The sequence below is a fragment of the Pseudomonas sp. PSE1(2024) genome (assembly GCF_050990555.1).
GTDB classification, from domain to species: Bacteria; Pseudomonadota; Gammaproteobacteria; order Pseudomonadales; family Pseudomonadaceae; genus Aquipseudomonas; species Aquipseudomonas aphyarum.
Genome location: NZ_CP158967.1, coordinates 2667501 through 2725171, shown reverse-complemented (window position 1 = coordinate 2725171; position 57671 = coordinate 2667501). Strand labels below are relative to the sequence as shown.

At 61.9% G+C, this 57671-nt stretch carries 36 protein-coding genes, 2 rRNA genes and 1 pseudogene (2 of these 39 cut by a window edge); 17 read left to right on the top strand and 22 right to left on the bottom strand.

All coding sequences use genetic code 11. From position 1 onward, the window contains the following. The 3 genes in view from ABTV87_RS12255 to ABTV87_RS12245 are tightly spaced (each overlapping or abutting the next) and all read right to left on the bottom strand, a layout consistent with a single transcriptional unit that may run on beyond the window. A protein-coding gene (locus tag ABTV87_RS12255) for an amino acid adenylation domain-containing protein (protein ID WP_433899605.1) crosses the window boundary here: on the bottom strand, nt 1-3393 show its start. It extends 5691 nt beyond the left edge of the window; only the first 3393 of its 9084 coding nucleotides appear in the window; the start codon lies at nt 3391-3393; its stop codon lies beyond the left edge, outside the window. After that, nucleotides 3393-7505 (bottom strand): amino acid adenylation domain-containing protein, encoded by a 4113-nt coding sequence (locus tag ABTV87_RS12250; RefSeq protein ID WP_433899604.1) that lies wholly within the window; start codon nt 7503-7505, stop codon nt 3393-3395. Before ABTV87_RS12250 ends, ABTV87_RS12255 begins: the two co-directional genes overlap by 1 nt. Beyond that, nucleotides 7502-16510, bottom strand: coding sequence for an amino acid adenylation domain-containing protein (locus ABTV87_RS12245; RefSeq protein ID WP_433899603.1), 9009 nt, complete (start codon nt 16508-16510; stop codon nt 7502-7504). The genes ABTV87_RS12250 and ABTV87_RS12245 overlap by 4 nt, the downstream gene beginning before the upstream one ends. A gap of 812 nt (nt 16511-17322) precedes the next feature. On the opposite strand from ABTV87_RS12245, the gene ABTV87_RS12240 reads away from it, so the two are divergent. From ABTV87_RS12240 to ABTV87_RS12230, 3 genes are all read left to right on the top strand, one after another. Further along, nucleotides 17323-17727, top strand: coding sequence for a hypothetical protein (locus ABTV87_RS12240; protein ID WP_102686666.1), 405 nt, complete (start codon nt 17323-17325; stop codon nt 17725-17727). A gap of 40 nt (nt 17728-17767) precedes the next feature. Then, nucleotides 17768-18184 (top strand): organic hydroperoxide resistance protein, encoded by a 417-nt coding sequence (locus ABTV87_RS12235; protein WP_179695433.1) that lies wholly within the window; start codon nt 17768-17770, stop codon nt 18182-18184. Nucleotides 18185-18320: 136 nt separating this feature from the next. Further along, nucleotides 18321-19754: a catalase gene (locus ABTV87_RS12230; protein WP_433899602.1), complete on the top strand. Its 1434-nt coding sequence runs from the start codon at nt 18321-18323 to the stop codon at nt 19752-19754. Between the two features lie 57 nt (nt 19755-19811). Here ABTV87_RS12230 and ABTV87_RS12225 read toward each other — a convergent pair whose 3' ends face one another. The 3 genes from ABTV87_RS12225 to ABTV87_RS12215 form a co-directional block, all read right to left on the bottom strand. After that, nucleotides 19812-21230 (bottom strand): aldehyde dehydrogenase family protein, encoded by a 1419-nt coding sequence (locus ABTV87_RS12225; RefSeq protein WP_433899601.1) that lies wholly within the window; start codon nt 21228-21230, stop codon nt 19812-19814. 66 nt (nt 21231-21296) lie between these two features. Beyond that, a complete protein-coding gene (locus ABTV87_RS12220; RefSeq protein ID WP_433899600.1) occupies nt 21297-22046 on the bottom strand; it encodes a creatininase family protein in 750 nt (249 codons plus the stop codon). Nucleotides 22047-22180: 134 nt separating this feature from the next. Beyond that, nucleotides 22181-22996: an AraC family transcriptional regulator gene (locus ABTV87_RS12215; protein ID WP_108561381.1), complete on the bottom strand. Its 816-nt coding sequence runs from the start codon at nt 22994-22996 to the stop codon at nt 22181-22183. Nucleotides 22997-23130: 134 nt separating this feature from the next. Here ABTV87_RS12215 and ABTV87_RS12210 point away from each other — a divergent pair, with 134 nt between their 5' ends. After that, the gene (locus ABTV87_RS12210) at nt 23131-24345 is read left to right on the top strand and encodes an MFS transporter (RefSeq protein ID WP_433899599.1); all 1215 of its coding nucleotides are present in this window, start codon (nt 23131-23133) and stop codon (nt 24343-24345) included. A 46-nt stretch (nt 24346-24391) separates the two neighbouring features. Here ABTV87_RS12210 and ABTV87_RS12205 read toward each other — a convergent pair whose 3' ends face one another. From ABTV87_RS12205 to ABTV87_RS12190, 4 genes are all read right to left on the bottom strand, one after another. Beyond that, the gene (locus ABTV87_RS12205; protein WP_433899598.1) at nt 24392-25168 is read right to left on the bottom strand and encodes an alpha/beta fold hydrolase; all 777 of its coding nucleotides are present in this window, start codon (nt 25166-25168) and stop codon (nt 24392-24394) included. Nucleotides 25169-25192: 24 nt separating this feature from the next. Beyond that, nucleotides 25193-25702 (bottom strand): cytochrome P460 family protein, encoded by a 510-nt coding sequence (locus ABTV87_RS12200; RefSeq protein ID WP_108561375.1) that lies wholly within the window; start codon nt 25700-25702, stop codon nt 25193-25195. A 24-nt stretch (nt 25703-25726) separates the two neighbouring features. Next, the gene (locus ABTV87_RS12195) at nt 25727-26770 is read right to left on the bottom strand and encodes an alpha/beta fold hydrolase (protein WP_433899597.1); all 1044 of its coding nucleotides are present in this window, start codon (nt 26768-26770) and stop codon (nt 25727-25729) included. Between the two features lie 71 nt (nt 26771-26841). Then, nucleotides 26842-28176 carry an epoxide hydrolase family protein gene (locus tag ABTV87_RS12190; protein ID WP_258713319.1) on the bottom strand — a complete coding sequence of 445 codons (1335 nt, stop codon included), beginning with the start codon at nt 28174-28176 and terminating at the stop codon, nt 26842-26844. A 216-nt stretch (nt 28177-28392) separates the two neighbouring features. On the opposite strand from ABTV87_RS12190, the gene ABTV87_RS12185 reads away from it, so the two are divergent. Beyond that, on the top strand, nt 28393-29622 hold the full coding sequence (locus ABTV87_RS12185; RefSeq protein ID WP_258713318.1) for an MFS transporter: 1230 nt from the start codon (nt 28393-28395) through the stop codon (nt 29620-29622). Here ABTV87_RS12185 and ABTV87_RS12180 read toward each other — a convergent pair. Continuing rightward, nucleotides 29609-30526, bottom strand: coding sequence for a quinone oxidoreductase family protein (locus tag ABTV87_RS12180; protein ID WP_258713317.1), 918 nt, complete (start codon nt 30524-30526; stop codon nt 29609-29611). The two genes, ABTV87_RS12185 and ABTV87_RS12180, sit on opposite strands and share 14 nt — an antisense overlap. Before the next feature lie 386 nt (nt 30527-30912). Between ABTV87_RS12180 and ABTV87_RS12175 the strand changes: the two genes are divergently transcribed. The 3 genes from ABTV87_RS12175 (at nt 30913) to ABTV87_RS12165 (ending at nt 33938) form a co-directional block, all read left to right on the top strand. Next, nucleotides 30913-32874 carry a PAS domain-containing sensor histidine kinase gene (locus ABTV87_RS12175; RefSeq protein WP_433899596.1) on the top strand — a complete coding sequence of 654 codons (1962 nt, stop codon included), beginning with the start codon at nt 30913-30915 and terminating at the stop codon, nt 32872-32874. Then, nucleotides 32874-33245, top strand: coding sequence for a response regulator (locus ABTV87_RS12170; protein ID WP_102686655.1), 372 nt, complete (start codon nt 32874-32876; stop codon nt 33243-33245). The genes ABTV87_RS12175 and ABTV87_RS12170 overlap by 1 nt, the downstream gene beginning before the upstream one ends. 78 nt (nt 33246-33323) lie before the next feature. Next, entirely contained in the window at nt 33324-33938 is a 615-nt protein-coding gene (locus ABTV87_RS12165) for a response regulator transcription factor (protein WP_375746813.1), read from the top strand. On the opposite strand, the gene ABTV87_RS12160 is transcribed toward ABTV87_RS12165, so the two are convergent. The 3 genes from ABTV87_RS12160 to hchA form a co-directional block, all read right to left on the bottom strand. Beyond that, nucleotides 33925-36807 carry an ATP-binding protein gene (locus ABTV87_RS12160; RefSeq protein WP_433899595.1) on the bottom strand — a complete coding sequence of 961 codons (2883 nt, stop codon included), beginning with the start codon at nt 36805-36807 and terminating at the stop codon, nt 33925-33927. The genes ABTV87_RS12165 and ABTV87_RS12160 overlap by 14 nt on opposite strands. A 121-nt stretch (nt 36808-36928) precedes the next feature. Next, a complete protein-coding gene (locus ABTV87_RS12155; protein WP_433899594.1) occupies nt 36929-37648 on the bottom strand; it encodes a PA1136 family autoinducer-binding transcriptional regulator in 720 nt (239 codons plus the stop codon). Further along, entirely contained in the window at nt 37645-38523 is an 879-nt protein-coding gene (gene hchA, locus ABTV87_RS12150) for a glyoxalase III HchA (RefSeq protein WP_433899593.1), read from the bottom strand. Before hchA ends, ABTV87_RS12155 begins: the two co-directional genes overlap by 4 nt. 164 nt (nt 38524-38687) lie before the next feature. Here hchA and ABTV87_RS12145 point away from each other — a divergent pair, with 164 nt between their 5' ends. The 3 genes from ABTV87_RS12145 to ABTV87_RS12135 all read left to right on the top strand — a co-directional run bounded on the left by ABTV87_RS12145 (nt 38688) and on the right by ABTV87_RS12135 (nt 42481). Then, the gene (locus tag ABTV87_RS12145) at nt 38688-40547 is read left to right on the top strand and encodes an ABC transporter ATP-binding protein (RefSeq protein ID WP_007958527.1); all 1860 of its coding nucleotides are present in this window, start codon (nt 38688-38690) and stop codon (nt 40545-40547) included. A 140-nt stretch (nt 40548-40687) separates the two neighbouring features. After that, nucleotides 40688-41521 carry an oxidoreductase gene (locus tag ABTV87_RS12140; protein ID WP_433899592.1) on the top strand — a complete coding sequence of 278 codons (834 nt, stop codon included), beginning with the start codon at nt 40688-40690 and terminating at the stop codon, nt 41519-41521. A 21-nt stretch (nt 41522-41542) separates the two neighbouring features. Continuing rightward, on the top strand, nt 41543-42481 hold the full coding sequence (locus tag ABTV87_RS12135; protein WP_433899591.1) for an AraC family transcriptional regulator N-terminal domain-containing protein: 939 nt from the start codon (nt 41543-41545) through the stop codon (nt 42479-42481). 4 nt (nt 42482-42485) lie between these two features. Here the strand turns inward: ABTV87_RS12135 and ABTV87_RS12130 are convergent, their stop codons facing one another. Further along, nucleotides 42486-43418, bottom strand: a complete 933-nt coding sequence (locus ABTV87_RS12130) for a helix-turn-helix transcriptional regulator (RefSeq protein WP_127797741.1) — start codon at nt 43416-43418, stop codon at nt 42486-42488. A gap of 586 nt (nt 43419-44004) precedes the next feature. Here ABTV87_RS12130 and ABTV87_RS12125 point away from each other — a divergent pair. The 4 genes from ABTV87_RS12125 (at nt 44005) to ABTV87_RS12110 (ending at nt 47939) form a co-directional block, all read left to right on the top strand. After that, nucleotides 44005-45354 (top strand): MFS transporter, encoded by a 1350-nt coding sequence (locus tag ABTV87_RS12125; protein WP_433899590.1) that lies wholly within the window; start codon nt 44005-44007, stop codon nt 45352-45354. Nucleotides 45355-45453: 99 nt separating this feature from the next. Then, nucleotides 45454-46146, top strand: a complete 693-nt coding sequence (locus tag ABTV87_RS12120; protein ID WP_433899589.1) for a fumarylacetoacetate hydrolase family protein — start codon at nt 45454-45456, stop codon at nt 46144-46146. A 39-nt stretch (nt 46147-46185) separates the two neighbouring features. Then, a complete protein-coding gene (locus ABTV87_RS12115; protein WP_433899588.1) occupies nt 46186-46950 on the top strand; it encodes an SDR family oxidoreductase in 765 nt (254 codons plus the stop codon). Between the two features lie 32 nt (nt 46951-46982). Then, a complete protein-coding gene (locus ABTV87_RS12110; protein WP_221533525.1) occupies nt 46983-47939 on the top strand; it encodes a 2-hydroxyacid dehydrogenase in 957 nt (318 codons plus the stop codon). A 56-nt stretch (nt 47940-47995) separates the two neighbouring features. Here the strand turns inward: ABTV87_RS12110 and ABTV87_RS12105 are convergent, their stop codons facing one another. Together ABTV87_RS12105 and ABTV87_RS12100 are read right to left on the bottom strand one after the other, a co-directional pair. Beyond that, nucleotides 47996-50122 carry a TonB-dependent siderophore receptor gene (locus ABTV87_RS12105; protein WP_433899587.1) on the bottom strand — a complete coding sequence of 709 codons (2127 nt, stop codon included), beginning with the start codon at nt 50120-50122 and terminating at the stop codon, nt 47996-47998. A gap of 144 nt (nt 50123-50266) precedes the next feature. Next, nucleotides 50267-50851: a TetR/AcrR family transcriptional regulator gene (locus ABTV87_RS12100; RefSeq protein WP_011333658.1), complete on the bottom strand. Its 585-nt coding sequence runs from the start codon at nt 50849-50851 to the stop codon at nt 50267-50269. 209 nt (nt 50852-51060) lie between these two features. On the opposite strand from ABTV87_RS12100, the gene ABTV87_RS12095 reads away from it, so the two are divergent. Continuing rightward, entirely contained in the window at nt 51061-51738 is a 678-nt protein-coding gene (locus tag ABTV87_RS12095; RefSeq protein ID WP_221533526.1) for a type 1 glutamine amidotransferase domain-containing protein, read from the top strand. Nucleotides 51739-51856: 118 nt separating this feature from the next. Beyond that, nucleotides 51857-52981: an alkene reductase gene (locus ABTV87_RS12090; RefSeq protein ID WP_433899586.1), complete on the top strand. Its 1125-nt coding sequence runs from the start codon at nt 51857-51859 to the stop codon at nt 52979-52981. Here the strand turns inward: ABTV87_RS12090 and ABTV87_RS12085 are convergent. From ABTV87_RS12085 to ABTV87_RS12065, 5 genes and pseudogenes are all read right to left on the bottom strand, one after another. Continuing rightward, nucleotides 52960-53205, bottom strand: a pseudogene (locus ABTV87_RS12085) (GGDEF domain-containing protein); the annotation flags it as partial. The gene ABTV87_RS12090 and the pseudogene ABTV87_RS12085 overlap by 22 nt on opposite strands. Nucleotides 53206-53219: 14 nt before the next feature. Then, entirely contained in the window at nt 53220-54764 is a 1545-nt protein-coding gene (locus ABTV87_RS12080; protein ID WP_433899585.1) for a class I SAM-dependent methyltransferase, read from the bottom strand. 79 nt (nt 54765-54843) lie between these two features. Further along, nucleotides 54844-55299 (bottom strand): VOC family protein, encoded by a 456-nt coding sequence (locus ABTV87_RS12075; protein ID WP_085605079.1) that lies wholly within the window; start codon nt 55297-55299, stop codon nt 54844-54846. A 124-nt stretch (nt 55300-55423) separates the two neighbouring features. After that, a 5S ribosomal RNA gene (gene rrf, locus ABTV87_RS12070) occupies nt 55424-55539 on the bottom strand. Nucleotides 55540-55695: 156 nt separating this feature from the next. Beyond that, nucleotides 55696-57671: ribosomal RNA gene (locus tag ABTV87_RS12065) — 23S ribosomal RNA — on the bottom strand (it continues 915 nt past the right edge of the window).

Here is a 57671-nt window from a genome sequence, read left to right as displayed (position 1 = left end):
CGGCACGGCGGTCAGGTTGAGTTTGGCCAGCGCCAGCAAGGCGACGATGTGTTCCACCGAGGCGTCGAGGATCAGCACGACATGCAGCGGCGCGTTCTCGGTCGGCAAGGGATGACGCTCAATCAGGGTGGCCGCCAGAGTATTGGCCAGCGCATTCAGTTCGCCATAGCTGAGGCGGTGCTGGCCTTGAACCAGCGCGACCGCCTCCGGCGTGGAATGCACTTGATGCTCGAACCCATCCGCCAATGTGTTGAACGGCAGCGCAATCTGCGGACCTTCGCTGGCGGGTGGCAAACCAAGTCGATACGGACCCAGCAAATCGTCGAGCGTGGCCGCCGGGCTTTCCAGCAACAGGTCCAAGCCTCGGCGGAACAGTGCGCTCACCGCCCGCACCTGTTCGGCATCGAAATAGCTGCACTGATATTCCCACCAGCATTCCAGTTGCGACCCGCTCCCCACCATCAACAACGTCAGCGGACACTTGGCGTGCAACTGCTCGTTGAATTCCAGCGTGGCGCGCAGGCTGGAATCGGTCAGCGCCGCGTAATCGGTGTTTTCCAGCACGAACATGAAATCGAACAGCAAAGGGTTAGACGACAGCCGCAGGTCTTCCACCAGATCCGCCAGCGCCACGTCCTGCAACGCCAGCACTTCGCGCACGGTGGCGGTCTGTTTGCGCAACTGCTCGTTCAGGGTCAATACCTGTTCGACGGCGGTGGGGATCAGCACGGTGTTGGCAAACATGCCGACGGTGTCTTCGAACTCCGCCAGCGGCCGGTTGGACACCGGGCTGGCGATCCGTGGCCGCTCGCACCCGGTCAGGGCGTACAGGCTCCAGGCGAAGACACTGAACAGCACTTCGAAACGGGTCAGTCGTTGCTGGGTGCAAAAGCGTTCGAGGGCCGCGCTGCGGAGAGTGCCCAAGGGTTCCCGGTGCAACCGGGCGTCCGGGCTGATTTCGCGCATTGGCATCAATGCAGGTGACGGTTCTTCCTGACGGCGATGCAGCTCGGCGAGTGCGCGGCGCTGGTCGCGATAATGCGGATCGACGCTCCACTGACGCTGCCACTGGCCAAATTCCAGTGTTGTCAGTCGAGCCGCCGGTTGCGGGCTGCCGTGGCCTTGCAGAGCATCGGTGTAAAGCTGCGTCAGGTCGTCGAACAGCAGGTTCACCGACCAACCATCGACGATGATGTGATGCAGGTTCAGCAACAGCCGGCAGCTGCCATCGGCGAACGGCAACAGCCAAGCCTGAAACAGGTTCGGGGTGGTCAGGTCGAACGGCGCGGTGAAGATCAGCTCGGCGAAGGCGTGCCAGTTGTCCTCGGTGAAATGCCCGACTGCGAAGGTGCGACAGGTCGGCCCCTGCTCGGCAATTACCTGATCGAGTCCATCGGCACCGGGTGCAAAAGCCGTGCGCAACCCCGGATGACGCTGTACGAGACGACCTACGGCCTCAGTCAGTGCCGCGACATCAACGCCCGCCGCCAGGTGCAGAATCAGCGGCACGCTGTAGGCGCTCGAGGTGGGCGAGCGTTGTTGCAACAGCCACAAGCGGCGCTGTTCGGCGGTGGCTGGCAGGCGTTTGGCGTTACTGATCGGAGGCGCAGGTGGGTAGATCGAATCGCAGTTCCGCTCACCGGTCAGTTGTTCGGCTAGTGACGAGAACGGCTCGTTGAGCACCGTGTCGAGAGCGATCTCGCGCTGCCAACGAACACGAATTGCCGAACGCAAACGCATGGCCTTGAGCGAATCGCCACCACTGCCCAGCCAGTCATCCTGTGTACTCAGGGCCGGTTGGCCGAGCAGCGAGCGGGCCTGACTCAGCAACCAGTCCAGCGCCGGTGAAACGCTTTCGTTATCCGTAGCCGCCAGGACTGGATGCCACGGACTCAACCCCTGCGCCAGCAAGCCGTCACGGTCGATCTTGCCATTGGCCGTCAGCGGCAGGCGCTCCAGCAGGAACAACTGATGCGGCCGCATATACGGCGACAGTTGCGCCCGCAGATGGTTTTCGAAGACGTGATAATCCAGATCCCCGCGCGGCACGATGTACGCCAGCAACTGATGATCTTCAGCCGCCTGACGCCGGGTGCAGACGTACACCTGCGCCACGCCCGGATGCTCCAGGATCCGTTGCTCCACCTCCCCCGGCTCGATCCGGAAGCCGCGAATCTTCACTTGCCGGTCGACCCGCCCCAGGTACTCGATCAAGCCTTCGGCATTGCGCCGCACCAGGTCTCCGGTGCGGTAATGCACCTGCGCACCACCGTCGAGGTCGGGCAAACGAACAAACTGACGGGCGGTTTCTTCGGGCCGGTTGCGATAGCCACGGGCAACACCGCTGCCACTCAAATACAGCTCGCCCACCTCGCCCGCCGGCACCGGACGTTGCTGCTCATCCAGCACCAACACGCCGGTATCCGGCAACGGTCGGCCAATCGGCGCCGAGTCACCGGCAAAGTCGCGGCTGATCGGCCAGCACAAGGCAAACGTGGTGCACTCGGTGGGGCCATAGACGTTGAAAATCCGGCAGCGGCTCTCAGGATTGGTCCGATACCATCCGCGTACGGCGGCAGCGCTGATCTGCTCACCGCCGATCAGCACCTGCCGCACGCTGGAAAAACACGACGGCCACTCGGCAATCAACGTGTTGAACAGCGACACCGTCATGAACAGGTTGTCGACCTGTGTTCGCTCCAGAACTTCGGCCAGACGTCGCGCATCCAGCACGTCCTCGTCGGCGATCATCACGCAGCAACCGCCGTTGAGCAGCGGCGCCCACAGCTCGAAACTGCACGCATCGAACGCCGGGTTGGACAGGCAGGCAAACCGGTCCGTCGGGCGAATCTCGATATAGCCGTCGCTGTGCGCCAGCCGCAGCAAGCCGCGTTCACCCACCTCGACCGCTTTCGGGGTGCCGGTGGTGCCCGAGGTGTAGAACAGGAACATCACCTCGGCGAAGTCTTCGGCCAGTGTTTGCGGCGGAGCGTCCGGCTGATCGAGCAAGGCCTCGACGCTGGTTTGCCACAAAGAAGGCGACCACAGCGGTTCTTCATCCAGGGTAATCAGGCCGACACACGCCGCATCCGCCAGCATCAACTCCCGACGCTTGCGCGGGCTCGCTCGATCCAGCGGCACCACCACTGCACCGACCTTCAACGCGCCGAGAATCGCCGCCATCCATTGCCAGCAACGCGGCATGCACAACGCCAGCGACTGGCCGGGTTCGACACCGCGCGCCAGCAATCCTCGGGCGATACGTTCGCTGGCGCTGGCCAGTTCCGCGTAAGTCAGCGTGAGCGACTGATCGATCACCGCCGGAGCTTGCGGATTACGCCGCACTTGCTCGGCAAAACGCGTGAGCAATGGCAAGTCTTTGGACGCACTCATCATTTCGCCTCCTGCGCGTCGAAGCGTTGCAGCTCCTGACGGATGATTTGCGAGACCCGATGGATTTCAGCGCTTTCGAGCATGTCCCAGTGCCCGCCGCTGACCAGTTTCGCCAAATAGCCGTGGCCTGCGCGGCGTCGCCAGAAGCCGCGCAGTTCATGCAATTGATGGCGGCTGAAGTCTTCCCGCGCCTGAATCAGCACCACGCGACCGGCGCGCGGCGCGCACGCATAGGCGGCCATGGCCAGCCGGTTGTGGTTGTAGATGTTGAAGTAGCGTTCGACCTGGGCGTCTTCGATGCCGGGATACATGCCGTTGAAACGCACCAGCTTGTCGCGGAACTCGGCCATGTCCACGGTGCCGATCTGCTCGCGGAAACCCGGATCGTCGCTGCCCTGGGTGTCGAGCACCACCACCGTCACCTGACGATGCCCCGCCGCCGTCAACCGCCGCGCCATTTCATAGGCCACGAGGCCACCGAACGACAGCCCGGTGAGGATCAGCGGTTGCTGCGTCAGCGGCTCGATCTGGCGCAAGTAGGCCTCGGCCATCGCTTCGACTGTCGGCTCGGTGCTCTCCCCCGGATTCAGCCCCGGCGATTGCACCCCATAGACGCCGGTTTCATCCGGCAGCACCTTGGCCAGCGACAGGTAACAGAACGCCGTGCCGCCCGCCGGGTGAATGCACACTACGTTGTGCTGGCCGCTGCCACGACGGAATTCGATCAGGTTGCTCTGGGCCAACGCCGGATTGGCCCCGACCCGCAACCAGCCGCCCAGCGCCTCGATGGTCGGGTAGCTGAGCACCACGCGCACCGGCACTTCGACCGCGAACTGCTGGCTGATTTCATGGGCCATTTTGATAGCAGCAATGGAGGTGCCGCCGACATTGAAGAAGTTGTCGCGAATGCCGATCTGCGGCGCCAGCAACAGGCTTTTCCAGATCTGGTACAGCGCCAGTTCGATGTGATCGCGCGGGCTGCTCAGGTTGACCTGACGGTTGACCATTTCTTCGTCCGCCAATGCCGTCAGCGAGGCGCGATCAACCTTGCCGTTGGCGGTCAGCGGCAAGGCGTCGAGCCACAGATAGCTGCCGGGGATCACCGCTCTGGGCAACGTCGTCGCCAGATGGGCGTGCACCGCTGCTTCGTCCACGGGTTCGGCCACCACGCAACAAGCCACCAGCCGCTGATCCTGCGCCGCTTCACCGACCATCAACACTACGGCGCTGCGGATGCCGGGAAACGCTTCGAGCCGGGCTTCGATTTCACCCAGCTCCAGACGCACGCCGCGCAGCTTGACCTGGAAGTCGTTGCGACCCAGAAACTCCAGCTGACCGTCCGGGCGGTAACGCGCCAGATCGCCGCTGCGATAGAGGCGATCGCCTGCCACGAACGGATTGTCGATAAAGCGTTCGGCGCTGAGCTGCGCCAGCCCCAGATAACCCCGGGCCACGCCGACGCCGCCAATATGCAGATGCCCGGTCACGCCCACCGGCACCGGTTCATCGCGGTCATCGAGAACATAAAAGCGGTTGTTGGAAATCGGCCGGCCAATCGGCAGTTGCCGGGCCGGGACCTCGGCGCCGGGCTCCAGGGTCCAGATGCTGTTGATCACCGTGGTTTCGGTCGGGCCGTAGACGTTGTGCAGCCGCGCATGGGGCAGACGTTCCTGAAAGCGCCTCGCAAGGGCTGGCGGCAGTTCACCGCCGCCGCTGAACACATCGGTCAGCGACGTACACTGGCTGACCTCGTCGACTTCCAGAAACAGCTGCAACATCGCCGGTACGAACACCAGCGCCGTAACCTGCTGCTCGCGCACCTCGCGGGCCAGATACGCCGGTTCGTAATGCCCGCCGGGCCGTGCGATCACCAGCCGTCCGCCGGTTGCCAGCGGCCAGAACGTCTCCCACGCGGAGGCATCGAAACCGAACGGGATCTTGTGCAGCATCGCTCCCGCTTCGCCGCAGACCTGCAAACACCACAGCAGCAGGTTGCTCAAGCCACGATGAGCGACCATCGCGCCCTTGGGCAACCCAGTGGTGCCGGAGGTGTAGATCACGTAGGCGAGATGGTCAGGGTTAACGCCGACATTGCGTGGATCGAGATTGTCGGCAGACAACGACGACCAGCTCGCGGCGTCCTTTTCGAGGTCGAGGATTGGCGCTTCCCAATTCGATCCTTGCACGGCCTGACGCAAGATTCCGTGCGCCGAACCGAGGGTCAGCAGCACCGCCGGTGTGCTGTCGCCGAGCATATGGCTCAAGCGACCCAACGGATAATCCGGATCCAGCGGCACGTAGGCGCCGCCGGCCTTGAGCACCGCCAGCAGCGCCACCGGTAATTCCAGCGAACGCTCGATGCACACCGCCACGCGCACATCCGGGCCGACGCCCAAGGTGCGCAGATGCCGCGCCAGTCGGTTGGCCCGGGCATTGAGTTCGGCGTAGCTCAAGGATTCGCCCTCGAATACCACCGCGCAGGCCTGAGGGTTGCTCGCGGCCTGCGCTTCAACCAGTTGATGCACGCAGGGCACCGCTTGCGTCAGTGGCGCGGCGCGGTTGAAGTCCACAAGCACTTGCTGACGCTCCGCCTCGTTCATCAAAGGCAAGGCATTGATCGGTTGCTTGGCGTCGGCGGCGATCTGTTCGAGCAGGTGACGGTAGTGCCCGCTCAGGCGTTCGATGGTTGCGATGTCGTAGAGGTCGGTGTTGTATTCCACCAGCAAGTCCAGCCGCCCTTCCCGCTCGACCCATTCGAACGCCAGATCGAACTTGGCCGTGGCACTGCTGGTGCCGTACGGCGCCAGTTCCAGACCGGGCATCTGCACCGCGTTGCCCGGTGTGTTCTGCAGCACCAGCATCACCTGGAACAACGGCGAATGGCCGGGATCGCGCTGCGGGTTGACGGCCTCGACCACGCGGTCGAATGGCACGTCCTGATGGGCGTGGACGTCGAGCATCTGACCCCGCACCTCGCGCAGCAGCTCGGCGAAGGTTTGCTGCGGATTCAGGCGCTGACGCAGCACCAAGGTGTTGACGAAATGGCCGATTAGCGGCTCGACTTCTGGGCGATTGCGGTTGGCGAACGGCGTGCCGATGCACAGATCCTGCTGACCGCTGTGGCGCCACAGCAGCACCGCTAAAGCACCGAGCAGTACGTTGAACAGCGTGCCCTGGGTCTGCCGGGCCAGCGCCGTGAGTTCACGCAAGGTGCCGCCATCGACGGAGGAACTGAACGTGGCGCCGACATAACGCTGCACCAACGGTCGCGGCCGGTCGGCGGGCAAGGTCGACAACAGTGGCGCGTCGTCCAGGGTGCGGCGCCAGTAATCGAGCTGTGCGTCCAGCGCCGCACCGCCGATGCGCTGTTGCTGCCAGCAGGCGTAGTCGGCGTATTGCACCGGCAGCGGCGCAAGCGTCGGGGTTTCGCCACGCAGATAATCGCCGTACAGCGTGGCGACTTCATGCAGGATCACGCCCATCGACCAACCGTCGGCGATGATGTGGTGCACGCTGTACAGCCACAGGTATTCGTCGTCGGCCACGCGCAGTAACGATGCCCGCAACAATGGGCCGGTGGCCAGATCGAATGGCGCCCGTGCATCCTGTTCGACGGCGAATCGCACTTGCTGCTCACGCTCGTCGGCAGGCAACTGGCGCAGATCCGTTACCGACAACGACAGCGGCATCGATGCATGAACAACTTGACGCGGTTCACCGTCCACGCTGCAAAACATCGTGCGCAGGATTTCGTGGCGGGCAACCAGTTCATTCAGCGCCCGCTCCAGCTGCGCGACGTTCAACTGCCCTTTGAGCGTTACCGCGGTGGGCACGTTGTAGAACGGGTTGCCGGGTTCCAGTTGATCGAGAAACCACAGTTGCCGCTGCGAGAACGACAACGGCCAGGACGCGTGCGCGCCGGCGCGGCGGGGAATCACCGCGTCATCGTGCCCGCCGAGCAAGGCGATCAGTTCCTGTTTGTGACGCTTGAGCGCCTGGGTCAGTTCTTCGGTGAGAAACCCGCGCGGCGCCTTGCAGCGCAGCCTGTCACCGTCCACTTCGAGCACCACGCCATGGCGAGCGAACAACGCCAGCAATTGATCGGCATTCATACTTCGAACTCCTCCATGTCTTCGTCGTCCTGGCTTACGGTCGCAGGCTCGATGGCAAACGCCTCGACCGGCGCGCGGTGTTGTTCATCGGCTGTGCGCAGCCCGCCGATCATCGAGTAGATCAATTCATGGCTTGGCCCCAGATCGAACAGCGTCGTCAGTTGCTGTTCCTCGACCGAGCCGATGCCGCACAGGCCCAGGCCGTGTTCGACGGCGGTCATGCTCAGCAACTGGGCCATGGCCCCACTTTCGATGTGGCAGAAGTCGCGGCTGCGCTCGCCGTACAACGGACGAATCGCCGTCATGTCGGCGATGAAAAACAGCGAGAACGCGGCGTTCTCGTACACCGGTCGGTTGACGAAATAGTCGTAGGTGTCCGGGTCGAGCGCTCCGCTCTGGAGCGCCAGCAAACGATGCTGGCGGGGATCGTAGTAATACGCGCCACCGGGCACGCCGAGCACGCGATCCGCCTTGATGTAGAGGTACGCCTGAATCGGATATAGGCCGCCCGCCGACGGGAACTGGTATTTCACCTCGCCGTCGAGTTGCCCTTGGGCCAGCGCCGCCAGTACGTGGGCGAAGGCCCGGGCGGCGATCGGTTGCAGATCGTATTGACGCACCGAGCGGTAATCGCTCAAACGTCGGGCGAAGGCCGGGTCTTGCGGCAGATCCAGTGCCACTGCCGGCAAGGCTTGAGCGAAGTCCCGGCGCCCACGCTGTTCGGCCTTGAACTGCGCTCTCTGCTGTGGATCTTCGATGATGTCCTGCGGGGTCTCCGGGGCCTGCTGAACATTGCCGAGCAGATCCTGACGCGCCCGGTTCTGGCGGTACATGCCAAGCAGATGCAGCAACGTCGGCTGGGCCAGCAGTTGCGCCACGTGCGGGCGGAACTGCAACGCGCCGGACAACGCGTTGCTGATCCGGACGATATCGATCGACGTTGCGCCGAGGTTCAGCAGGTTGGCGTTGGCGGCGATGGATTCGCGCTTGAGCACGTCCTGCACGATTTCCACCAGCCGTTGCTCCTGCGGGCCCTCGACTTCGAGCGCCGGTCCTTGCTCCTCGATTTGCTCAGGCTCCGGCAGGCGTTTCTTGTCGACCTTGCCGTTGGACGACAACGGCCAGGCTTCAACAAAGGTGAACGACGGCGGAATCATGTAGGCCGGCAGCTTGTCGCTCAGGTACGCGCTGAAATCGCTGGCCTGCAACGCCGGATCGGCCTTGAGCACGTAACCCGCCAGACGCTTCTCGCCCAGCGTGCTGCCCAGAATCCGCACCACCGCGCTCTGCACGCCGGGATGGCGATTGAGCGCGGCTTCGATCTCGCCCAGTTCGATGCGATAGCCCTGGACCTTGACCTGATTGTCTTCGCGACCGAGGAATTCGATGTTGCCGTCCGGCAGCAATCGGCCCAGGTCACCGGTGCGATAAAGCCGTTCGCCGGTCAGTGGATGATCGAAGAAACTGCCCGCGCTGAGTTTTTCATCGCGCCAGTAACCTTTCGCCAGACCGATGCCGCCGATGTACAGCTGCCCCGCGACCCAGGTCGGGCGCACTTGCAGCGCTTCATCCAGCACATAGAAGCGCTGATGATCGAGGGCCTTGCCGTAGGGAATGCTGCGCCAGGCCGGGTCGACCTGTTGCACCGGGTAGTAGATCGACCAGATCGACGCTTCGGTGGCACCGCCCAGGCTGATCAGTTGCAAATCAGGCTGCAAGGCCCAGGCCCGCTCGGGCAACGTCAGGGGAATCCAGTCGCCGGACAGCATCGCCACCCGCAGGCTGGCAGGTAGCGCACCGCCCTCACCCTCCACGTATTCGACCAGCATGCCAAGCAGCGCCGGCACCGAGTTCCACAGGCTGACGTGATGACGCTTGATCAATTCGAGCCAGTGCGCCGGATCGAGGGTCAGTTGCGGGTCGAGGATGACCACCGCCGCGCCCACCGCCAACGTGCCGAAGAAGTCGTAAACCGACAGGTCGAAGCTCAGCGACGAGATCGCCAATACGCGGTCGTTCGGGCCGACAGCAAAGCGCCGGTTGATGTCGAGCAAGGTGTTGACCGCGCCGCGATGGTCGATCACCACGCCTTTCGGCTGACCGGTAGAGCCGGAGGTGTAGATCACGTAAGCGAGGTCGCTTTCGTTCACCTGCACCGGTTGCAGTGACAGTCCATCGTTTGAAACTTCATCGGTCACGGCAATGGTCGTGACTTGCGCCGGCCATTCGATCTTGTCGAGCAGCGCCGGTTGGGTCAGGGCCAGACTCGCCTCGGCCCGCTCCAGAATATGCCGCAGCCGTTCCGCCGGTTGCGTCGGCTCGATCGGCAGGTAAGCGCCGCCGGCATACAGAATCGCCAGCGTTGCAACCACTTGTTCCCAGCCGCGCTCCATCACCACCGCGACCAAGCGGTTCGGCAGCACGCCCTGTGTTTGCAATCGGGCGCCGAGTTGTCGGGCCTCAAAGCGAAGCTGGGCGTACGTCAGCTGTCGCGTGCCGATCACCGCCAGTGCGTCCGGTGTGGCAAGGGCCTGACGTTCGAACAGTTCGTGCATCAATGGCAGCGTTTGCTGATGGTCGACCGGTGCCGGCAAGCGTGCCTGCGGCAGCAGTTGTGGCGTATTCGCGCCCCAGGCTGCTGGCTCGCACAAGCTATCGAGCAACGCGTTATAGGCGACGAACATCTGCTCGATCATGCCTTGCGGGAACAGCTCGTCGATGCTGTCCCAGTTGAACAACAGGCGCCCTTCCAGCTCCAGCAACGTGTGGTCGAGCCATACCTGCGGGGTCTGGGTGATGCTGTGCATGTGTTTGGCGTTCAATGCGTCGGCGAGGTTGAACTCGGCCAGTTCCGGCGCCGCTTCCGAGAGCGTGCTGTTGAACACGATCGGCATCGCCGTCTGCTGCACGCCCCGGGCCTGGGACAATTCGCGCAGCACCCGCACGCCGCTGACCACCGAATGGTCGATGTCGCGCCACAGTTGCGCCTGCACGGCGCGGGCCTTGTCGGTAAAGGTTTGTGTTCCGTCAATGCCGACTTCCAGCAGCACCAGCGAGGTGAAGTCGCCGATGATTTCATCGACATCCGGGTGCAGCGGCATGCGGTTGAACAGGGGGAGGCTCAGGGTGAAACGCGGCGTGCGACTCCACAGCGCCAGCACTTCGCTGAACGCGGTGAGGAGCATCACCGACGGCGTCACTGCAAACTGTTTGGCCACGGCCTTGAGCTGCGCCCACTGCGCGGCCGACATGTCGCGGTCGCGGCGGGTGAAGTGCGGGTTGGCGATGCTTTCAGGTTGGCGCACCAATGGCAGGTCTGGCGCCGGGGACAAAGTAGTCACCCGTTCACGCCAATAGCCCAGCGCTTGCTCGTAGCGGCGGCCATTACGCAGTTGCTGTTCAGCCAGCACATAGTCGCGGAAAGTCAGGCCCGGCTCTGCCAATTCCAACGCCGGGTCGACGTAGAAGGCCATGAGTTCGCGGGCGAGAATCTGCGTGCTCGCGGCGTCGACGATCAGCGCATCGAGGCTGATGTGCAGATGGGTAATGTCGTCATCGAGCAACGACAGGCTGAACTCGAACAGCGGCCAGCGACTGGCGTCCAGCACCTGATGGGACTGGCGTTCACGGGTCGCTTCCAGCGTGCGCTGCGCCACATCGGCGGGCAAACCGCGCAGATCGCTGCGGGGCATGCGATAGGTTGGCACCTGCGCGAGAACCTGTTGCGTGCCGTCGCTGAGGAACACCACGCGCAGCATGTCGTGGCGCAGGATCATGCGGTTCAAGGCTTGTTCGAAACGCTCGGCGTCGAACTCGGGAATGCGCAGTTCTTCGTAACCGTGAGCGCTGACGCCACCGAGGCTGACCGTGGCCTCGCGACCGAACCAGTAGGCTTGCTGGATATCGGTCAGAGGGAATGGTTCATGTCGATTAGCGCGATCCGGCTCGATCTGAATGAACGCCGGTTCGATGCTCTGATCATCACGCGAGACCTGCGCCGCCAGATCCAGCAACACCGGGGTCTGGAACAGGCTGCTCAGGGACAGTTGCGCGCCCATGCGCTGGTTGATCGCGTAGATCATCCGTGTCGCCAGCAGCGAATGACCCCCGAGGTCGAAGAAGTTGTCGTGGATGCCGACCCGCTCGCACTTGAGCACTTCGGCCCAGATCTCGGCCATCTGACGTTCAATGTCATTGCGCGGCGCCTCGTAGGTCGCCCCGGCGCTGCGTTCCGGTGCCGGCAGCGCCTGGCGGTCGAGCTTGCCGTTGCGGGTCAGCGGCAATTGCGAAAGCCGGACCCAGGCACTCGGGATCATGTGTTCGGGCAACTGGCGTTGCAGTTCGGCGCGCAGGGATTCACTGGTTGCAGAGCCGACCACGTAAGCCACAAGACGTTTGTCGCCGGCCACGTCTTCACGCAGCAACACGGCGGCTTCCTGCACGCCGGGGTGTTGATGCAACAGGCTGTCGATCTCGCCGAGTTCGATGCGGAAGCCGCGCAATTTCACCTGTTGGTCGATGCGTCCCAGGTACTGCACGTTGCCGTCGGCCAGGAATTTCGCGAGGTCGCCGCTGCGGTACATCCGCGCGCCCGGCTCGGCGCTGAACGGGTCCGGCAGGAAGCGCTCGGCGGTCAGGTCCGGACGATTCAGATAGCCACGGGCCAGGCAGGCGCCGGCGATGTACAACTCACCCGCCACGCCGACCGGCACCGGATTCAGATGCTCGTCCAGCACGTACAGCCGCGCATTGGCGATGGGACGGCCAATGGGCGGCGCGTCCGGCCAGGACTCGGCGTCGTTGCAGTCGAGGCTGAACTGGCTGACCACATGGGTTTCGGTCGGCCCGTACTGGTTATGCAACTGCGCACCGCCGAGCCCACGGACAAAACCGCGCAGTTCGTCATTGATTTGCAGGGCTTCACCGGCGGTGATGATCTCGCAACCGCCGGCCGGCATCGGCGCATCGGCCTCGGTCAGGCCGGCGAGTTGCTGCAACACGGCGAACGGCAGGAACGCCCGCTGCACGCCTTCGGCCACCAGGGTCGGGCGCAACGCGGCGAGGTCCTTGCGGCTGTCTTCGGTCATCAGCAACAGGCTGCCGCCCTGGCACAGCGTGCTGCAGATTTCCTGGAACGAGACGTCGAAGTTCAGCGAGGCGAATTGCAGCACGCGTTGCGGTGCCCTGCCCTGATCGAGTTGCCAGGCAATCAGGTTGTCCAGCGCACGACGGTTGTGGGCCACGCCTTTCGGGCGTCCGGTGGAGCCGGAGGTGTAGAGCACGTAGCCGAGATTTTCCGGGCGCACCGTGACTTGCGGATCATCAGTCGGGTGTTGTGTCCATTGCGCTGCGTCGGTGTCCAGGCAGCAGATTTTCGCCTCGTTGACCGGCAGCCCGGCCATCAGGCTCGACTGGGTCAGCAGCATGCTCGGCGCGGCATCGCTGAACATGAACGCTAGACGTTCGCTCGGGTAAGCCGGGTCGAACGGCACGTACGCCGCGCCGGCCTTGAGGATCGCCAGCAGGCCGATGACCATTTGCGGCGAGCGCTCCAGGCACAAACCGACGCGATGTTCTGGGCCGACGCCTTGTTCGATCAGGTAATGCGCGAGGCGGTTGGCGGCGCGATTCAGGTCGCTGTAACTCAGTTGCTCACGGTCGGCGAGCAGCGCCACGGCGTCGGGCGTCTGCCGGGCGTGGGCTTCGAAGCGCGCCACACAACCGGGCAACGACGCGGTATCCCGCGCGGTGCGGTTCCAGTCATGGACGATCTGCTGGTGTTGCTCGGCGCTCAGCAGCTTGATCTTCGCCAGCGACTGTTGGCTGTCCTCGACCATCTGCGTCAGCACCCGACGCAGGTACTCGCCGAACTGCTCGACAGTGCCGCGTTCGAACAGGCCCGAGGCATATTCCAGACCGCCGACGATCTGCCCGTCACGCTCACTGAGCGCCAGTTGCAGATCGAACTTGGCCACGTGATGACTGCTCTCGACCGTCGTAACGTCCAGCCCGGTCAGCAGCAGGTCGGAATCCTGATCCTGTTCCCAGGCAAACAACACCTGAAACAGCGGACTGTGGGCCAGACTGCGCGGCGGATTGAGCAATTCCACCACTTGCTCGAACGGCAGGTCCTGATGTTCCTGAGCCTCCAGCGCCACTCGCCGCGCCTGTTGCAGCCATTGCGCCACCGACAGCGTCCCGGACTGAGTCATGCGCAGCGCGAGGGTGTTGACGAAGAAACCGATCAGCCCTTCCAGTTCCTGCTGCGGGCGGTTGGCCGATGGCACGCCGATCACCACATCGCTTTGCCCCGACAGGCGCGACAGCAGCAACGAAAACCCGGCCAGCAGAGTCATGAACAGCGTGGTGCCTTGCTGCATGCCCAGGGCTTTCAGGCGTGCGGTCAAAGCGGCGTCGAAGACCAACGGAACAAAGCCGCCGAGGTAATCCTGCACGGGCGGGCGCTTGTGATCGGTCGGCAACTCCAGCAGCACCGGCGCGCCGCTGAGGGTTTCGCGCCAGTAACGGCTCTGCTGCTCCAGCACGTCGCCGGTCAGCCACTGCTTTTGCCACACGGCGTAATCCACGTACTGCACCGGCAAGGGCGGCAGCGGATCGTCGCGATCCTGCAACGCCGCTGCGTACAGCTGACCGAGCTCGCGGGTGAGCACGCCCATCGACCAGCCGTCGGAGATGATGTGATGCTGGGTCAGCAGCAACACATGGTCATCCGCCGCCAGCCGCACCAGGCTGACCCGCATCATCGGGCCCCGGCTCAGGTCGAACGGTCGGGCGCCCTCCTCGTCGATCAAGCGGCTCAGGCGTTCTTGCGCATCGAGCCCCTGCACGTCAGTCACCGTCAGCCGGACACTGTGCGCAGGCGGCGAAACCCATTGCCGCCCTTCCCCTTCAACGGCAATGAACGTGGTGCGCAGCGCAGCATGGCGCGCCACCAGCTGATTGAAGCTGCGTTCGAGTGCCGGCACGTCCAGCGAACCGCGCAAACGCAGGTTAAGCGGCATGTGGTACGCCGCGTTGCCACCCTCCATTTGCGCCAGAAACCACAGGCGCTGCTGAGCAGACGACAACGTTTGCGCGCCCGTGCGTTCAAGGGCCGTGATGGCCGGGCGAGCCGCAGCCTGACTGGCTTGCAGCCGTTCGGCGAACGCCGCCAGAACCGGCGCGGCAAACAGCGTCGAAGGCGCGACTTCCAGCTCCAGCGCATGACGAACCTGCGCCAGCACGCGCATCACCAGCAGCGAGTGACCGCCGAGAGCGAAGAACTGATCCTGACGTCCCACCCGCTCGACACCGAGCACGTCGGCCCAGATCGCGGCGAGCGCGGTTTCCAGCGGGCCTTGTGGTGCCTGGTATTCCTGCTGATCGAACGCCTCGGCGTCCGGCGCCGGTAAACCGGGCCGATCGACCTTGCCGTTGGCGGTCAGCGGCAACGAGTCGAGGCGCACGAAGGCGGTCGGCACCATGTAATCCGGCAGGCTGACTTGCAGCTGTTCACGCAGGGAACGCGGGCTCAAAGTGGTGTCTGGTTTTTCGCAGTAGTAGGCGACCAGACGTGGTTCACCGGGACTGTCCTGGCGCAGCAACACCACGCTTTCGCGCACGCCCGGAATGTCCGCCAACCGGGTTTCGATTTCCCCCAGTTCCAGACGCAGGCCGCGCAACTTGGCCTGGGAATCGTTGCGGCCGAGGAATTGCAGCTGACCGTCAGCCCGATAACGCGCCAGATCTCCGGTGCGGTAAAGGCGTTCGCCCGCCTCGAACGGGTTGTCGATGAAACGCTCGGTGGTCAGTTGCGGCAGGTTCAGATAACCGCGCGCCACGCCGACGCCGCCGATGTACAACTCGCCCGCAACACCCTCGGCAACCGGTGCGCCGTCAACGTCGAGCAGGTAAATCCGGGTGTTGGGCAGTGCCCGGCCGATGGGCAGCACCGCGTCGATCTGGCTGCTGTCGGTGAACTCGAAACAGGTGCTGTCGATGCTCGCTTCGGTCACGCCATAGGCCTGGACGATCTGCACCTGCTCACCGCAGAGCCTGCGCAATTGCTGCGCGCTGTGGGCAGTCCAGATGTCCGAGCCGCAGACCATGGTGCGCAGGAACGACAGATCGTGACCAGTCTCTTCGACCCACGCCAGCAAAGGATTGAGCAGCGCCGGCACGAAGTCGGCAAAGCCAATCTGCGCCTCGCGCATCAGGCGATACAGGGCCGGCGGGTCCATCAGGGTGTCTCGTGGGCAGAGCACCAGCGTGCCGCCAAAACCCAGCGCACGGATCAGGTCGGCGCTGAACACGTCGAAGGAAAAACCGGCCATCTGCAGGTGGCTGATCGGCTCGCCCAGAGCATAGAGCTGCGCCCAGTCGGCGCTCACGGCGACCAGTCCGCGATGCTCGACCATCACGCCTTTCGGGGTGCCGGTGGAGCCGGAGGTGTAGATCACGTAAGCCAGGTGCCGGGGTGTCAGACCGATTGAGTGAGGATCGAGGTTGTCTGCTGGGAGCGAAGCCCAATCACTGGCGTCGGCCAGATCCAGCACAGTCGGTGCAGTCGCCGACTGTTCGAGCGCCGCCCGCAAAAAATCGCGCGCCTGGCCGTGAGTCAGCACCACCGGCGGTGCACTGTCAGCCAGCATGTGCGCCAGCCGCGCCTGCGGGTAGGCCGGGTCCAGCGGCACATAGGCGCCGCCAGCCTTGAGCACCGCGAGTACGCCGACCAACATCTCCAGCGAACGCTCAAGACACAGCCCGACCCGCACGTCCGGCCCGACCTCGAGGCTGCGCAGGTGATGGGCCAAGCGATTGGCGCGGGTGTTCAGTTCACGATAACTGAGCGCCTCCTGCTGCCAGCGCGCGGCAATCGCCTCGGGGTTGCGCAGCACCTGCGCTTCAAACAGACCGTGTACGCACAGATCTGCATCGAACGGTTTCGAGGAGGAAACGTCGGGCTGCGCGGGATTCGTCCCACGCAAGGAAGTGTTATCGAGCATCGGAGGCTACCGTCCATGACTACTTTATTTTTGTGATCAGGCCGGGACAGAAATGCCCCGCCAGTCAGGCCCCGGCATCAGATGCCGGCACGGTCATTCGAATTCAGGAGGATGGCGCGGCGCGCGCGTGCAGACTCGCGTTGAACGCGGGCACACGCAGAAATTCGGGGGGAGACAGGCTGGAGAAAAACGCCGCCGCGCGGTCGGCGCAGGCAGCGGGAAAGTGGGCTGAATCACTGGCGACATCCGTCGCACCGTTCATTGCATCGTCGATTGCAAACCGCGTGACCAATTGAAACCTCGACTTCCATTTGAGGGTCAACGACGAGGAACAACCTGCGCGGGGATGACAGCGCCAGGGTGGTCCCGATCGGCTGCGACTGCCGGGTCTGTAGACGCACGGCAATCTTCTGGCGCCGGGTTTGTGACCCGAAGCGCCGGCGGATAATAACCACGTTTTTTGCTGGTGAGGCAAACGAAATGTAGGAATTCGGTGAAATAAATATCAGCTGTTTCCTACGTCATTGTGACGGTGGCAAAGAGACAGGGATGTCAAAAATGCTCCTACACCGCCCCGCCATTTCTTCCAGACAAAGGGCATGAAAAACCCGCGCAGGGCCTTGATCGGCCAGCGGAAAAATCACCCATTCAAGCGCTGCAACAGACGAACGCTAACAAGCGCTAACAACGCATAACTGGCAGTCATTCAGCGCTGAAGGCAGGCTTGAATCTCACCGCTGAACGCCAGGCCACCTGCGAACCTTTTCGGTCGCCTCGCTCAGTCGAACGATGGTTTTGCGAGGGATTGGACCATGGCTGAAGGTTATCGCCACACTTGCCTGTGCGAGTCAGACCGGCTCGGCAACGACGAATTGTATGCCTTGGTCGCGGGCGCCGTCCGGCATGGCCGGGGTGAGGCGCAACAGCTGTTCGCGACGGTGACACCGTTGCTCATCGCCTTCTACGAAGGTCAGGTGCAGGCCGGGCGGATCCGTCGTGAAGACACCGGCGGCCTCGTTCAGCAAGCCTTCAGGGCGCTCTATCAGGAACAGGCCGCCCATGACCCGAGCTTTCCGTTTCGCGCCTGGCTGATCGAGATCGCCCGCACGATCCTGCTCGACAACCTGGGCCATCGCGGCACTGACGCCGTGGCCACGGCCGACGCGCTGGCGGGTGCGTCTGCACGTGAATGTCATGAACCCACACGGGCAACATGAACCGCCCTTTTCGCTGTGAAATGCTCTTCAGGGAATGCCCATGATCGATATCGAAAAAACCCTCTACTCCGCGCATACCTGCACCACAGGAGGCCGCGAGGGCACAGGACGCAGTCACGATGGCCGACTGGATCTCAAGCTTTCTCCACCCGGCGCGCCGGGCACCGGAACCAACCCCGAGCAATTGTTCGCCGTGTGCTGGTCGGCCTGCTTCCTCGGCTCGCTGCGCCATGCCTGCAACGCGCGCAAGATCGGTTTTCCTGCACAAGCGATGGTTGATGCGCAAGTCGATCTGGCTCATGGGGAGCAAGGGTTCTTCTTGCAGGCCCAACTGGCGGTGTCACTGCCGGATATCGAACCGCAAGTGGCGCTCCAGCTGATCGACGCAGCGCACCAGAACTGCCCCTACTCCAAGGCCACGCGCAACAACATCAAGGTCAGCATCACCCTCGCCTGATCCGTCTTTTGCCGACACCAAAACGCAATCCATTCCAACCACACCTTGGTGCTATCCGGCGACACCATGGTGCAATAGATCGCGCACGGGGCTTTTGATGTGATGGCGGGAAACCGACAAAAGCCAGGAGTTGCGCATGAACAAGCTGACGACTGCTGCGGGCGCGCCCGTGGTTGATAACAACAACGTACAGACGGCGGGCCCGAGAGGCCCGATGCTGTTGCAGGACGTCTGGTTGCTGGAAAAACTGGCGCACTTCGATCGGGAAGTCATTCCCGAGCGGCGCATGCACGCCAAGGGTTCGGGCGCTTTCGGCACTTTCACCGTCACCCACGACATCACCCGTTTCACCAAGGCCAGACTGTTTTCCAGCGTGGGCAAGACCACCGATGTGTTCGTCCGCTTTTCGACCGTGGCCGGTGAACGTGGCGCGGCGGATGCCGAGCGTGACATCCGCGGATTCGCCATCAAGTTCTATACCGAGCAAGGCAACTGGGATCTGGTGGGCAACAACACGCCGGTGTTCTTTCTGCGCGATCCGTTGAAATTCCCCGACCTCAACCATGCGGTCAAACGCGACCCGCGTACCAATATGCGCAGCGCCCGCAACAACTGGGATTTCTGGACCTTGCTGCCCGAGGCGCTGCATCAGGTCACGATTGTCATGAGTGATCGCGGACTGCCGCGCACCTACCGCCACATGCACGGTTTCGGCAGCCACACTTTCAGTTTCATCAGCCCGGCGAACGAGCGTTTCTGGGTGAAGTTCACCTGGAAGACCCAGCAAGGCATTGAAAACCTCACCGACCAACAAGCCGCGACCCTGATCGGCGATGACCGCGAAAGTGCCCAGCGCGACCTGTACAGCGCCATCGAGGAAGGCCACTTCCCGCAATGGAAGCTCTACGTGCAAGTGATGCCAGAGCTGGACGCCGACACGTACTCGATCAACCCGTTCGACCTGACCAAGGTCTGGCCTCACGCGGATTACCCGCTGATCGAAGTCGGCGTGCTCGAACTCAACCGCAACCCTGACAACTACTTCGCCGACGTCGAACAGGCCGCGTTCAACCCGGCCAACGTGGTGCCGGGCATCAGCTTTTCACCGGACAAAATGCTCCAGGCACGTCTGTTCTCCTATGGCGATGCGCAGCGCTATCGCGTTGGCGTCAATCATCATCAGATCCCGGTAAATGCCCCGCGCTGCCCGGTCAACAGCTATCACCGGGACGGCCAGATGCGCACCGACTCCAACGCGGGCAGCACAATCGGCTACGAGCCCAACAGCTATGGACAGTGGGCCGAGCAGCCGGATTTCAGCGAGCCACCGCTGGCCCTGAAAGGCTGCGCCGGGCACTGGAATCACCGCGAGGACGACGACTACTTCTCGCAACCGGGCGCGCTGTTCCGCGCCATGTCGCCCGCCCAGCAACAGGTTTTGTTCGAGAACACCGCGCGCTCGATCCATGGCGCCAGTGCACAGACCCGGCAGCGCCACATCGATAACTGCACCCGCGCCGATCCGGCGTACGGTGCAGGCGTTGCGCAGGCCATCGAAGCGCTGGGCTGATCCGCAATGGCGTAAGCAGGGCAAGCAGGATTGATCCTGTTTGCCCTGCTACCGTTATCAGTCCTCTACGATGCTTTTCGCTTCAAGAAATGCTTCCAGCCCCGACACCCCGAACTCCCTTCCGATCCCCGACTGCTTGACCCCGCCAAACGGCGCAAGCAACTCCGGTGCGATCCGGTTGATCAACACTGAACCCGCCTCCAGCCGCGCAGCGATGCGTCGGCCACGTTCGACCTCGCGGGTGAACACATACGCCTGCAAACCGTAGACGCTGGCATTGGCCAGGCGGATGGCGTCTTCCTCGTCGTCATAGGCCATGATCGACAGCACCGGGCCGAAAATCTCTTCCCGGGCGATGTCCATGTCGTTGCTGACATCGGCAAACACCGTGGGCTTCACGAAATAGCCTTGGCTCAGGCCATAAGGCCTGCCTTCCCCGCCGACGATCAATCGCGCGCCCTGCTCCAGCCCGCGCCGGATAAAGCCCTGCACGCGATCAAACTGCGCCTGGTTGACCAACGGGCCGATGGCGGTAGCCGGGTCCCGGGGATCGCCGACCACTGTCGCGTCGACCAGGGTTTTCACCCGTTCGATCACCTGCTGCAAGAACGCGCGCGGCACCAACAGCCGCGTGCCGGCGACGCAGGCCTGGCCGTTGTTCATGAACGCGGCATTCAGCGCCATGGGGATGGCCGTTTCGAGATCCGCGTCGTCGAGCACGATGGATGCCGACTTGCCGGTGAGCGACAGACTCACCCGCTTCATCGACTCGATGCCGGCGCGGGCGATCAGTTTTCCGGTGGCGGTGGAGCCGGTAAACGAGACCTTCGCGACGTGCGGGCTGGTGCTGATCTCGTCGCCCACATCGCTCCCACGGCCCAGGACAATGTTGATCACCCCGTTGGGCAGTTCCGCACGGTGCAAGGCGAGCGCGAGCACCTGAGTCTGCAACGGGCTGAGCTCACTCGGTTTGATGACCGTGGCACAACCGCCGGCAATCGCCGCCGCCAGTTTGCTGCACACCGTACCGGCGGTGCTGTTCCAGGGTGCGAACAACGCCGATACCCCGACCGGTTCCATCCCGACCCTTGCCCGGCCCACAGGCCGGACAAGATCGTAGGTCTCCAGCACCTGCGCCGCGTTGGCAAAGGATTGCGACGCGTACTGGCTGACCCACTGCGCACGGGCCAACGGTGCGCCGTATTCCTCGATGGCGGTGTCGCGTATGTCCTCGGTGCTCTCCAGCACCGCTGTCTGAAGGCGTTTGAGCATGTCGATGCGCTCGGCTTTCGAGGTGCGGCCCATCGTGACTTGCGCACGCTGGGCGGCAGCGATGGCTTGCCTGGCATCGTCGCGATTGGCCAGGGTGACGGTACCGATGACGGACTCCCTCGCCGGGTTGATGCATTCGATCGTTTCGCTGCCCTGAACGGGCACGAACGCGCCATCGATGTAGCTGTGACGGATAGTCCACATGGCGATATTCCCAAGGTATTGAAACAGCAACGCCCGGAAAATCCGGGCGTTGATCAGGGCGACGGTTCAGTCGGGTAAAGATTCGCGGCTGAAGGCTTGCACCTCCTGCACCAGACCGCGAGCGGCCATTTCCACCAGTTGCCGACCCTTTTCCGGCGAAGCCTGCGCCGGGTCCGAGCCCATGCGGCCGTCCGGGTGACGGGCGCGGAAATCCGCCGCCTCACGGATCGGTCCCCAGTTGGCGATCTGCGGCGAGTAGTCGGCCGACTTGATGGAGTCGGGGTACGCCCATTGGGTCACGGCGATTTCCGAAGGGGTCGCATGAATGCCGTGGCCGGTCGGGAACTGCTCACGCGCCAGCTCGTTCACCCCTTCCAGATCCCACCAGTTGCACAGCTTCAGGGCGAACCCGGCCTTGCGTCGGGCGAAACTCGCTTCGGCGTACAACTCCGAAAACGCTGCTTCGATTGACGCGATGTTGCCGCCGTGGCCATTGAGGAAAAAGATCTTTTCAAAGCCGTGGGCGGCCAGCGAACGGGTCCAGTCGGCGATGGCGGCGATGAAGGTCGAAGGCCGGAGCGAGATGGTGCCGGGGAAGCCGAGGTGATGCTGCGCCATGCCGATGTTGAAGGTCGGGGCGATCAGGATGTCCGCGCTTTTCTGCGCTTCATGGGCGATGATTTCCGGGCACATCCAGTCGGTGCCCAGCAGACCGGTCGGCCCGTGCTGTTCGTTGGAACCGATCGGGATGACGATGGTGCGGCTGCGTTCGAGGAGTTGCGCTATTTCGGACCAGGTCGATAGGTATAAAAGCATCAGGATTCTCACTCTTCGAAGGTTCCTCGCGGAACGAGGGTGGGTGTTCAATGCACCTGCAACAGCAGCGTCATTGATACCACCCGCCTCCCTTCGACGACAGAATACGAAGGTATCGGAATCGCCAAAACACCCTAATCGCGGACGAGAAATTCACGGGGCGATTCACCCATCACCCGTCTGAACATGGCACTGAAGGCACTCTGGCTGGCGTAGCCCAGGTCCCGGGCAATCACCCCGACGGATTGCCCCTTGTCGAGCCGGTCGATGGCGGTCGCCAGCCGCACCTGTTGCAGCCAGTGGCGGAAATTCAGGCCGGTTTCATTGACGAACAGGCGAATCAGCGTGCGCGAACTGGCGCCGACCCGGTCTGCCCAATAGCCGATGGAATGGTCTTGTCCGGGATCCTGCAGAATCGCCTCGCACACCGTGACCAGTCGCCGGTCGACCGGCCACGGCACTTCGATCGGCAGCGTCCGGGCTCCCTGCAATTCACTAAGTATCAACGCCACGATGTGTGCGTTGCGGCCTTCCTGCGGGTATTCGATCGGCTGCTCGGCCAGGGCCAGAATCAACTCGCGCAGCAGTCCGGGGATCTCCAGCACTTTGCAGTGATGGCCCAGCCCTGCGCAGGCCTGCGGCTCGATGTAGATCGAGCGCATCTTGACTGCGCTCAGCATCAACTGGTCGTGGATCATCCCGGGCGGAATCCACAGCGCCCGCTTCGGCGGCAGAATCCACAATCCGCGCTCGGTGGCCACCCGCATCACCCCGTTCGAGGCATACAGCAACTGCCCGTGCCGATGCACGTGCGGCTCGTTGTATTCGCCGGTGGCCTGATCGCGCACCAGCACGGTCATTACGCGCGGCACATCCTGATAGTCGGGATAACGTTCGCTGCGCGGCGCGGACTCACGCTGGGCGATGACCTTGCGCACCTCTCGTTTCATCGGCTGGCGTCTCCTGAAAACACACCTTGATCGTGTTAAAGCGGCGATTGTCACTTTGGCGACAAACCCTGGCATTTGCCATGGCCGGCCCATTGTTAGCCTTGCGCTCATGGTTCATCAATGAGGCTTTTCCCATGGCAATCACCCGCAATCTCTCCGGCCACCAGCAGAGCGTCACGGCAGTGATCGGCCTGCTGATCCTGTCCATCGCCCTGCGGCCGCCGATCATTTCGGTGGGGCCGATTCTGCTGTCGATCCAGCAGCACTTCCAGTTGAGCTACACCCAGGCCGCGCTGCTGACCTCGATTCCCGACATCTGCATGGGTGTGTTCGCGCTGGTGGTTCCGAGCCTGGCCAGGCGCTTCGGGATCGATCGCAGTGTGGTGGTCGCACTGACGTTGCTGGGCGCGTCCACCTTGCTGCGGGCGATCTCGCCGAATGCATTCTTCCTGCTCGGCAGTACGTTCTTCGCCAGCATCGGCATTGCGGTTGCCGGCGCAATGACCGGCGCCTGGATCAAGACCCACTTTGCGCAACGCCCGGCGCTGTTCATGGGCATCTATGCCGGCGGCCTGAGTCTGGGCGCGACCCTCGCGGCGGTGTTCAGTGCGCCGATTGCCGAGCTGGCGCAGGACTGGCGGGTCAGCGCCGGGATCTGGAGCGTGCTGTGCCTCACTGCCATCGCCAGCTGGGTGTGGATGGCGCGGCGTTTTGCGACACCGGCACCCGCCGTAAAATCGCCGTCGAACCCGAGCAAACGTCTGCCCTGGGGCAATCCGCAAGCGTGGCTGATCGCGTTGAATTTCGGTGCCGGTCAATTCGTGGTCTACGCCCTCTTCGCCTGGATGGCGCCAGCGTCGGTGGAAGCGGCTACATCGAGTGTTTCCCCGGGCGTCCTGCTGGGCATTTTTACGGCGGTGTTCGCCGTGGCCAGCGTGGGTGCGGGGCTGATTCCGGGCAAGGCCCACGACCGGCGCGGTCTGCTCGGGCTGTCGGCGTTGCTGGCCCTGCTCGGGGTGGGCGGCATGGCGTTCCTGCCAGCGTACTGGCCGATGCTGTACGTGGTGCTCGCGGCCATCGGGCTGGGCATGGGTTTCACCGTGGCCATGACCTTGCCGCTGGATCACGCCAGCACCAGCGAACAGGCCGGATTGTGGACGGTGTTCATGTTGTTCATCGGTTACCTGATCGCCGCGCTCGGGCCGCTGTTGTTCGGTGCCCTGCGCGAATACGCCGGACACTATGGCCCGGCGTACACCTTGCTGTTCGCGGTACTGCTGTTGATGCTCGGCATCACACCCCTGCTCAAACTGGCACCGGCAACATCGCCGCAGGTGTCCGTTGCCTGAGCCGGGGGTGACAGACCTGCGACGCGCCTCGGCACGTCGCAGGTTTTCAGTTGGCCGCAGCGGCTTTTTCAATCAGCCGCGCCACGGGTGCCGGGTTCGACACCATCACCACGTGCGACGCGCCCTTGACCACCTCAACCGCCTTGGCTTCTGCACGCTTGGCCATGAACGCCATCGCCTGGGGCGGGATGTTCTTGTCCTTGTCGCCGTAGATGTACCACGACGGAATGTGCTTCCAGGCCGGCGTGCCGGCCTGCTCGTTCAGCGCCGCTTCGGTGACCGGGCGTTGGGTCGCGGCCATCAGGGCCGCTTGTGCAGCCGGGACGTCGGCGGCGAACTGGTCGTGGAACTTGCTCTGCTGGATGTACAAGTCCTTGCCGCCGTCAGCCAGCGCAACGGGTGGCGCCAGCGTTGGCCCGAGGGTGCTGCCGGGAAACTTGCCGGCCAGCCCGGCGACGGTTTCACCGGCTTCGGGGGCAAACGCGCTGACGTACACCAGCGCTTTGACATTGGCATGATCGTTGGCCGCATCACTGATGACGTTGCCGCCATAGGAGTGACCGACCAGCACCACCGGCGACTGGATGCTGCTCAGCAATGCCGATACCGCTGCGCCATCGCTCTTGACGCCGCGCAACGGATTGGCCGCGGCGATCACCGTGTAGCCATCCTTCTCGAGAATCTTCGCCACGCCGTTCCAGCTCGATGCGTCGGCAAACGCGCCGTGCACCAGCACGACCGTGGGCTTGGCGGTTTGGGCGAAGGCATTGGCGCCCAGGCACAGGCCAACGGCAATGCTCAATGCTGTCAGTGTTTTTTTCATGTGGATGTTCCTCGTATGACGGATTCAGGGGGCGTATCGGGTGAAGACAAAATCGTGGTTCTGCACCCGCGCCTGATGGCAGGCAAAGCAGGTCTGGTGCTGGGCTTCATCGGCGGGTTTGCCGTTGATGAATCGGCCGAATCCCCAGCCACCGGTCGAAGCGTATTTGCGCGAGTCCTTGACCATCACCTGAACAGTGGTGGCCGCCCCCGGAATCGAGGCTGGCTCGAACTCCGGCGACTGCACGTGTTTCCACGCCAGCTTCACCAGCACCGTGCCGTCGGGAAACGGCAGCGTCTTGCTCTGGTAAGCCTTGATCGCCCGGTCATTGCCCAGCACCGCGCGCAGTTCATCCAGCGGCGCGGCTTCCTGGGCCGGCGCAATCAGCGCCCACTGGCGATAGTTTTTCGGCAGTTTCACGCCGTAGATCGGCGAGGCGTCGCCCTCATCGGCCTCGCCCAACGCGACACCGGTGGCCGCCAGTGCCGCGAGCGCAATGGCCGCCGGCAACACGGCCCAATGGTTGAGTTTCATCGTCGGATCCCCTCAGGCCAGCAGTCAGAGATGATCGGCATCGATCACCGCCTGGGCGAACGCCTGCGGCGCTTCCTGCGGCAGGTTGTGGCCGATGCCACCGCTGATCAGCCGATACTCGTACTTGCCGGTGAAACGCTTGGCGTAGGCCTCGGCCGGTGGGTGCGGCGCACCGTTGGCGTCGCCCTCCAGAGTGATGGTCGGCACGCTGATCGAGGGGAATGCCGCCAGTTTTTTCTCCAGCGGATCGTATTGCGTCTCCCCTTTGATCAGGCCCAGGCGCCAGCGGTAGTTGAAGATCGACACGGCGACGTGATCCGGATTCTGCAACGCGGCGGCGCTGCGGTCGTAGGTCGCGTCGTCGAAGGTCCACTTCGGCGAAGCCAGCTGCCAGATCAGCTTGGCGAAGTCATGGGTGTTCTTTTCGTAACCCAGGCGACCGCGCTCGGTCGCAAAGTAGAACTGATACCACCACTGCAACTCTGCAGCCGGCGGCAGCGGTGTCTTGCCGGCGTCCTGGCTGCCGATCAGGTAACCACTCACCGCCACCAACGCTTTCACCCGCTCGGGCCAGAGCGCCGCGACGATGTCGGCAGTGCGCGCGCCCCAGTCGTAGCCGCCGAGCACGGCCTGCTTGATCTTCAGGGCGTCCATGAAGTCGATCAGGTCTTTCGCCAGCGCCGCCGGCTGACCGTTGCGCACTGTTTTGGCAGACAGGAAACGCGTGTCGCCATAACCGCGCGCGTAAGGAATCAGCACCCGATAACCCTTCTGCGCCAGTGCCGGTGCCACGTCGGTGTAGCTGTGAATATCGTAGGGCCAGCCGTGCAAGAGGATGACCACCGGACCGTCGGCGGGACCGACTTCGGCGTAGGACACGTCCAGCAATCCGGCCTTGACGTGTTTCAGCGCGCCGAAGGAAACGTTGGTGCCGACGGTAATGGCGTCAATCTTGCCGGCGGGCACTTCGGCGGCGCTGGCGTGTGCCGAGGCAATGCCCAGCGCAAGCGCCAGCATCGAAACGGCGAGCACGCGCCGGGATGGGGTTACAGCGTTAGAGTCAGTCATGCCGAGTCTCCCTCGTGAACCGCCGGGTGGCGGTTCCGGGTTGGTGGTTAAAGGGCCTGCGGATTGAAGGGTTAGCGCGCTGCCTGAGCAGCGGTTTTCTGCGCATCAGCACGCAGTGGCCGGAAGGCTTCGCGCAGTTCTTCGCTGAACAGTTGCGGTTGCTCCCATGCCGCGAAGTGACCGCCCTTGCTGACTTCGCTGAAGTAGGCCAGCGACGGATAGGCGCGTTGCGACCAGACTTTCGGCGCCCGGTAGATTTCGTGGGGGAACACGGTAATCGCCACCGGCACCTTGATGTCGGCAGTCTTCTGCGCGGCGGCGCTGAAGTTATTGTTGTTGTTCTCCCAGTAGAAACGGGAGGACGACGCCCCGCTGTCGGTCAGCCAGTACAGGCTGATGTCGTCGAGCATTTCATCGCGGCTCAGGACTTTCTCGGGCTGACCGTCGCTGTCGGTCCACGCGGCGAATTTTTCGTACATCCACGCTGCCGTGCCGGCGGGCGAATCGGCCAGCAGATAACCGATGGTCTGGGGCCGGGTCACCATCATTGCGCCGTAGGCGGCGTTACGACCGAAGAACTGGCTGAGCGAATTGAAGGCCGTCACCTCCGGCGCGGTCAGCCCGGCCGGGGCCGGGTCGCCGCTGTTGATCGGCTTGACCAGTTCCGGCGGCACGGTGGCCGGCATGTTCAGGTGGATGCCCAGCAAACCGGGCGGCGCCAGGCGACCCAGCGCATCGGAAATCACCGAACCGTGATCGCCACCCTGGGACACGTAATGGCTGTAGCCCAGACGCTTCATCAATACATCCCAGGCCTTCGCCACCCGGTCAGGGCCCCAGCCGAGCTCGGTCGGTTTACCGGAAAAACCATGGCCAGGAATCGACGGGATCACCACGTCGAACGAGTCCTCGACCTTGCCGCCGTACGCCACGGGGTCGGTCAGCGGGCCGATGGTCTTGAGAAATTCGAACTGCGAACCCGGCCAGCCGTGGGTAAGGATCAGCGGCATCGCATTGGGATTGCGCGAACGCACATGGATGAACTGGATGTCGACGCCGTCGATGGTGGTCACGAACTCCGGCAACGCATTGAGCCTGGCTTCGGCCTTGCGCCAGTCATAGCCGTCGCCCCAATACTTCACCAACGCCTGGACCTGCGCCAGTTGCACTCCCTGGGACACGTCGCCGACCGTTTCCTTGTCCGGCCAGCGGGTGTCGGCGATGCGTTTGCGCAGATCGCTCAACTTCGCTTCGTCCACATGGATGGTGTACGGGCGAATGGCTTGCGACGGATCCGCGGCCCAGACGCCGCTGCTGCCAGCGAGTACGGCAAGGCCGAGCACACCGCCCCTGATGGATGACGCCAGGCAATGGCGCCAGGTTAGACCGGACGAAAGCGCAACCATGATGGATCTCCTTGTAGTCATTATTCGAAAGGCATCGCCAATCGGATCAGACCACTGGGCTGGCACCGGGGCGATTACACGATGGTGTCGGTCGATACCTTGGTATGACGCGCTGGCCCGGTGCGTAAAATCGCGCTCGAATTCAGCAGCGGTTAACGGGCAGAATGCGGCGGGGAAACGGCTCATTTGAATGACAAAACGGAACAAGGATTGCGGATGCGTGGGGAAACAGCGCTCGAACGCCTGAGCGGCACGCCATCAACCACGTCGCAGTGGTGGGTGATCGGACTGTGCATGCTGTTCAACGTGATCGACGGGCTGGACGTGATGGCCATGGCCTTCACCGCCAGCCGGGTTTCGGCCGAGTGGGCGTTGAGCGGCGCGCAACTGGGCCTGTTGTTGAGCGCAAGCCTGGTCGGGATGGCGCTCGGTTCGCTGCTGGCCGCGCCCAGGGCCGACCGCTTCGGGCGCAGGCCGTTACTGCTCGCCGGCCTGCTGCTCAGTGGCCTGGGTATGTTGCTGTCGTTCTGGAGTCCGGATCATCACGTGCTGATGTTCCTGCGTCTGCTGACCGGCATCGGCACCGGGGCGGTGCTGGTGGGGGCGAACGTGCTGACGTTCGAATACGCCAGCCCGCAGCGGCGCAATCTGGCGATCGCACTGCAATCCCTCGCCTTCGCCATGGGCGCCAGTCTGGGCGGTGTGCTGGCGCATGTACTCAATGATTTGATGGGCTGGCGGTATGTCTTTCTGGCCGGGGGTTGCATCACGCTGGCGGCGGCATTGGTCGGTGTCTTTTGGCTGCGAGAATCACCGTCATTTCTGGCACTTGAACAGCGCGCGCCTGTCGCTCCGGCGTCACCTGACAACGCCAGCCGACCGTTTGCGCCCGGTCAATGGCAACAGACCACATCGCTGGCACTGGCACTTTTTCTGCTGATGTTCTGCTTTTACTTCGTGATGAGCTGGACCCCGACTCTGCTGGTCCACAACGGTTTTACCGATCGGCAAGGCGCCCAAGTCGGAATGTTATTGGCGTTTGGCGGCATGCTCGGCGCCCTGCTGCTGGGACTGGCAGCCAATCGTTTCGGCTGCCGACGATTGTTGTCGGGGTTTCTGCTGCTCAATGCCGCCCTGCTGCCTCTGATGGTGCCGGCCTCGCACGTACCCGGTCTGGCCGCGCTCGTGGCGGTCACGCTTGGCCTGATGCTCAACGGTGCGGTCGCCGCCCTGTATGTTCTGGCCCCACAGGCGTTCTGCACCTCGGTTCGTACAACCGGCGTCGGCGTGGTACTGGCGATGGGGCGTCTGGGGGCGATCATTTCGCCGGTGGTCGCCGGGTTTCTGCTGGATGCCCGATGGACCGCACAAGAGCTGTTCACCTTTTTCGCCGGTAGTCAGCTCTTGGCGGCCCTGCTGATCTGGCGTGGCGTCAAGGGACGATGATCAGCTTGCCCGTCGTGTTGCGCGACTCGATATCGCGATGGGCCTGTTGCGCGTCGTCCAGTGAATAACGTTTGCCAATGACAGTTTTCAGTTTGCCGGTGCTGACCCACGCGAACAGTTGCCGGGACTTTTCCAGCAGCACTTCGCGGTTGCGCGCGTAGTGCATGACCGAGGGATACGTCAGCTTGATGCTGCGCGGCACGCTGAAGATATCGATCGGCGGGATCGGGTTCATGAACGGCCCGTACAAGGCCAGGGTGCCGAAGTAATCCAGCATTTCCAGCGAGTCGGCGAAACCTTCCGCGCCGGTGCCGTCGTACACCGCATTTACCCGCTGCCCCTCCGTCAGGCGCATGACCTGTCCGGCAATGTTGTGCGCCCGCCCGATCACCACATAGTCAGCCCCGGCCGCGAGTACTGCCTCCACCTTGTCGGCGTGAGACACCCGGCCAATGACCTTACCGCCCAGTAGCTTGATCATCTGAGTCAGCATCAGCCCCACGCCACCCGCCGCCGCGTGCACAAATGCCACGTCACCCGGCTGGATCGCATGCACCTTGTCCACCAGATTGCTGGCAGTCAGGCCTTGCATCATCAGGCTGGCGGCGGTGGTGAAGTCGATATCGTCGGGCAACGGCACCAACTGGCTGACCGGGGCGATCACCTGTTCGGCGTAGCTGCCCGGCACGTAATGCCAGGCCACGCGGTCACCGACTCCGAACTCCGTCACCTGCGGGCCGATGGCCAGGACGATGCCGGCACCTTCGGCACCCGGCGTCAGCGGCAACTCCCAGACAGCCCCGAGCCCACGCCGGACACCGGTGTCCATGAAATTGATGCCCGCCGCCATGACCTGGACCAGGACTTGCCCGGGCCCCGGTTCTGCCAGTTGTATGTCTTGCATCGTCAAGACTTCAGGCCCGCCAAAGGCCTCGATTACCACTGCTTTCATAATGTTCTGCCCTGTCATCGGGACGACCGGTCCTGCTTCCTTTCGGGTGGCAGGAGCGCGGACGTCACGTTGCTTTCACTCAACGTCGAAGGACGTTGAAACCAGGGCCAAGAGTGGACGGGTGGTGTATCCGCGCAGTTTCGCGAACAGGCTCATTTGCATGCTTGTATGGCTCGAAGGGCCGTAGATACAGTGGCTTACAAAAGCGCCACTGTGATGCCCGTCGCAGTGTGCGACGGCAGCCGATATTCGCTACAGGCGACACCAAAGTATGATGGGCGAGTGCCGGCAGAAGGCGCATCTTTGTTCAACGGTGACTGCACACAATGAGAATCGGTATGACGAACGAGCAGGAGCGCGTCATCGAGGACGGTCCGGACTGCGCCAGTGACGCAATCATGCCCATGCCCGGGGTCGAAGCCATCATCGACAGCATCCCGGCCATGGTCGCCTTCATGACGCCTTCCGGTGAGCTGGAACAGGTCAACCGGCCCATCCTGGATTACATCGGCGCCCCGCTCCACGAGCTGAAAAACTGGCAGGCCAGCGAGACCGTGCACCCGGACGACCTGCCCTCGGTCATCGCCGCGTGGATGCATTCGGTCGGCACCGGCACCCCCTATGAAATAGAGCATCGCATCCGTCGCGCCGACGGTGTCTATCGCTGGTTTCATGTGCGCGGCCTGCCGATCAGAGACAGCGAAGGCACCATCACACGCTGGTGCGTGCTGCAGGTCGATATCGATGAACGCCGGCGGGACAAGGTCCTGATCGCCAGTGCCCTCGCCGAAGTCAGTGCGTCGGAAGAACGTCTGCGCGGGATCATCGATGCCGTGCCCGGTTTTGTCTGGAGTGCTTCGCCGGAAGGCAGCGTCGGCTTCGTCAATCGACGCTGGTGCGACTACACCGGCATGTCCCTCGAACAGGCCTGCGGCCATGGCTGGACGGCGTCCATCCACCCGGACGACGCACCGGGCCTGGCAGTCTATTGGCAAGGGATTCTGCAATCGGGCAGCGCCGGTGAGTACGAGGCCCGACTGAAACGCTTCGACGGCGTTTACCGCTGGTTTCTGATCCGCGCCGTGCCCCAACGCGATGACACCGGGCGGCTCGTGCGCTGGTACGGCGAGAATACCGACATCGAAGACCGCAAGCGGGCGGAAGTCTTTCTGGCCAAGGCCCAGCGCCTGAGCGCCACCGGCACGTTTTCCTGGCGGGTGAGTACCGACGAGATCACCTGGTCGGACGAGGTCTACCGCATCCTTGAACTGGACCCGGACACCCCGCCCGGCTTCGAGGCGATCTATCGCCGCGTGCACCCGGACGACATCTCCAGCCATCGGGAAATGGTCAAGCGCCAACGCCGCAAGGGGCGCGACTTCGAACACGAACATCGACTGCTGATGCCCGACGGCACGGTGAAATACGTGCGGCTGGTGGCGCACTCGATCCCCCATGCGCCGGACGGTTTCGAATACATCGCCGCCCTGCAGGACATCACCCAGCGCCGGCTCGCCGAAGAGGTCTTGAGCAAGGCGCGCTCGGAACTGACGCACCTGGCCAGAGTCGCCAGCCTCGGCGCGGTCACGGCGTCGATAGCCCACGAGGTCAATCAACCGCTGGCCGGCATCATCACCAACGCCAGCACCTGCCTGCGCATGCTTGGTGCGGACCCGCCGAATGTCGACGGCGCCAGGGAAACTGCGCGCCGCACCATTCGCGACGGCAATCGCGCGGCTGACGTGATCAATCGACTGCGGGCGCTGTTCTCGAAGAAAAGCATCACGATTGAAGACGTCAATCTGAATGACGCGGCACGGGAAGTCATCGCCATGCTATTGGGCGAGCTGCAACGCAACGGCGTGGTGCTGCACCCGCAATTTGCCGAAGCGCTGCCGCTGGTCAGGGGCGACCGGGTCCAGCTTCAGCAGGTGATCCTCAACCTGATCATGAATGCCGCCGAGGCCATGAGTGCGATCCACGGTCGGCCCCGACAATTGATCGTCAGCACCGGCCTTGGGGCGGACGAGAGCGTTTACCTGGCGGTGAAGGACAGCGGCAACGGCGTCGATCCGCAGGACATCGAGCGCATTTTCAATGCGTTCTACACCACCAAAAGCTCGGGCATGGGCGTCGGTCTGTCCATCAGTCGCTCGATTATCGAGCGCCACGACGGGAAGCTGTGGGCCAGCGCCAACGACGGCCCGGGTACGACGTTTACCTTTGCCATCCCGAATTCGACGGACTTGCCGCAAACCGATAACCGCGACCTCGCCGATCGCACCGTGGAGAATGATTGATGGGTACGCATTTGCTCGTATCGGTGGTCGATGACGACGAATCGGTTCGTGAATCACTGCCTGACCTGATCAAGGAATTCGGCTTTGCCGTCCAGGCATTCGCCTCGGCGCAGGCGTTTCTGGCATCGCCCTATCTGGATCTGACCCATTGCCTGATTCTCGACGTGGCCATGCCGGGGATGTCGGGCCCGGATCTGCAACGGGAGCTGCTGCGCCGTGACTATCGCATTCCGGTGATTTTCATCACCGCGCACGGCGACGACAGCGAACAGGCGAAGCTGCTGAACAGTGGCGCCGTGGAGTGCCTGTTCAAACCCTTCAGCGAAGCCCAATTGCTCAAGGCCCTGAGCGCCGCCCTGCCCCTCGACTGAGCGTGAAGCCGAACAGAACAAGGAATCGACATGTTGAACGCGAACAACGCAATCGCCCCTTCCCGTGGAGCATTACCGATGAGTGATGTCACGCCCGTCGTATTCGTTGTCGATGACGACATTTCCGTGCGCGAGTCGCTGGAGCTGATGATCCGCTTCGCCGGATGGCAGCCACGGCTGTTCGAGTCCGCGCAGGATTTTCTCGACGCGCCCCGGGCGCTGGTGCCCAGTTGTCTGGTGCTGGACATCAACCTGCCCGACCTGAGCGGCCTCGATCTGCAGACCGCCCTTGCCGACGAACGCCACAACATGCCGATCATTTTCATCACCGGCTACGGCGATATCCCGCGCACGGTGCGGGCCTTGAAGGCCGGCGCGGTGGAGTTTCTGACCAAACCGTTCAATGACGAGGTGATCCTCGCCGCCATGGCCGATGCGCTGCAAAGCAGTCGTGTGGCGCTGGAGGGAGAAAAGAACCTGCGCTCACTGCTCGAGGCGTACAAGACCCTGACGCCCCGCGAGCAGGAGATCATGGCTTCGGTGGTCAGCGGGCGGCTGAACAAACTGATTGCCGCCGACCTCAACATCAGCGAAATCACCGTCAAGGCCCATCGCGGCAAGGTGATGCGCAAGATGAAGGCCCGCTCGCTGGCGGACCTGGTGAAAATGGCCGCCCTGATTACGCCGGCGTGACCGGCAGGCTCTGCCAGAAGCTTTCCAGCCGACGCAGATCAAGGCTGTCGAAGCCTTCCGAAGCCCGCTCACGGCAGGCACCGAGCAACGTCCGGGCCTGATCCGGCTGACCCTGTTCAAGCCAGAACCGGGCCAGATCCATCGATGACCGCAACTCCCACGCCCAGGCGCCCTGCTCTCGGCTCAGCGCAATGGAATCCTCAAGAACCGCCAGCATGGCCTGAACATCATCGGCCTGGATGACCTTGAGAATACCGGCCTTGATTCGCAGCAACTCCGGCAGTGCAAAGGCATCACCGCTTCGGCGACAGTGATCGATAGTGCCGTCGACCAGGGTCAGTGCCTTTGGGTGTTGGCCCACCAGCATCAGGCCTTCGGCCAGTGCGATTTCGAATGAGGTCGTGAGCAGTTCGTAACGCATGCCCCGCAACCGCGCCAGACTTTCTTCCAGCATGGCGACTGCTTCCCCCGGCTCTTCGGCGCGGATGGCGATCGCCGCGCGCAACCCGTGGCAGGCGGCAATGTAGGGGCCGAGAGCGTTGGTTTCGGCGATGGCGCTGAACCGTTCAAGACTGGCGGTGGCCTTCGCCAGATCACCGGTCCAAATATAGATGCACAAGATCCAGACCATCGCAATGCAGTAGGTGACCGGATGCTGCAGCGCCGAGGCTTCGGCCTCTATCTGCTCGGCCCAGCGCCGGGCCTGATCGGGATAGCCCTGCAGCCAGAGTGAACGCGCCAGCGCCAGCCCCGTGCGATTGCGGTGATCGAAGCCGTAGTAAATCGTGTTGCTGGGATGGGACGGCAAGCTGTTGCGCAGCGAGCTTTCCAGTTCCTGGCGGGCCAGACGCTGATTGCCGAGCAGATGATGGGAGATGCCGGTCAGCGATGAAGCAATCGCGATGGCGGCGGGCTCGTTGAGGATGTTGCCGACCACCGCTGCCTGCTCTGCCCAGGCCAGCGACGAAGGGAAATCACCGATGCGCTCGTAGAAGATCTGCAAGCGGCCCAGCAGTCGCAATTGTGAGCCGTAGTCGTTCAGCGCGACGGCAATGTCTTGCGCTCGGAGCAAGGCTTTTTCCGCGGCTTCACTGTTGCCTCGGGTGAACATCAGCACCAGACCGAGCGCGGCTTGCAGTTCCATTTCGGTGGGCGTGCCGTAGTACCCCAGTTCCAGCAGCTCCACCGCCCGGGAACACCAGGTTCGGCACTCGACCAGCAATGAAAAATGCAGGAACAACGGCGCGCTCGCAGCCGCCAGCGGCAACGCCAGTCCCGGATCGCCGTGCGGGCCGAAGCTCCATTCCAGCGCACCGCGAACGTTGCCCAACTGGCTGGCTAGACGCGCCGAGTGGCGGAAAATCTCGTCGGGCGCAGTCCCCAGATGGCCGAGCAAATCCATGTAAAACGCCGCGTGCCGGAACGCCAGCGCATTGACCTCGGCCTCTCCCCGCGCGGTCAATTTTTCCCGGGCGTAGGCACGGGTCATCTCCAGTAATCGATACGAATCCGTCGAGTCGCTGTGATCGACCGTGACCAATCCCTTGCACACCAGATCATCAAGTATCGCGGCCGCCGTGGCGCTTTCGTGTTGCGATTCGGCAACCACCTGAGCGGCCGCTTCCTGGGAAAACGGCCCGACGAAGACCGAGAACCTCTCCAGCGCCAGACGCTCCTGCGGCGACAGCAGGTCATAGCTCCAGTCGAGCATGGCGCGCAGGGTCTGATGCCGTGGCACGGCCGTTCTGCGCCCCGACCAGCCCAGCGAGAAACGCTCGCCGAGCAGCGCGTGGGTGGCCTTCAGTCCGTGGCTGGCGACCCGCATCGCCGCCAGTTCGATCGGCAGCGCCATGCCCTCCAGCCGCTGGCAAATGTCCGCAATCATTTGCCCTCCGTCCGCTTCCAGCAACAGCGCCGCATTGCTCGACGATGCACGTTCGACAAACAGCTTGATGGCCGGGAATGCCAGCAGTTCCTCAACGGAAAGGTGTTGCGGCTCACGGGGAAATTCCAGCGGATTGAGCCAGTGCACGTATTCGCCACGCACCCGCAGCGGTTCGCGACTGGTCGCCAGAACCCCGACATCCGGCGCGGTATCGCTGATCTGCTCCAGGAGGGTCGACACCGCGTCGATCAGGTGTTCGCAGTTGTCGATCACCAGCATCAGCCGCTGCTCACGCAAATGCGCGAGCAGGACAAACATCGGGTCTTCCGCCTGCACCGGGATGTCCAGCGATCGGGCCAGTGCCGACGGCACCAGCGCGCAGTCTTCCACTTGCGCCAGATCGACGAAGCTGACGCGCTCGTAGCCCTGGGCGGCGATGCGGTGCGCCACCTCAATGGCCAGGCTGGTCTTGCCGACGCCGCCGGGGCCGACGATGGTGAACAACCTCGGTTGCTGCATGTGGTCGATGACCAGTTGCAGATCGGTTTCTCGGCCGATCAGTTTTGCCCGGGGCGGCAGACTGCACACGCCCTCGATGGCTCGGGTCACGATGGGCGCCGGTTGAACAGTGGTCTGCTTTCTTTCCAGCGGCGCGACGAAGGCATAACCCACGCCCACCTGGGTCGCGATGTAACGCGCCTGCTCCTCGCCATCCCCGAGAATCCGCCGCAGGCCAGTCATATGAAAGCGCAGGCTGCCTTCGGCCACCACGCTGTCGGGCCACACCTTGTCGATCAGGTCGTATTTGGACAGCACGCGCCCCGGTTGCTCGAGCAAGGCGATCAGCAGATCCAGCGCCCGCCCGCCGATCTCGACCGCCACCCCGTTGCGGGTCAGCAGCCGTTTGCCTGGAACGACACAGAAAGGACCGAAAATGAATTGGGTCGTGAGGGATTCGTGCAATGCGTCCGGAAAAGACTCCACGAGGATCGATCTCTCTAAAAAACGTAGGGGGCGGCGCCAGTTACAGACAGCCGGCGCAGGCCCTTTGCATGATAGGAGTTTTGCATGGTCGTTCAAGCACGGCACCGGCAGAGTGAGAACCTCACCCCTTTATTTCCCCTTTTCGAATGGCAATTTTGATGGCCTGAGCGGTGGTGGCCACGCCGAGATGCCGACGGGCCGAACGCAGGTGATTTTCCACTGTACGGCCGGACAAGCCGAGCGTGGCAGCAATGTCGGCCTGTCGCCGACCGGCAGCGACCCACGCCAGCACTTCGCGCTCGCGGGTCGAGAGTTTCCCGGCCGTCTCGTCCAGCGGTGCTTCGAGCAAGCGTCGTGCGGAATGAAACGCCACCGTGGCGAGCATGCCCAGTGCCAGACGAACCCGTGCCGAGGCATCGATCTGTTCGCCACCCAGACTCATGGCGCCTTCAAGACCCTGCGGGCCGAAGACTGGAATCTGCAAGCCATGCACGCCCGGGCCGCTTGGCAAGCGAACCACCCGATACAGTTCGCCGCTCTCCTCCTGCACCTTGCTCCAGAAGAACGATTCGCGAGTGTCCAGCAGGTGGCGAGTCACTGGGCAGCGCTGAACGTAGGTCTCGGCGTCGACGCCAGTGCCATCACCAAACCAGTCGCCTTCCACCCAGTAAATGCGCTCGACCACGTCCTCCGACGCCGAGGTGGCGGAGAACAGGACGAACCGATCGTAACCATGGGCCCCGGCGAAACTGCGCACGGCCTTCTGGATCGCCACCAGCGTGGGCGCCGCCTCAATGTCGAGGGCGGCGCGCAAGAGTGCTTCGGCAGGTCCGGGGCTCACCCCGACGTGACCTCTTTCAGGAGCGCGGCCGCCGCCAGTTTGCCCAGCGCGTTGCCCGCCAGCGGACTGTCACCGGTCAGCAGTTTGCGATCCTGAAGCGTCGCCCCGGAAATGTCCTGATTGGTGATTTCCACTCCGAGCGCCTGCAACTGCTCGCCGAACTTCCAGGTCAGGTGGCCGGGCATGTAACCGATGTCAGGGGTGGTCGCGTCCAGGGCATCGGGAAACGCGCAGATCCGGTAGCCGTTGAAGATGCACGACTCCTTTGTTTCACCGAGGCCGGCCGCCAGCAACGCCGCCGGGCCGTGGCACAGGGTGATGACGAATTTGTCCTTGGCGACGGCCCATTGCAGGACCTTCTTCACGTCCTCGCTTTCCGGCAGGCCGATCAGCGCACCGTGGCCGCCGGGGATGAATACGCCGATGTAGTCGGAGTTCTCGCCCAGCGCTTCTTCGATCACCTGGGACAGCTTGAGTGGGCGCTTGAACTGATCGCGGTATTGCTCGTAGAAGCCTTTCACTTCGGCGTCTTCCGAGGGCATGGCCCAGAATTCGAACTTGACCGGATTGCCCGACAGCGTCGCGACATCGAAGCCGAAACCGGCCTTGTCCAGGTGATACATCGGCAGCAGCGTTTCAACCGGGTGATTGCCCGTGGAGAACATCGTGCCGTTGTCGGTCAACAGATAGCGCTCGTCCGCGCCGATCATCAGGATCTTCCAGCGCCCGCCCTTGTAATGGTTCGGGTACTCGGCATCACTGAGATCGGATTTGGGCGAAGTGAACTGGCTGAGGGAGTACGGCGAGGGGAAAAACGCGTTGTCCTCGGCAGGATCGGGGGTTGGGCGCTTGTCGTCAGTCTGCGTGGTAGCCATGGTGCTCTCCATCGAGTGGGTCAATGTCGGAGTTCATGCTAGTAAGGCGTCAGCGTTACAACAATGAGGGTTTTCCCTCAAAAAATCATGCGCTGAACCTGCAGCCCCTCAATGTGATCGATAAGTGGCAGAATCCCCGCAACTGATGAATTCGGAGACCCCCAATGCTTCGCCTGTTTGAACAACGGCTCGACCCCTTCCCGCCCGACGAAGCGCCGCCACCGCCGGTCGGTCTGGCGCGATTCCTGTGGGCCTGCACCCGCGGCGCTCGCGGTTATATCCTCGCGCTCGCGCTGCTCAGTGCCGGTGTGTCGATCTACGAAGCCTGGTTGTTTTCCTTTCTGGGTCAGGTCGTGGACCTGCTCTCGGCCTGGCAGGCCGGCGGCGATGTGAACGGCCAGGAGAGCCGCGTGCTGTGGGGCATCGGCATCGTATTGCTGACCAGCGTCGGGCTGGTGGCGCTGCGCACTATGGTTCAGCACCAGGTGTTGGCGATCAATCTGCCGCTGCGTCTGCGCTGGGACTTCCATCGACTGATGCTGCGGCAGAGCCTTTCGTTCTTTTCCGACGAGTTCTCCGGCCGGGTCACGACCAAGGTGATGCAGACAGCGCTGGCCGTGCGCGAGGTGCTGTTCACCGTCATCGAAATCGCACCGGGCATCGGCGTTTATTTCATTGCGATCATCGCCCTGGCCGGCGGTTTCGCCCTGAAACTCATGCTGCCGTTCATTGCCTGGGTCGCGCTGTTCGGGCTGGCGATGCTGTATTTCGTGCCACGCCTGGGCCAGGTCGGGCAGGAACAGGCCCATGCGCGGTCATCGATGACGGGCCGGGTTTCGGATGCCTACACCAACATCACCACCGTGAAACTGTTCTCCCACTCCAAACGTGAAGCGCACTTTGCGCGGGCGGCGATGGAGGACTTCAAGCAGACCGGTTTCCGCCAGATGCGTCTGGTCAGCCAGTTCGAAATCGTCAATCAGGCGCTGGTGGTCGGGCTGATCATGGGCGCCGGCGGCTACGCGCTGTGGCTGTGGCATCAGGGCGAAGTCGGCACCGGCGCGGTGGCGGCGATCACGGCGATGGCGTTGCGCATCAATGGCATGTCGCACTGGATCATGTGGCAGATGACGTCGCTGTTCGAAAACATCGGCACCGTGCAGGACGGGATGGACACCCTGACCCGTGGCCCCAAGGTGCAGGATGCGCCGGACGCCGGCGTGCTGGTGCCTTCCGGCGGCGCCGTGGAATTCGACAACGTGAGCTTCAACTACAACGGCGAACGCCAGGTGCTCGATGGCTTGAGTCTGAGCATCCAGCCGGGGGAGAAAATCGGTCTGGTGGGCCGTTCCGGTGCCGGTAAATCCACGCTGATCAACCTGCTGCTGCGCTTCTACGACGTCGATCGCGGCGAGATTCGCATCGACGGGCAAAACATCGCGCAGGTGACACAGGACAGCCTGCGCAGCGCGATCGGCATGGTCACTCAGGACACGTCCCTGCTGCACCGCTCGATTCGCGACAACATCGCCTACGGTCGACCGGACGCGACTGACGCACAAATCCAGCGCGCTGCCGCCAACGCCCAGGCCGACGGTTTCATCAACCAGCTCAGCGACCGCCAGGGCCACACCGGCTACGACACGCTGGTAGGCGAACGCGGCATCAAGCTTTCCGGTGGCCAGCGCCAACGCATCGCTATCGCCCGGGTGATGCTCAAGAACGCTCCGATCCTTCTACTGGACGAAGCTACCAGCGCCCTGGATTCCGAAGTCGAAGTCGCCATTCAGGAAAGCCTTGATGAAATGATGCAGGGCAAGACCGTGATCGCCATCGCCCATCGACTGTCGACGATTGCGGCGATGGATCGACTGATCGTCATGGATGAGGGACGGATCATCGAGCAAGGCACTCACACTGAATTGCTGGCGAAAAACGGCACCTATGCGCGGCTGTGGCAGCATCAGAGTGGCGGGTTTCTGGGTGAGGATCAGGGCGTGGCCGAGGCGATGGATCAGGCGTGAGTCCTTTGATCAGCCCCGCGATAACAACTGCGGGGCTGATCGCCGCTGAGAGGATTAGGCAAGGCTCGAAGACAAACCGGCATAGGTGAACGATTTCTCGCTGGCTACCATGACGGCACACCTGATTTGCGGAGTACGTCATGCACCACACCAAAACCCTCTTCATCACCGGCGTCAGCAGCGGCTTCGGCCACGCGCTGGCCAAGGAAGCACTGGCCGCCGGACACCGCGTCATCGGCACCGTGCGTAGCGAAGCCGACCTGCAAGCCTTTCAGGCGTTGTCTATCGACAACGCGTACGGCGTGCTGCTGGATGTCACGGACTTCGACCGGATCGATAGCGTCGTGGCAACCGTCGAAGCGACACACGGCCCGGTCGATGTGCTGGTCAACAACGCCGGTTACGGGCACGAAGGCATTTTCGAAGAATCGCCGCTGGAGGACATGCGCCGCCAGTTCGACGTGAATGTGTTCGGCGCGGTCGCGGTGACCAAGGCGTTTGTGCCGTTCTTTCGCCAGCGGCGGGCGGGTCATATTCTCAATATCACGTCGATGGGCGGCACGATCACGATGCCGGGTATCGCGTACTACTGCGGCAGCAAGTTTGCGCTCGAAGGCATCTCCGATACCCTGAGCAAGGAACTGGCGCCGTTCAATATCTTCGTGACCGCCGTCGCACCGGGTTCATTTCGGACCGACTGGGCCGGTCGCTCGATGCAGCGCACGCCGCGCAGCATCGCCGACTATGACGCCAGCTTCGATCCGGTGCGCAAGGCGCGCGAAGACAAGAGCGGCAAGCAGCTCGGTGATCCGCGCAAAGCGGCGCAGGCGATGTTGCAGATCATCGCCAGCCCTGCTCCGCCAGCGCATCTGTTGCTGGGCAGCGATGCGTTGAGTCTGGTGCGCGACAAGCTGAAACGTGCCGCCAGCGAGATCGACCAATGGGAAACGCTGACCCGTTCCACCGACCATTGAACGGCCCACAGAGAGAACGCAATGAAACAGGCCGACGCAAGCACTTCGCGCATGGTGCAGCTCATGGAGACGCTGGCACCGGTCGAGGGCTACAACCTCAGTGCGCTGGAGGGCGTGCGCTTCCTGCGCTCGAACCGGCCACTGACCCGCACGCCGGTGCTGTACGACCCCGGCATCGTGATTCTCTGTCAGGGTCGGAAGCGCGGGTATCTGGGCGATGACGTCTACGTCTATGACGCCCAGCATTACCTGGTGGTGTCGGTTCCGATCCCCTTCACCATGGAGACCGATGCCTCTGAAGACGAGCCGATGCTCGCGATCTATATGCAACTTGATTTCCAGGTGGCCAGCGAGTTGATGCAGCAGGTGGATGAGGTTCACGGCCCGAGTGATGCGCTTCCCAAGGGCATGTTCGCCTCGCCGATGGACGACCGCCTGCGCACATCGACGCTACGTTTTCTCGAAGCCATGAGCAATGCGGGCGAAGCGCAGATATTGGGGCCGTCGCTGTTGCGGGAAATCTATTACCGCATCCTGACCGGCGAACAAGGCGGCTCGATGCGCGCCGCACTCAATCGACAGGGACACTTCGGCAAGGTGACGCGGGCGATCCGCAAGATCCACAGCAGCTATCAGGAGCGCCTGGACGTCGAGCAACTGGCCCGCGAAGCGAGCATGAGCGTGCCCAGTTTCCACCTGCACTTTCGCAGCGTGACGGACGCCTCGCCCATGCAATACCTGAAGTCGACACGCCTGCATCAGGCGCGACTGTTGATGTTGCGCCATGCCATGACCGCGTCAGCGGCGGCGTTCAGTGTCGGCTATGAAAGCGCTTCGCAATTCAGCCGCGAGTTCAAACGGTTCTTCGGCCGAACGCCGCAGGCGGAGATCGAGTGGATGAAGGCAACGTATGCGTTGCCTGCGCCGACGTCGGCCTCGGTTTATGTTTCGTCGCATTAGTCGATCAGGCATCTACAGGTGACTGCGGGGTGTCGGGGTCCAGTTGCCGACGGCGGAACTGCCCAGGTGGCTGGCCGTGGATCTGGCGAAAGCGCCGGGAGAAATAAGCTTCATCCGCAAAACCACACAGCCTCGCCACCTCGCCCACTGGCCGGGCTCCATTGAGCAGGTAATTGCGCGCCGCGTGCATTCTGCGTTCCAGCACCAGCTCGGTGAAGGTCTTGCCGATTTCCTTGCGCAGCCAGTGCGTGAGGTAAGTCGGTGACAGGTAGGTCGCCGCCGCCACCTTGATCAGATTGAGATCGGGGTCGGCAATATTCTTGCGCAGGTACTCGAACATCCGGCTCAGTGCATCCCGTCGACTGGCCTGTGCTGCGTTTTCTTCCGCCAGGCGTTTGAGCGGTTCGGCATACAGGACGCACACCTTGCCCACCAGTTGCAGCAGCAATCCCTTGAGCACTTCGCGTGTACCGAACTGACGATTCTCGTCCAGGCTGCGCATCTGTTCGATCAGGCCACAGACCTCGTTGAAATCCTCATTCCCCAGAATGAAATCCAGATGTTCCTGAAAGCGGAAAGGCGACAGTTCGGGCGCCAGGAGAATCGATACCTCCTCCAGATCCATCGGGTCGCACTGCAAATGCGGCAACAGAAAGGTCTGGGAAAAGTTGATCACCATGAAATTGCTGTCCGCCGGATGCGGGATCACGTGCACACGGTGCGGCAGGATGAATGCCAGTGCGTTACGCGGAAATGGACGAACCGCGTTGCCAATGTGCTGCACCGTGTCGCCACCGAGATTGATCTGGATCTGGAAGTATTCGTGTCGATGCGGGCTGGTCTCGGCGCGGCGACCTTTTTTGTCACGAATATAGAAGTCCATCATCTCGCTGCGTTGCTGCATGACGTAGGTGGGCACACGGCATTGTGATGTCATTTGTTGAACATCCTCGACAGGTACTTGGGCAGGTTTTCCTGGCGTTGCCGAGCAATCGGCATTGCTCATCTTGAAGGTTCGGCGCCAGCCCTTCAAGCAGTCATACGATGACATCAAGCTCAGTGGATTTTCTGCACTTCCATTACTAATGATGTCTGTCCAAAAAAACAGACCGGACAGTCATTGTTTTTTCCATTTAAAAACAGACAGATAGAAATAAAATCAGGGCGCACCTTAAAAATCCACTGTGCGGTTTTTTTTGGACAGGTTTATCTGGCGCTGCCTTCTCCGGAAAAAATGATCTAACACCTTGATTGATTTCAAGAGGTTGTACGACCACTGTATTTCCCACGCCCAACCTCTTTCAAAAACAACAGAAGGTGCGCACGTCATGAATCCGCTATTGCTCCCCGCCGCCCCTCCCCAGCCTTTACCGACGATGCCAGCCGGAAGACGTAACTGAACGTCTGACCCTGGCCGTTTGTGCCATTCGTTTCAATTTCGATTGCCTTGCCCCCGGACAGCGGGCAACGGCGTCGGCTGTCCGCAAACAACTCGACACTTCTAACAATAACGAGGTCCACTCATGTCGAATTCGCACACCTCCCCGACCACCGCCCCGCCGCTGATTGCCGGCGACAGAGACGCCGTCTCTTCCCGGCGACTGCCGACGCGGCGACGCTGGTTCATGCTCTCGCTGCTGCTGATTGCGACGATCATCAATTACATCGACCGGGTGAACATCTCGATCGCCGCCCCGTTCATGGCCAAGGACCTGGGTCTGGACAAGATCGAAATGGGGCTGATTTTCTCTGCCTTTGCCTGGACGTACGCACTGGCTCTGGTGCCGGCCGGGTTTATCGCCGACCGTTTCGGTTCACGTTTTACCTACGGTGTTTCACTGATCAGTTGGTCGACCGTCACGGTGTTTCAAGGCTTCGCCACGGGTTTCGCTTCGCTGTTCGGCCTGCGCCTGGCCGTCGGGGCGATGGAAGCGCCGGCATTTCCGGCCAACAGCCGTGCGGTAACCGTATGGTTTCCGGCGCGGGAACGGGGACTGGCCAGCAGCATTTACGTCTGCGGGCAGTACCTGGGAACGGCACTGTTTACCGGTGCCCTGCTGTGGCTGGCCACAACCTTTGACTGGCGCCATGTCTTCTACAGCACCGGCGCGCTCGGCATCGTCTTCGGTGTGCTGTGGCTGTATCTGTATCGCGATCCGCTGAACTGCAAGAAGGTCAGCAAAGAAGAGTTGAAATACATCGAGGCCGGTGGCGGACTGGTCAAGAGCAGCCAGGAACGCACCCGTTTCAACTGGCGTCAGATCGCCGAGCTGTTCAGCTATCGCCAGGTCTGGGCCATTTGTATCGGCAAGTTCGCCAGTACATCGGCGCTGTACTTCTTCCTCACCTGGTTCCCCACCTACCTGATCGAAGAACGCCATCTGACCACAATCAAGGCCGGGATCTTTGCCGTGATGCCCTTCGTGGGCGCAACGGTCGGCATCCTGCTCGCCGGCATCGTGTCCGACCTGCTGATCCGTCGTGGCTACTCAATGTCCTTCGCCCGGAAACTGCCGCTGGTGGTCGGATCGATGCTGGGCATGTCGATCGTGCTGGTGAACTTCACCGACTCGAACGTCATCTGCATCGCCGTGCTGACCATTGCCTTCTTCGCGCAGGGCATCGCGTCGTCTTCGTGGGCGGCGGTGTCGGAGGTCGCGCCCAAGGAACTGATCGGACTCACCGGCGGGATTACCAGCCTGGCTGCCAACATTGGCGGGATCGTCACCCCGATCGTGATTGGCGCTATCGTCCACGCCACCGGCTCGTTCGCCTATGCGTTCTGGTTCATCGGCGCCGTGGCGCTGATCGGCACCCTCTCCTATTCATTGCTGCTCGGCCGCCTGTACCGCATCGAGTTGAAAACACGCTGAAGCAAGAATCACCGTTTTCTCCAACAGGAGGCGGCTTTCGTCCAACTTCGCCAACGATTGCCGCCGTACGCTGACCTTTCACACAGGACTTGCACCAGGATGAACATGACCGAGTACGTCTTTACCCCGGATCTGCCAGTGACCTTGCCGGTTGTCGGCAGCGAGCAACGCTTTCCCGTCGGACGCGTGTTTTGCGTCGGCCGCAACTACCCGTGGCCGGACACGCTGGGCCAACCGCGTCAGCCACCGGTGTTCTTCATGAAACCGGCCAGCAGTGTCGGCGACGCTGCCGGCGAAGTGATCTTCCCGTCACTGACCGAAGAGTTCGCCCATGAAATCGAACTGGTCGTGGCCATCGGCGAAGGCGGCTCGCATATTCCCGAGAGCCAGGCGCTGGCCTATGTCTGGGGCTACGCCGCCGGGCTGGATCTGACCCGTCGTGACGTACAGCGCCTGGCCAAGCGCGACGGTTTGCCATGGGAAGGTGCCAAGGTGTTTGACGGCGCCGCACCGATGACCGCCATTGTGCCGGTCACTCGGGCCGGTCGGCTCGAAGGGGAATTATGGTTGAGCGTGAACGGTGAAGAACGCCAGCGCGATCGTCTCGACAGCCAGATCTGGTCGGTGAGTGAAGTCATCAGCCGCATCTCGCAATCCGTAACACTCAAGGCCGGCGACCTGATCATGACCGGCAGCCCCGCCGGCGTTGACGTCTTGCAACCCGGCGACGTCATCAGCGCCGGGATTGACGGCATCGGCCAACTCGAAATGCGCGTCGGCCCCCGGCCTTGAGTCTGTCCTTAAGTGATTGGAAAAAAGGAGAACAACAAAATGTCTGACACTCAATCCTTGAAAGTGGCCCTGGTGACCGGCGCCGGCAGCGGGATCGGCCGTTCCGTAGCCCTGGGCCTGCTGGCCGACGGTTACACCCTGGTGCTGGCCGGGCGCCGGCCCGAACCCCTGCAGGCCTTGGTCGATCTGGCGGCCGGCGAAGGACGCGAAGCCCTGGCGGTGCCTACCGATGTACGCGACCCCACCAGTGTCGATCAGCTGTTTGCAACCATTGCCGAGGTCTACGGACGCCTGGACGTGGTCTTCAGCAACGCCGGGGTAAATGCCCCTGCCGTGCCGCTGGACGAACTGACGTTCGAGCAGTGGCGAAACGTGATCGACACCAACCTCAACGGGGTTTTCCTCTGTGCCCGTGGCGCGTTCGGGCTCATGCGCCGGCAACAGCCACAGGGTGGCCGCATCATCAATAACGGTTCGATTTCGGCCCACACCCCACGTCCTTTCAGCAGCGCGTACACCGCCAGCAAACACGCGGTACTGGGATTGACCAAATCGCTGGCGCTGGATGGTCGGGAATTCAATATCGCCTGCAGCCAGATCGATATCGGCAATGCCTTGACCGAAATGTCGGTACGCATGACCAAAGGCGTGCGCCAGGCCAACGGCAGCATCGCCGTGGAGCCGATGGTCGACGTCAAGCATGTCGCCGACGCCGTGCGCTACATCGCCGGTCTGCCCCTGTCGGCCAACGTCCTGAACATGACCGTCATGGCCACTGCCATGCCGTTTGCCGGCCGCGGTTGAGCCGGCTTTTTTATTGCGTAAGTGAGGTTTACATGAAGCCAGAAGTCTTGCAGCTGAGCCCGATCCTGATTCCGCAAATCAATGCGCGTCTCGGCGAACTGTTCACGATCAGGCGTTATTTCGAGCAGGCCGACAAAGCGGCGTATTTGCAGGAACACGGCGAAAACATTCGCGGCGTCATCACGGGTGGGCACACGGGTATCAGCCAGGCGTTGATGGCGCAATTACCCAAACTGGAAGTGGTGGCGGTCAACGGTGTCGGCACCGATGCGGTCGACCTGGCCTACGCCAGGGATCGCGGAATCCGCGTGACCGCGACCATCGGCGCACTGACCGAAGACGTGGCCGACCTGGCCATCGGTTTGCTGATCGCCGTGTGTCGTGGGCTTTGTACCAGTGACCGTTACGTTCGCTCGGGCCAGTGGCCACAAAGCCCGACCCCATTGGCACCGCTGCCTTTGGCGCGGCAAGTGTCCGGCATGCGTATCGGCATCGTGGGCATGGGCCGGGTCGGCCGAGCGGTCGCCACCCGGGCAGCCGCGTTTGGCTGTCCGATCAGCTACACCGATCTGCAACCGATGAGCGATGTCAGCCACACCTTCATCGCCGACCTCAAGCAACTGGCCCGCGACAGTGATGCCCTGATTCTCGCGGCAGCCGCCGACAAGGCCGAGGCCATCATCGATGCCTCCGTGCTGCAGGCTCTGGGCAAGGGCGGCTACCTGATCAACGTCGCCCGAGGAAAACTGGTCAACGAAACCGATCTGGTGGCGGCCCTGACGGCTGGCGAGATCGCGGGTGCGGCACTGGATGTTTTCGTCGACGAGCCTAACGTGCCTGAAGCCTTGTTTGCCCAGGAACAAGTGGTGCTGCAACCGCATCGCGCCAGCGCGACCCTGCAGACCCGCACCCGCATGGGCGAGATGGTAGTGGCGAGCCTGGTGGACAGTTTTGCCGGAAAGACTCCGCAAGGATGTGTGAGCGGCTGAGCCTCACAGTCATCGGGGGCCGCTGCCCCCGATGATAAATTTCAGACCCGATCGGATTACAACGTGTAGGAAATGCCGACCTGCACCGTTCTCGGTGCCCCTGGATAGGCGTAGACGTTACCGAATGCGCCCTCGTCGTAGTCCCGGTCAAACAGGTTCTTCAGGTCGAGATTAAGACGTACCTTGTCATTGACCTTGTAGTAGCTGAGCAGATCGACAACGGTATAGCTCCCCATCGAAAACGCGGTGTTCGCCGTTTGCCCCGCGCGCTCATCGACATATTTGACGCCTGTCCCCAGACCCAGACCACTGAGGGCACCGTCCTGGAACTCATAGACGTTGAGCAGGCTGAAGCTGTTTTTCGGGATGTTCATCAGTCGCGTGCCGGAGCGGATCACGTTGTCCTTGATCACCTCGGCATCGACGTAGGCGTAACCACCGATGACACGCCACTCGGGAGTCAGGTTGCCGGCGACATTGAGGTCAAATCCTCGGCTGCGCACTTCCCCGGCAGCCACGCTGAAAGTCGAGTCCACCGGGTCAGTGGTCAGGACATTGCGCTTTTCAATCTGATAGATCGCCGCGTCAACGCTCAACTGATGATCCAGCGCTTCCCATTTGACGCCCATCTCCCAGGTCTTGCCTTTCTCCGGTTCAAAGCCCCCGCCCTGTCGGCTCGTGCCGGTATTGGGCTTGAATGAACGCGCGGTGTCCGCGTAGACCGCGAGGGTGTCGGTCAGCTCGTAGGTCACACCAACGCGGGGCGTCACGGCATTGTCACTGGCCTGCCAGTTCTTGCCGCCGGGCACGTAGGTTTCGTAGTCGTGTTCGAAGCGTTCGAAACGTGCGCCGGCCAGGACTTTCAGCCGATCGGTCAGGGCCACCTGGTCCTGTACGAACGCGGCGTAGGTCTTGAGATTTTCCTTGTCGTGGGTCGGGGTGCGCGTCAGTGCCGGACGGGGCTGCCCATACACCGGATTGAAGATATCGATCGGATAGGCACTTACCGCGCCGCTGGAGCGCTGGATGATCGACTGGTAGTCGTAGTCCTCGTATTCGATACCGGTCAGCAATGTGTGCTGCAGGCCGCCGGTGGAGAAGTGACCAGTCAGGTTGAGTTGGGTGTCCTTGTCCGTCCACTCCAGCTTGCGGTAGTTGAAATTTCGTCCCAGAGTCCGGCCGTCGGCGGCAATGCCGTTGGCTTCAATGGCATTGCCCTGCAAGGTACCGTCGAGCCACTGAAAGCCACCGCCGAGCGTCCAGTCCTCATTGAGCACATGCTCGAAGCGCAATTGCGCCATGTTGTTGTCGTTGTGCAACTTGCCGGCGTCCGGTTCACCGAAGAAGGTGTCGCGGGAGGCGGTGCCGATCTGCCGGGGATAACGCGTCGCGCCCCGGTCCAGCGGATGGTTGTTGCGCATGAAGTCACCCTCGAAGATCACTCGGGTGTCATCGCTGGCTTGCCAGGTCAGCACGGGGGTCACGCCGTAGCGTTCGGTTTCGACGTGATCGCGGAAGGTATCGCCGCCCTCGCCCACCACGTTCAGGCGATAGGCCAGACGCCCCTCTTCATCGAGCGGGCCGGAAGCATCCAGGGTACCGCGGCGCATGCCTTGGTCATTCAGCTGGCTGCCGAGTGTGACCGTGCGCTCGGGCAACGGTTGTTTGGATACGACATTGAAAGTACCGCCCGGATCACCACGGCCGTAGAGCATGGTCGCCGGCCCGCGCAGGACTTCCAGACGCTCGATGGTGTTGGCATCAGGCATGTTCGGATAACCGCGGTTGATCGGGAAACCATTACGGTAGAACTCGCCGGTGGTAAATCCGCGCACGGTGAACGTGGTCAGTCCCTGGCCGCCAAAATTGTTGGCTCGCCCTACGCCGCCCGCGTAATCCAGTGCGTCCTGCAGCCGGGTAGCACCGATGTCTTCGACCGCGTCTTTGGTGACGACACTGATCGACTGCGGGGTTTCATGGATCGAGGTGTCGGTCCGCGTGGCACTGGCCGAACGGGTCGCGCGATATCCGTGTACCGGACCGTCCGCTCTTTCGTAATCCGCGGTACCGACCACATCGGTTGCCTCCAGCTCCAGCGCTGACACCGTTGAATCGGATGGCTCGGCCCACGCAAAGGGAGACAACGTTTGCAACACACAGATGGACAGCAGAGTTCGACGCATGAGGGGAGAACCTTACAGATAGGCCAGAACGAAGGGGGTAACTGCCAGCAAAACGCGGCGGATGGTATACCACCCGCCGCGCAATTGATAGGCATTCCCATTCGTTTGTGCAGCTGACTCTCACCTCTTGCGTCTATTTCCTGCTCACACGCTCAACAGGCGTTTCGTGGTCGCCATTGACGTACTCAACGACTGTCCCGTGCGTTGCAGTTTGTTCAGCAAACTGGCCCCCAGCCACAGTTGATACAGGGTTTCAGCCAGTTGCCGAGCATCGCCCTCAGGCAAGCTTTTTTCGACCTGGCCCTGTTCGATGCACTCGCTGATGCGCGCCACCACTCGCTCTGCACCATCACGCAAGGTCAGGCGCATGGTTTCGGAAAGGTCAGCCACCTCGGCGCTGAGTTTCACCACCAGGCATTCGTCGCCATGGCCTTCCAGGGTGCAGCGATCCTGCCAGCCTTGCCAATAATCCATCAGCCGTTCATGGGCGCTCAGGCCGGGCAGCGTCAGGCGTCGCTCCATGTCGGCCAGATAGTCGACGAAGTAATCCTCGAGCAAGGCCTGGCCGTACAGTTCCTTGGATTTGAAGTAGTGATAGAACGAGCCCTTGGGCACGCCGGCGGTCTGCAGGATCTCGTTCAGGCCGACACTGGTGAAGCCTTTCTCGGCCATCATCCGGTGGCCGGTGTCGAGCAAATGTTGGCGGGTGTCGTCGTAGGTCGGTTTCATGGGGCACGAATTACCAGGCAATAGACCAGTCGTTTATCTCAAAGGAACGCGAGTTTGCCACACCTGTCCATGAAAAACCCTCGAAGAAAAAATTACTAGACGACTGGTCTAATTGGAAACTATGCTGCGCCCCGACAAACCTTTTCCCGGTGTCGATCCTGTGCGAATCCCTTGCTCATAAACGCCGCCAGACCAACCCAGGGTGCTCTATGAAAATCTTGATGGTTTTGACTTCCCACGATCAACTCGGCAACACCGGCAAGAAAACCGGCTTCTGGCTCGAAGAGTTCGCCGCCCCCTACTACGCCTTCAAGGACGCCGGTGCCGACGTCACACTGGTTTCGCCCGCTGGCGGCCAGCCGCCGCTTGATCCGAAGAGCGACGAGCCCGACGCTCAGACGGCTGAAACCGATCGCTTCCGCCAGGACCCTGCGGCCCAACAGGCACTCGCGAGCACCGGCCGCCTGGCCGACGTCCGCGCCGAAGATTTCGATGCCGTGTTTTATCCAGGTGGCCATGGCCCGCTCTGGGACCTGGCCGAAGACAAGCATTCGATTGCCCTGATCGAAGCCTTCGCACGCAGCAACAAGCCCCATGGCTTCGTCTGCCATGCGCCGGGGGTGCTGCGTCATGTCGTCGACGCAGACGGTAAACCGCTGATCCAGCATCGCGAAGTGACCGGTTTCACCAATTCCGAAGAGGCGGCCGTCGGTTTGACGGATGTCGTACCTTTCCTGATCGAAGACGAGTTTCAGCGTCTTGGCGGTCGCTATTCCAAAGTTGCCGACTGGCAGGTTCATGTAGTGACTGATGGAAAACTGGTGACCGGCCAGAATCCTGCCAGTTCGGCAGCTGTCGCCGAAAAACTGCTGAAGCTGCTGGGCTAGAGCTTTCCGCTACATCCTCGAACAACTGATTCGGACACCGTGTGTGCGTTGCACGGTGTTCTTTTTTCGCCACTTTAATAGTCGACTGGTCTAATAAGACCATGAACAAGGTATTTCCATGAACCACAGCAGTTTCTTTACACCCGTCACCCTGGGCCGCCACATCCTCAAAAACCGCATAGTCCTGCCACCCCTCACCCGCCAGCGCAGCACCCAACCGGGCAATGTCGCCAATGAATTGATGGCCGAGTATTACCAGCAACGTGCCGGTGCCGGTTTGCTGGTGACTGAAGGCACCCAGATCGAGCCTCGTGGGCAGGGATACGCCTGGACTCCAGGCATTCATACACCCGAACAAATCGTCGGGTGGCGCAAGGTCACCGAGGCTGTCCACGCCAGTGACGGCGTGATTTTCGCGCAGCTATGGCATGTCGGTCGCGTATCCCATACTGCCCTGCAACCCAATGGCGACGCACCGGTGTCGGCCTCCGCCATCGCCACCGACCGGGTCAGTGTGTTCATCGAAACCGCGCCCGGTGTGGGCGCTCTGGTTCCGCCGTCCGCGCCTCGAGCGCTGACCACCGATGAAGTCCAGGAACTGGTTCAGCTATACATCCAGGCGGCGCGCAATGCCATGGACGCCGGTTTTGACGGTATCGAACTGCACTGCGCCAATGGTTATCTGGTAAACCAGTTCATCTCCGCCCACAGCAACCTGCGCACCGATCAGTACGGCGGTTCGTTGCACAATCGCCTGCGTTTTCTGCGCGAAGTAGTCGCCGGGGTCGCCAAGTGCATCGGCAAGGAAAAAGTCGGCGTGCGCTTCGCGCCGCTGTTCACCACCACCGGTGAAGCGCGGACTTACCTGGGCATGGTCGAGGAAGATCCGCACACCACTTACATCGAAGCGATCAAGGTGCTGCAAGACGTCGGCATTGCTTACCTGTCTATTGCAGAAGCCGACTGGGACGACGCGCCAGTGATGCCGCAAACCTTCCGTCGAGCGGTGCGCGACACCTTCGGCGGCGCGATCATTTACGCGGGTCGCTACAACGCCGAAAGCGGTGCACGCTTGCTGGAATCAGGACTGGCGGATCTCGTTGCTTTCGGTCGTCCGTTCATGGCCAATCCGGACCTGCCCGCGCGCATCGCCAATGACTGGCCGCTGAATTCGCTGAACCCGGCTACGGTGTATGGCGGTGATGCCGAAGGCTATGTGAATTACCCGGTGTACGCAGAGTAGCTTTCGTTGCCAACACTTTTTGCAAGCCCGTTCCGGACCGCCCCTTTGGCTTGATACAGCGCCTGATCTGCCGCAGCGATCAGGCCTTGTACCGTGTCCAGTTGCGACCCTGTGGCGGCCGCAATGCCGATGCTCACACTCACTCGGCCGAATGGACTGGTCCGGTGAGCGATAGGCTCTTGCGCCAAGCGTTTCAGGATTATTTGCGCCACGACCGCTGCGCCGTCCCTCGTCTCGACTAGACGATTTTCAAAGCCTTGAGAATCACCAGCGTATTCTCGGCAAACGCTTGAGCCTGCCAGGTCAGTTCGGCAAGGTTTTCTTCAGCGGTGGTCAGGGCCCTGCCATCCTTCAGAAGACCTTCGCCCTGGCCGCCGATGATGCCCCATGCCAGTTGTGCCCATTCGGCCGGGTGTTTTTTACCTTGCTTGATCGAGATCAGGAACAACTGCTGGAAGCGGCTGACCGTCACGCCACCACCGGTCACCGGACTCGCCAGGGTCTGAATCCTGTTGCCGTACAACGAACGCTTACACAGCTGCAGGTTGAGGGTATTGCAGCGGGCCTGCACCAGCTTTTCGGCCGTCTCGCTCTGACAGGGCGCCACGACGCTCATGCCGATCAGCACGTTGAGGGCTTGCTCCACATCGCCATAGGTCAACGAGGGCACGAGATCCAGCAAATGCCGCAAGGTCTTCGACACATAGGCGTCATCCGCCAGCGCCGCAAGCACCGGGCCATAGATCTCTGCCTGCAACGTGGCTGCGCCTGCCGGGCCGGTGACATTGGCCGGCACGCTTTCAGCCGCCTGTAACAGGACGAAGCGCGTGCTGAGCATCCGCTCACGGTGCTCGGAGGCGGACAGCCTGTTGGCGCCGCGTACATAGAGGTCCCGACGGAAACTCTGGTTCACAAAGTAGTCACGCGCCTGCTCGCGCATGACGGGATGGTCGATACCTTCCAAAAAGTCCATGCCTTCCGCGCTCAGGTTGAGGGGGTCGACGGAGTCCAGCGGCACGGCTGTCGTGGCGTAATCGAGCTTGGCGGGCGCCAGGGCATCAACCACGTCGGTGAAATACATGCAGTTCCAGTCGCGGTTGAAATACTCATGGGCGACGTACTGGCGGTCCTGACCCTTGATGCTCTGGAGCTTGGCGTCCAGACCCGGTGCGGAGTTGGCATATTTAGGATTTGCAGCCAGCAGCGCTTCGGAAAATTGCAACGCGGCGTCAATACGCTGATCAGGACGCGCAGAGGCCTGACTGGCGAAACGGTCGTGCAGGCTAAACAGCTGGCGCAACGGTGCCTGAGGCGACCAGCCCGGGAAGCAGTTGTAGCTGACGTAGAGCAGACCACCAGGCTTGAGATGACGACGGACGAACTCGACGATCAACTTGTGGTTGTCGCGGCTGACCCAGGTCCAGATGCCATGCAGGCTGATGCTGTCGAACTGAGGTAAGTCATGGCGGGCCAGCAATTGCTCGAAGCTGTCGTCATACAGTCGCGCATCGCTGCCCCAGTCTTTAGCCAGTGCGATGGCATGCGACGCCTGACCCGGGTGAAAGTCGGTGCCGATATAAGAACCCGGATTGCCTGCAGCATGGATGTTGATCGAAACGCCCTGACCAAAGCCCAGTTCACAGTGGTAACCGTCGGTGCTCTCCAGCGTGGCGAAACCGCGCAACAGCAGACAATAACGCTGGAAAACCGGATTGATTTCCCGGCTATACCCGTAGGTGTAGCCTTCGTCCGTGAAATATCCCTCGTTCCAGGCATTGCTCATGCGTGCACCCTTTTCTTATATCGGAAGTGAAAGTCGCTCTTATACGGGGTAGTCGTGGCGTATCACAAGAGGAAAAACGTCAGGCAAACGCCTCCTCGATAAACGCCTCCAGCGTTTTTTCTTCGAGGATTTCGATCGAGAAGTGGCCAAAGCGTTTGGGCAGCCAGATGATGCGCGCCCCTGACGGCGATTGCAGGTGTTCGCGGGCCAGCGGTTTACCGTTTTCATCTTCTGGCTGCACGCCTTCGGCGACCAGTTCGTCGTAGGCTTTTTCGATGTCGGGGGTCGAATAGCAGTGACGGTAGATCATGCCCTCGCCTGCGCTATCCAGGAGCTCCCGCAGATTCCCGGCCAATGGCTGAACCAGCATGAAACGCTCCTGCCCGATCAACGCAATCGCATAACGCACATGCAGGCCGCCCCGCTCCCACACCAGCGTCCTGGAGATTCTCGCCTTTAAAATCTTCGCGTAATACGCACAGGCCTCTTCGAGGTTGTTGACGAGTACATCGACGTGACTGAACTTGAGTTGCATGGCCTGCCTCCTGCCGAACGGAGGCTCATGGTAAACATCAACGGGCTCGCTGACGCGAGCAAAAACTTTCCTTCGGGCAAAACAAAACCCCAACTGCTTTCGCAATTGGGGTTTCGGAATTTAATCTTGACGATGACCTACTCTCACATGGGGAAACCCCACACTACCATCGGCGATGCATCGTTTCACTTCTGAGTTCGGGATGGGATCAGGTGGTTCCAACGCTCTATGGTCGTCAAGAAATTCTGGTACTGAGTCGTGACCAGATGGCCTCGCTTCAGCAAATTGGGTATGTGACAGCTTTCGGTGTTTTGTGAACTCGAACTTTCGGTTCATTTTCGTCTTCACACACCGCAATCTGGTCTCTTTCGAGTCTACAGATTGCTTGGGTGTTATATGGTCAAGCCTCACGGGCAATTAGTATTGGTTAGCTCAACGCCTCACAGCGCTTACACACCCAACCTATCAACGTCGTAGTCTTCGACGGCCCTTCAGGGAACTCAAGGTTCCAGTGAGATCTCATCTTGAGGCAAGTTTCCCGCTTAGATGCTTTCAGCGGTTATCTTTCCCGAACATAGCTACCCGGCAATGCCACTGGCGTGACAACCGGAACACCAGAGGTTCGTCCACTCCGGTCCTCTCGTACTAGGAGCAGCCCCTCTCAAATCTCAAACGTCCACGGCAGATAGGGACCGAACTGTCTCACGACGTTCTAAACCCAGCTCGCGTACCACTTTAAATGGCGAACAGCCATACCCTTGGGACCGGCTTCAGCCCCAGGATGTGATGAGCCGACATCGAGGTGCCAAACACCGCCGTCGATATGAACTCTTGGGCGGTATCAGCCTGTTATCCCCGGAGTACCTTTTATCCGTTGAGCGATGGCCCTTCCATACAGAACCACCGGATCACTAAGACCTACTTTCGTACCTGCTCGACGTGTCTGTCTCGCAGTCAAGCGCGCTTTTGCCTTTATACTCTACGACCGATTTCCGACCGGTCTGAGCGCACCTTCGTACTCCTCCGTTACTCTTTAGGAGGAGACCGCCCCAGTCAAACTACCCACCATACACTGTCCTCGATCCGGATAACGGACCTGAGTTAGAACCTCAAAGTTGCCAGGGTGGTATTTCAAGGATGGCTCCACGCGAACTGGCGTCCACGCTTCAAAGCCTCCCACCTATCCTACACAAGCAAATTCAAAGTCCAGTGCAAAGCTATAGTAAAGGTTCACGGGGTCTTTCCGTCTAGCCGCGGATACACTGCATCTTCACAGCGATTTCAATTTCACTGAGTCTCGGGTGGAGACAGCGCCGCCATCGTTACGCCATTCGTGCAGGTCGGAACTTACCCGACAAGGAATTTCGCTACCTTAGGACCGTTATAGTTACGGCCGCCGTTTACCGGGGCTTCGATCAAGAGCTTCGCGTTAGCTAACCCCATCAATTAACCTTCCGGCACCGGGCAGGCGTCACACCCTATACGTCCACTTTCGTGTTTGCAGAGTGCTGTGTTTTTAATAAACAGTCGCAGCGGCCTGGTATCTTCGACCGGCGTGGGCTTACGCAGCAAGTGCTTCACCCTCACCGGCGCACCTTCTCCCGAAGTTACGGTGCCATTTTGCCTAGTTCCTTCACCCGAGTTCTCTCAAGCGCCTTGGTATTCTCTACCCAACCACCTGTGTCGGTTTGGGGTACGGTTCCTGGTTATCTGAAGCTTAGAAGCTTTTCTTGGAAGCATGGCATCAACCACTTCGTCGCCTAAAGGCAACTCGTCATCAGCTCTCGGCCTTGGAATCCCGGATTTACCTAAGATTCCAGCCTACCACCTTAAACTTGGACAACCAACGCCAAGCTGGCCTAGCCTTCTCCGTCCCTCCATCGCAATAACCAGAAGTACAGGAATATTAACCTGTTTTCCATCGACTACGCTTTTCAGCCTCGCCTTAGGGACCGACTAACCCTGCGTCGATTAACGTTGCGCAGGAAACCTTGGTCTTTCGGCGTGGGTGTTTTTCACACCCATTGTCGTTACTCATGTCAGCATTCGCACTTCTGATACCTCCAGCAAGCTTCTCAACTCACCTTCACAGGCTTACAGAACGCTCCTCTACCGCATCACTTACGTGATACCCGTAGCTTCGGTGTATGGTTTGAGCCCCGTTACATCTTCCGCGCAGGCCGACTCGACTAGTGAGCTATTACGCTTTCTTTAAAGGGTGGCTGCTTCTAAGCCAACCTCCTAGCTGTCTAAGCCTTCCCACATCGTTTCCCACTTAACCATAACTTTGGGACCTTAGCTGACGGTCTGGGTTGTTTCCCTTTTCACGACGGACGTTAGCACCCGCCGTGTGTCTCCCATGCTCGGCACTT

Coding starts and splice junctions, on each gene's coding strand:
- ABTV87_RS12250 (WP_433899604.1), bottom strand. CDS start 7,505: ATGAATGCCGATCAATTGCTGGCGTTGTTCGCTCGCCATGGCGTGGTG.
- ABTV87_RS12245 (WP_433899603.1), bottom strand. CDS start 16,510: ATGCTCGATAACACTTCCTTGCGTGGGACGAATCCCGCGCAGCCCGAC.
- ABTV87_RS12240 (WP_102686666.1), top strand. CDS start 17,323: ATGGCTGAAGGTTATCGCCACACTTGCCTGTGCGAGTCAGACCGGCTC.
- ABTV87_RS12235 (WP_179695433.1), top strand. CDS start 17,768: ATGATCGATATCGAAAAAACCCTCTACTCCGCGCATACCTGCACCACA.
- ABTV87_RS12230 (WP_433899602.1), top strand. CDS start 18,321: ATGAACAAGCTGACGACTGCTGCGGGCGCGCCCGTGGTTGATAACAAC.
- ABTV87_RS12225 (WP_433899601.1), bottom strand. CDS start 21,230: ATGTGGACTATCCGTCACAGCTACATCGATGGCGCGTTCGTGCCCGTT.
- ABTV87_RS12220 (WP_433899600.1), bottom strand. CDS start 22,046: ATGCTTTTATACCTATCGACCTGGTCCGAAATAGCGCAACTCCTCGAA.
- ABTV87_RS12215 (WP_108561381.1), bottom strand. CDS start 22,996: ATGAAACGAGAGGTGCGCAAGGTCATCGCCCAGCGTGAGTCCGCGCCG.
- ABTV87_RS12210 (WP_433899599.1), top strand. CDS start 23,131: ATGGCAATCACCCGCAATCTCTCCGGCCACCAGCAGAGCGTCACGGCA.
- ABTV87_RS12205 (WP_433899598.1), bottom strand. CDS start 25,168: ATGAAAAAAACACTGACAGCATTGAGCATTGCCGTTGGCCTGTGCCTG.
- ABTV87_RS12200 (WP_108561375.1), bottom strand. CDS start 25,702: ATGAAACTCAACCATTGGGCCGTGTTGCCGGCGGCCATTGCGCTCGCG.
- ABTV87_RS12195 (WP_433899597.1), bottom strand. CDS start 26,770: ATGACTGACTCTAACGCTGTAACCCCATCCCGGCGCGTGCTCGCCGTT.
- ABTV87_RS12190 (WP_258713319.1), bottom strand. CDS start 28,176: ATGGTTGCGCTTTCGTCCGGTCTAACCTGGCGCCATTGCCTGGCGTCA.
- ABTV87_RS12185 (WP_258713318.1), top strand. CDS start 28,393: ATGCGTGGGGAAACAGCGCTCGAACGCCTGAGCGGCACGCCATCAACC.
- ABTV87_RS12180 (WP_258713317.1), bottom strand. CDS start 30,526: ATGCAAGACATACAACTGGCAGAACCGGGGCCCGGGCAAGTCCTGGTC.
- ABTV87_RS12175 (WP_433899596.1), top strand. CDS start 30,913: ATGACGAACGAGCAGGAGCGCGTCATCGAGGACGGTCCGGACTGCGCC.
- ABTV87_RS12170 (WP_102686655.1), top strand. CDS start 32,874: ATGGGTACGCATTTGCTCGTATCGGTGGTCGATGACGACGAATCGGTT.
- ABTV87_RS12165 (WP_375746813.1), top strand. CDS start 33,324: ATGAGTGATGTCACGCCCGTCGTATTCGTTGTCGATGACGACATTTCC.
- hchA (WP_433899593.1), bottom strand. CDS start 38,523: ATGGCTACCACGCAGACTGACGACAAGCGCCCAACCCCCGATCCTGCC.
- ABTV87_RS12145 (WP_007958527.1), top strand. CDS start 38,688: ATGCTTCGCCTGTTTGAACAACGGCTCGACCCCTTCCCGCCCGACGAA.
- ABTV87_RS12140 (WP_433899592.1), top strand. CDS start 40,688: ATGCACCACACCAAAACCCTCTTCATCACCGGCGTCAGCAGCGGCTTC.
- ABTV87_RS12135 (WP_433899591.1), top strand. CDS start 41,543: ATGAAACAGGCCGACGCAAGCACTTCGCGCATGGTGCAGCTCATGGAG.
- ABTV87_RS12130 (WP_127797741.1), bottom strand. CDS start 43,418: ATGACATCACAATGCCGTGTGCCCACCTACGTCATGCAGCAACGCAGC.
- ABTV87_RS12125 (WP_433899590.1), top strand. CDS start 44,005: ATGTCGAATTCGCACACCTCCCCGACCACCGCCCCGCCGCTGATTGCC.
- ABTV87_RS12120 (WP_433899589.1), top strand. CDS start 45,454: ATGAACATGACCGAGTACGTCTTTACCCCGGATCTGCCAGTGACCTTG.
- ABTV87_RS12115 (WP_433899588.1), top strand. CDS start 46,186: ATGTCTGACACTCAATCCTTGAAAGTGGCCCTGGTGACCGGCGCCGGC.
- ABTV87_RS12110 (WP_221533525.1), top strand. CDS start 46,983: ATGAAGCCAGAAGTCTTGCAGCTGAGCCCGATCCTGATTCCGCAAATC.
- ABTV87_RS12105 (WP_433899587.1), bottom strand. CDS start 50,122: ATGCGTCGAACTCTGCTGTCCATCTGTGTGTTGCAAACGTTGTCTCCC.
- ABTV87_RS12100 (WP_011333658.1), bottom strand. CDS start 50,851: ATGAAACCGACCTACGACGACACCCGCCAACATTTGCTCGACACCGGC.
- ABTV87_RS12095 (WP_221533526.1), top strand. CDS start 51,061: ATGAAAATCTTGATGGTTTTGACTTCCCACGATCAACTCGGCAACACC.
- ABTV87_RS12090 (WP_433899586.1), top strand. CDS start 51,857: ATGAACCACAGCAGTTTCTTTACACCCGTCACCCTGGGCCGCCACATC.
- ABTV87_RS12080 (WP_433899585.1), bottom strand. CDS start 54,764: ATGAGCAATGCCTGGAACGAGGGATATTTCACGGACGAAGGCTACACC.
- ABTV87_RS12075 (WP_085605079.1), bottom strand. CDS start 55,299: ATGCAACTCAAGTTCAGTCACGTCGATGTACTCGTCAACAACCTCGAA.